Source organism: Streptomyces sp. P9-2, assembly GCF_051903975.1.
Taxonomy (GTDB): domain Bacteria; phylum Actinomycetota; class Actinomycetes; order Streptomycetales; family Streptomycetaceae; genus Streptomyces; species Streptomyces cellulosae.
This window is the reverse complement of the sequence record NZ_CP192633.1, coordinates 4,801,079-4,856,003: the sequence shown is the minus strand read 5'-3', so window position 1 is coordinate 4,856,003 and position 54,925 is coordinate 4,801,079. Positions and strand designations below refer to the sequence as shown.

The following is a 54,925-nucleotide window of genomic DNA, read 5'->3' as shown; positions in this document are numbered from 1 at the left end:
GCAACTCGCCGACCACCAGACCCTGTTCCGCGATCCGGTTGATCAGTCCCGCGTGTCCGCGCGGGTAGGGGCGGTCCACGCCGCAGGCCAGCACGGCGACGGTGGCGCCGCCCGCGCCGAGCGCCCCTCGGTGGGCGGCGCCGTCGATGCCGTAGGCGCCGCCGGAGACGACGATCCACCCCTTCTCGGCGAGCCCGGCCGCGAGGGTGGCGGCCATGAACGCGCCGTACTCGGTGCAGGCCCGGGCGCCGACGAGGGCGACGGAACGCAGCGCCCACATCCGCAGGTCGGCGGTGCCGCGCACCCACAGGCCGAGCGGGCGGGCGTCCCCGAGGTCGTCGAGCTGGCCGGGCCACTCCGCGTCCCCGGGACACACGAACCGCACACCCGCGTCCTGAGCGACGGCGAGATCCCGCCGCGGGTCGGCCCGCTCGGCCCGGGCCAGCAACCCGGCCCACCGCTTCTGGCTGACGCCGGGCAGGGACTCCCCCCGGTGCCTGAGCCGCCGCACCACCCCGTCCACCCCGAATTCACGCACCCAACGCCCGCCGGTCTCGTCCCCGGGTTCGATGACGCGGGTGAGGTAGATCCGGCCCAGGAGGCCGCCGTGGTTGGTGGGTGGGGGTGAGGTGTCGGGCCCGGTCGCGCAGGGTGGGCCGCCCTGACCGGCCGGCCGCGGCTGGCTGCCGTGCGCGCCCACCCCAGGCGGGCCGCCCAAGGGCGGCCCGCCCAAGCGGGTCGGCCGCGGGGCGCCGTCGGGCCCGGCCGATCCGGGCCGGTCGCCCTGGCCGTTCGGCCGAGGCGCTCCGTCGTACCCGGCCTCCCCGGGCGAGCCGCCTGGGCCGGTCGGTCGCGCCGGACCATCAGCCCCGGCCCCTCCAGGCAGACCCCCTGGCTCGGTCTGCCGAGGCGCTCCGTCATACCCGGCCTCCCCGGACGGGCCGCCTGGGCCGGTCGGTCGCGCCGGACCATCAGCCCCGGCCCCTCCAGGCAGACCCCCTGGCTCGGTCTGCCGAGGCGCTCCGTCATACCCGGCCTCCCCGGACGGGCCGCCTGGGCCGGTCGGTCGCGCCGGACCATCAGCCCCGGCCCCTCCAGGCAGACCCCCTGGCTCGGTCTGCCGAGGCGGGTCACCGCGCCCCACCCGCCCAGCCGACCCCGCCGAATCGAGGTACCACGGCGGGCCGAACGGCCCGTTTCCCCCGCTCATGCCCCCGCCCCGATCACCATCGGCACCCCACGCGGCACACCCGTCCGCAGTTGCAGCGCCAGTGCGACGTCGCCCGCGTCGGGGCGGGCATGGCCGGCCAGGTCGGCGATCGTCCAGGCGACCCGCAGGACCCGGTCGATGCCCCGCGCGGTCAGCACGCCCCGCTCCAGGCTGCGTTCGGCCTCGTCCATGGCACCCGGTGCGGCCTGCCAGCGGCTGCGGAGCTCCCGGCCGGGAATCTCGCTGTTGAGGCTCCACGGTGTGCCCTGGAGCCGGGCGGCGGCGCGTTCGCGGGCCGAGCGCACCCGGTCGGCGACCGTCGCGGTCGTCTCGCCCCGGGCGCCCGCCGCCGTCAGTTCGCCGCGGGTGACGGCGTCCACCTCGACCCGCAGGTCGACCCGGTCGAGCAGCGGGCCGGAGAGCCGGGCCTGGTAGCGGCGGATCGCCGAGGGCGGGCACTCGCAGTGGTCGTCGGTGCGCGAGAACCGGCCGCACGGGCACGGGTTGGCCGCGAGCACCATGAGGAAGCACGCCGGGAAGCGCACGACGCCCGCGCTGCGCGCGATGACCACGTGCCCCGCCTCCAGCGGCTGGCGCAGTGCGTCCAGCGCCTTGCTGCTGAACTCGGGGGTCTCGTCCAGGAACAACACGCCTCGATGGGACAGGGACACCGCTCCCGGCCGGGCCGTCCCCGGGCCGCCGCCCACGAGGGCCTGCATGGTGGCCGAGTGGTGCGGGGCGCAGTAGGGCGCGGTGTCGATCAGCGGGCGGCCCGGCGGCAGCAGACCCGCCACCGAGTGGACGGCCGTCACCTCCAGGGACGCCTGGCGGTCCAGCGGCGGCAGGATGGACGGCATGCGCTCGGCAAGCATCGTCTTGCCCGCGCCGGGCGGGCCTTCCAGGAAAAGGTGGTGTCCGCCCGCCGCGGCCACCTCGACCGCCGTGCGCGCCGCGTGCTGGCCCACGACGTCGGCGAGATCGTGCCCCTGGTCGTACCGGCCGGGACCGCCGCTCATGCCGGTGATCCCTCCGCTGCCGAGGTCGCGCAGGCCCGCCATCAGCGGGTCGGGCCGGTCCGGCTCCTCTGGCTGCTCGTCGGGCACCGGCTCGTCGGTGAGGATCGCGATGAGCTGGCGCAGGCTGCGCACGCCCAGCACGGACACGCCCGGCACCAGGGCGGCCTCGGCGGCGGCGCACTCGGGCACCACCACCTGCTCGAAGCCCGCGTCCGCCGCGGCCAGCACCGCCGGCAGGATGCCCCGTACCGGCCGCACCCGGCCGTCCAGGCCCAGTTCGCCGATCATCACGATGTCGGAGAGGGCGCGGGGGTCGATCCGCTCCGAGGCGCCGAGGACCGCGCATGCGACAGCGAGATCAAAACCCGAGCCGGCCTTCGGCACCGACGCCGGACTCAGGCCCACGGTGAGCTTCTTCTGCGGCCACTCGCCGCCCGAGTTGACCACGGCGGCCCTGACCCGGTCGCGGCTCTCCGTCAGGCTCTTGTCCGGCAGTCCCACCAGCGTGAACGCGGCGACCCCCGGCTCCAGGTCGGCCTGCACCTCGACGACCACGCCCTCGACGCCGACGAGCGTCACCGAACACGTACGGGCGAATCCCATTCAGGCCACCCCCCTGACATGCTCGACCACGGGGGCGCCGCGCCTCGGGAGCAGCACGCCGACCAGGTCGATGCGGACGCCGCCGGGCGGTGCTCCCCCGTGTTCCTGGAGCCAGCGCTCCGCCAGGCCGCGCAGCCGGCTCGCCTTGGCCGGGGAGATCGCCGCCATGGGGTGCTGGAAGGAATCGGCGCGGCGGGTCTTCACCTCGCAGACGACCAGGGCGTCGCCGTCCCGCGCCACGATGTCGATCTCGCCGGCCCTGCCGGAGCGCCAGTTCCGCGCCAGCACCGTCATCCCGGCCTGGGTCAGCCGCCGCGCGGCCAGTGTCTCCCCGTACCTGCCGAGCGCCCCTTGGGCCTGCCCGCCACCGTCACCGCGTACCTGCGTGTTCTGCCGTGCGTCCATGCCGGCACCACCTCCGGCGCCAACCGTCACGCATCACCGCGGACCCTGCTCGGCCCCGTGCACAACCCGGCGACTGTGGAAAACCCCGCCACCCGCGAGCGTGAACCTCACAGCCTTACAAGCTCACGGCCTCAAAGGCTCACGGACTCACAGCCCCACAGCCCCACGGCCCGACAACCTCACCCGCTCGGCAGCTCCAGGTCGCTCTTGTTCAGCTCCTCAATGTTCACGTCCTTGAACGTGAGTACCCGCACCTGCTTCACGAAGCGGGCCGGCCGGTACATGTCCCAGACCCAGGCGTCCGCCATGGACACCTCGAAGAACACCTCACCCTGCACCGAGTGCACCTGCATCTCGTAGTCGTTGGTGAGGTAGAAGCGCCGCTCGGTCTCGATCACGTATTTGAACAGACCGACGACATCGCGGTACTCCCGGTAGAGCTTCAGCTCCATCTCGGTCTCGTACTTCTCGAGGTCCTCGGCGCTCATGGCATGTTCCCCTTCAGCCGTGCGATCCCACCATTGTGCGCCAGTCCCTGGGGTCACCGGACGATTTCGGTGTCCAGGGTCACGGGCGCGGCCGGGGGGCCTTCGTCGAGCAGCGTCCGCAGCAGCCCGGCGAGCTTGGTCGGATACACCGTCTCACGGGCGTGCAGCAGTTCCGGCCAGGTCCACCAGCGAGCTCCGGCGACACTGCGCCGTTCCAGCTCGGTCAGGGCCGTCGCCACGGTGGCCGTCTGCGTCGTACGGGCCAGGTAGTACCACTCGTCCTGGTCCCACTGGCGGCCCGCGAACGGGAAGGAGCAGCGCCGCCGCCACAGCACCGGGCCGAGTTCGACGTCGGTGATGCCGGTCTCCTCGGCGAGTTCCCTGAGGGCCGCCTCTTCACGGGTCTCGTCGCCCTCCACGCCGCCGCCGGGCGTGAACCACCAGTCGACGGCGGGGTCGTCCGGCTCGTGGCCGTGGAGCAGCAGGATGCGGTCCCGCGGGTCGAGCAGCACCACCCGGGCGACCCTGCGCAGCCCGCCCTCGTACGTGTCCGGTGCGGCCGGGGCCCGCTCAGCGGCCACCGCTGCTCCCCGCCCCGCTCCCACCCGCGCTCCGGCCCCGGGAGGCCGCCGCGCGCTTGGCCAGCGGCCCGTACGCGGCCCCGGCCAGCACCATCACCGCACCGCCGACCACGGCGGCGAGAACGCTCGCCAGCGGTCCGGGGGTGGAGAGCGGGCCGAGGGTCTGGAAGCCGGTGGGCTTGGCGAGCATGCCGTCCATCGGCCAGACCACGGCGTCCACGCGGGCCTGGACGGCGTCGCGGGCGACGGTGCCGCCGGCGGCGTCGGTCAGATGGGCCGTGGAGTCGACCGACCCGGAGCGCTCGTCGCCGAGCAGGAACAGACGCCCCTCGGGCACGGTCACCTCGGGGAAGGTGGACGACCGCGCCATCGGGTCGTCGGGGAGGTACGGCTCGTCGATGGTCTTGCCGTTGACCGTGAGCTTGCCGTCCTTGCAGCAGGAGACGGTGTCGCCGCCGACGGCGACGACCCGCTTCACGATGGGCGCGTTCGACCAGGTGTCGTCCCGGAAGACGACGACATCGCCCCGGCGGACGTCTCCGCCGTCGATGCGCTCCGCCAGCACCCGCTCGCCGGCGTCGATCGTCGGGGCCATCGAGGTGGTCGGCACGGTGTAGGGCCGGTAGACCACCGCTCCCCAGGCGAACCCGCCGAGGAACAACACCAGCCCGAGCGCGACGGCCACGTTGGACAGCACCTGCCCGGTCCGGCCGCTGCGTGCCGTGCCGGAACCGCCGCTGCCCGGGACCGTACGCGTCGTGCTCTGACCACTCATGGGCCGCACCCTACCCGGCGGTACCCGGGCGGGTCAGCCCCTCCTGGCGACCCCCGGCGCCGGGTGCCGGGCGCCAGGGGTCCGGCCTCAGGCGCGACGGCGCCGCCACAGCGCGAACGGCACCGCGCCGGCCAGCGCGAGCGCGGGAGGCGCGACCGTGAGGGCCGCCGCGTCCTGCTGCTGGGTGTTCAGCCCGGGCTGGTCGAAGGTGTCCGGTACGGGCAGGTTGGTCCAGCGGTTGACCGGCCAGGCGATGACGACGGCGCGGCCGACGACCTTGTCGACGGGGACGAAGCCCTGGTTCTTGTCGGCGGTGTTGTAGCGGGAGTCCCGCGAGTTCTGCCGGTGGTCGCCCATGACCCAGATGTGGCCCTCGGGAACCTTCACCTTGAACTGGCCGCCCTGGTCGTCCTGGCTGCACGGGGTGTTGCCCGGGTAGACGTAGGGCTCGTTGAGCGCCTTGCCGTTGACCTTCAGCGGGCCGGTGCCCTTGCACTCGACCGTGTCGCCACCGACGCCGATGACCCGCTTGATCAGGTCCTTCTCCTCCGCGGACGGCATCAGGCCGATCCAGCTGAGAGCCTTCTGCAGCGCGTTGGGGTCGGGGGTCGGCTCGCCCGCCAGCCAGTTGTCGGGGTCGTGGAAGACGACGACCTCGCCGCGCTCCGGCTCGGAGCCGAACCACGGGGTCAGCTTGTCGACCAGGACCCGGTCTCCCCGCTGGAGGGTGTTCTGCATCGAGTCGGAGGGGATCGAGAACGCCTGGACGAGGAACGTCTTGATCAGCAGCGCCAGGACGAGCGCGATGCCGATGAGGATCGGCAGCTCCTTCCAGAAGGAGCGCTGCTGCTTCTTCGGCCGGTCCCGGTCCGGACCGTCCGGTCCCTGACCGCCGGCCCGCGTCCCGTCCTCGTTCACTCCGCCGTCCTCGACCACACGCCCGTCACTCCCGGAGAACGCGGCGTGGCCCGCGCCCGGGTCGCCCGGCCCCGCGGAGCGTCCGCGGTTCTCCTCGCCGCCCTGACCGGACCGTGCGCCTACCGCCACATCCCCCACGCCGACTCCTCACTCTCTGCCGCCGCCCGCGCCATGCCCGGCGCAGGCCCACCACTCCCATAACGAGCGGGAGTTCCGCAGGGCTCGGGAGCTGGACAATCTCTTCACGCTGTCCGGGATCGTCCGGGGCAACCCTATGCGACGACGGGGCGCCCGCGATCGACCCGGGCGCCGAGTCGGACACGGAGGCGTACGTCGTCGGTTCGTCGAGCGTGCTCCAGTGGCCGAAGGGCCAGGCGATGACCATGGCGCGGCCCACCACCTCGTCCTCGGAGACGGTGCCGCCGTAGTCGGTGTCCTGGTGCGAGCGGGAGTCCGCGGAGTTGGCGCGGTGGTCGCCCATCACCCACAGGCGGCCCTCCGGCACGGTGACGTCGAAGGGCGTCAGCGAGGGGGCGTTGCCGGGGTAGAGGTAGTCCTCGTTCAGGGGGACGCCGTTGACGGTGACGCGGCCTTGGGTGTCGCAGCACTGGACGCGGTCGCCGCCGACGCCGACGACCCGCTTGATCAGGTCCTTCTCGTTCTCCGACGGCAGCAGACCGATGAAGGTGAGGCCCTCCTTGATCTGCTTGACGCCGACCGGGTCCTCCTTCTTCACCGTGGTCCGCTCGTCCTTGAGCCAGCCGCCGGGGTCCTTGAACACGACGACGTCGCCGCGCTGCGGCTTGGACCCGAACCAGGGGGTGAGCTTGTCGACGAGGACGCGGTCGCCGATCTGGATCGTCTGCTCCATGGAGCCGGACGGGATGACGAACGCCTGCACGAGGAACGTCTTCAGGACCAGCGCGATCAGGACGGCGACGCCGATGAGGAGGGGGATCTCCTTGACGGCGCTGCGCCTGCGGCGGCGCTTGACCTTGCGCTGCAGTTTGCGCCGCTCGGCGCGGGTGCGGCCGGAGGCCGGGGACACGGCCCGGCGGGCCCCGGTGGGCAGCAGGTTCTCGGCGGCGCTCGCCGGCACGCCGCGGGGCTTGCCGCGGTTACCCATGGCCGCCTCCCGTCGGAGCCGCCGCGTGCGCGGATGCCTCCCCCGACGGCACCTTCGTGTACGCGTCCGTCGGCTCCAGGCGTCCGGCGCGGCCGAACGGCCATACGACGGCCTCCGCGCGTCCGACGACCTTCTCCACCGGCACCATCCCGCCCCCGGGCGCCCCGAGGCGGTCACGCGAGTCGCTGGAGCTGCCGCGGTGGTCGCCGAGGACGAACAGCCGCCCCTCGGGCACGACGACGTCGAAACGCACGGCGGAGGGGCTGTCGCCGGGGAACAGGAAGCCCGACTCGTCGACCGACCGGCCGTTCACCCGGATCCTCCCCTCCCCGTCACAGCAGACGACATGGTCCCCGCCCACCCCGACGACCCGTTTGATGTAGTCGGCGTCACCGAAATACCCGGTGCCGTCGAACACAATCACGTCGCCGCGGGCCGGCTCGTCGCCGAAGGCGTATGCCAACTTGTTTACGAGAACGCGGTCCCCGACCCTCAATCCCTTCTCCATCGATCCGCTCGGGATCTCGAAGGGCCGCGCCACGAACAGGTTGACCGCCAGCAGGAACAGCAGGCAGAGCAACAGGGTCAGGGTGATCCGCCCGCCGGGCAGCCGGTCCGTGAAGCGCGGGACCAACGCGGAACGCGACCGCCCCTCCGGCCCCGGCACGCCCGAGGAGTCCTCGGGGTCCGGGGGGAGGGAGCGGTCGCGCTCCGTCGGCTGTGCTTCCGTGTCCATCGGGGCCAGATGCTATCCGGCCGCGATATGACGCCGGTAAAGCGCTCAGTTCTCGCGCTTCTCCTTGATCTTCGCGGCCTTGCCGCGGAGGTCACGGAGGTAGTACAGCTTGGCGCGGCGGACGTCACCCTTGGTGACGAGCTCGATCTTCTCCACGATCGGGGTGTGCACCGGGAAGGTGCGCTCGACGCCGACGGAGAAGGAGACCTTGCGGACCGTGAAGGTCTCGCGCACGCCGGAACCCTGGCGGCGGATCACCACGCCCTTGAACTGCTGCACACGGGAGCGGTTGCCCTCGATGACGCGCACGTGGACGTTGACGGTGTCGCCGGGACGGAAGTCCGGGACGTCGCTGCGGAGCGACGCGGTGTCGACGGAGTCGAGCAGGTGAGACATGTCGTCTGCTTTCTTCGCTGATGCCGCAGGTCATCAACGGCACTAGGTAACGGATCGGGCTGTGCGGTGCGGGGCGGGCGTCGTGTCCCCCTGCGGCAGGGGCGCTCGCCTGACGGCGCACAACAGCGGCCTATTGTTCCACGCCGCCGGTCCTGCGCCAAAATCGGCCGCACGGCTCCCCCTCGGGGTCCGGCTCCCAGCCGAGGATGGACAGCATCTCGCGGTCCTTCTTGTCGAAGGCCTTGGGGTCGCAGCGTTCGATGAGGTCGGGGCGGTACTCGGTGGTCCGCCGCAGCGCCTCGTCCCGCCGCCAGCGGGCGATCTTCCCGTGGTGGCCGCTGAGCAGCACGTCCGGGATCTCCCGGCCGCGCCAGGCCGGCGGCTTGGTGTAGACGGGGCCCTCGAGCAGGTTGGCCATGGCGCCGGGGGCGAAGGAGTCGTCGCGGTGCGACTCGGCGTTGCCGAGGACGCCCGGGAGCAGCCGCGCCACCGCCTCGGTGACGACGAGGACCGCGGCCTCGCCGCCGGCCAGCACGTAGTCGCCGATGGACACCTCGTACACCGGCATACGGGTGGCGTACTCGTCGACGACGCGGCGGTCGATGCCCTCGTAGCGGGCCGGGGTGAAGATCAGCCAGGGGCGCCCGGAGAGGTGGACGGCGAGTTCCTGGGTGAAGGGACGGCCGCTCGGGGTGGGGACGATCAGGGCGGGCTGGTGCGCGCCGCCCTCGTAGCCGTCCGCCAGGACCGTGTCCAGCGCCTCTCCCCAGGGCTCGGTCTTCATGACCATGCCGGGACCGCCGCCGTACGGGGTGTCGTCGACGGTGTTGTGCCGGTCGTACGTCCAGTCCCGCAGGTCGTGGACGTGCACGCCGAGCTGTCCGCGGGCGCGCGCCTTGCCGACCAGGGAGACGTTCAGCGGGTCGAGGTACTCGGGGAAGATCGTGACGACGTCGAGCCTCATCGGGCGTCGTCCCCGCTCTCCGCGGCGTCGCGGGCGGAGGCCACCTCGGCGCGGTCGTCGATCAGGCCGGGCGGCGGGTCGATGACCGCGCGCTGCTCCTCCAGGTCGATCTCCGTGACGATCTCCTCGACGAACGGCACGTACACCTCGGTGCCGTCCGGGCGCTCGACGACGAAGAGGTCCTGGGTGGGCAGGTGGGAGATCTCGGTGATCCGGCCGACCTCCTCGCCGTCCTTGGTGACGACGTCCAGGTCGATCAGCTGATGGTCGTAGTACTCGTCCTCGCCCTCGGGCAGTTCCTCGGGGTCGACGTCGGCGATCAGCAGGGTGTTGCGCAGGGCCTCGGCGCCGGTGCGGTCGTGGACGCCCTCGAAGCGCAGCAGCAGGCGGCCGCTGTGCACCCGGCCGCTCGCGATGGTCAGCGGCCCCACGGAGGCCGGGTCGGTGGCCAGCACGGCGCCGGGGCCGAGCCTCAGCTCGGGCTCGTCGGTGCGGACCTCGACGGTGACCTCGCCCTTGATCCCGTGGGCGCGGCCGATGCGCGCGACTACCAGCTGCACTGTGTTCGTTCTCCTGTCATACGACTGCGGGCCGGGGACGGCCCAGTGGCCCTCCCCGGCCCGAGCCGGTGCTGCTTACGGCGTCAGCGGACGTGGTCCACGTCGACGAGGTCGACACGGACACCGCGGCCGCCGATGGCGCCCACGACGGTGCGCAGCGCGCGTGCGGTGCGGCCGTTGCGGCCGATCACCTTGCCGAGGTCGTCCGGGTGGACCCGGACCTCGAGCACGCGACCGCGGCGCAGGTTGCGCGAGGCGACCTGCACATCGTCAGGGTTGTCGACGATGCCCTTCACGAGGTGCTCGAGAGCCTCCTCGAGCATGCTCAGGCCTCGGTCGACGCGGACTCAGCGGCAGCTTCGTCCTTCTTCTCAGCCTTCTTCTTCTGGGTGATGGCCTCACCCTTGCCCTCGTCGTCGCCGCCGATCGCCTCGAAGGACGGACGGGCGGGCTTCTCGGGCTGCTGCAGCAGAGGCGCCGGGGCGGGCTCGCCCTTGAACTTCTGCCAGTCGCCGGTCTTCTTCAGGATGGCGAGCACGGGCTCGGTCGGCTGGGCGCCGACGGAGAGCCAGTACGCCACGCGCTCGGCGTCGACCTCGATCACCGACGGGTTGTACGTCGGGTGGTACTTGCCGATCTCCTCGATGGCCCGGCCGTCACGGCGGGTACGGGAGTCGGCGACGACGATGCGGTAGTGAGGCGAACGGATCTTGCCCAGACGCTTCAGCTTGATCTTGACTGCCACGGGAGTGGGTTCTCCTGGATTTGACGTGGTTGGGCACGGCGGGACGGCCGCGTGGGGTTGCGGTACCCGAGTGCCCGATGGACGCGTCAGCCGGAGGAGAGAGGGGTCCTGTGCGGCTGTCGAGTACAGCTAGCCATTGTGCCACACCCTGAGGGGCCGGACGGCCGCGGGGTGAGCGCACGTGGGCACGGCGAAGCGGCACCCGGCGCATGTGCTTTTCGCGTCGGGTGCGCCCGGTGGCCGGCGGGGCTGGGACCCCGGCACCCACGAGGTGCCGGGGCCTCAGCTCGCCGCGACGACTTCCGGGATACGGAACGGCTTGCCGCAGCCGCCGCAGACGATGGGCGCCTGCGCCAGCACGGACGGGACGACGCGTACGTTGCGGCCGCAGTCGCAGACCGCCTTCACGCGCACCCCGCCGCCGGACGAGCCGTGCCGCGCGGCCGGACCGCGGAAGCTGCGGGCGCTGTCGCCCGCCGTCGCCGCGGTGTGGGCCTTGAGGGCACGCTGGAGCCGCTCCGTCGTCGGACGGTACCGGCGCTTCGCCTCGGGGGTGAGCGTGACCAGCGAGAAGCCGCTGCTCGGGTGCGGCTCCTCGGGGTGGTCCAGGCCCAGCTCCTCGGCGATGGCCAGGAACCTGCGGTTGTGGTACCGCCCGGCTCGGGACGTGTCGCGCACGCCGCGCGCGGCGGCGATGCCGTGGACTGCCTCGTGCAGCAGTCGCTCGAAGGAGAGTTCGTGCCCGCACGCGGACGACGACTCCCCGATCAGGGACTCGGGCGCGGCAAGATCGGGCAGTTCGGGGTGGTACCGCTGAATGTCGGCCCACGCCTGTGCCAGCTCTGCGGCGAGAACAGGTGGTGTCTGTGTCGTGCTCACGTAATGACAACGAGCCTGGGTGCCTCTGTGTTCCGATTCCGGGGCATCCCAAATAATTTGCACGTACCCGTCAGTTGGCACTGATGCGTCCTGACGACCACGGGTGCGCTGATCTGCGGAGAAGCCTCGCAGCTCACCGCAAGGTGGTGCGTAGGCTGACGTACGCCCCCGCGTGTACCCGGTCCGCACGCGCCGGTGCGCGTGCGCCTCACGGGCCGCGCAAGAGACCTTTCGGCCGCGCTCGTGGCGGGAGGCGGCGTCCGGTCCACCCGGAACGCCGTGACGGCAGAACCTACCGGGTCCGCTCCCGGCACCGCGAACCGGCCCTGGCCCGCCCGGCGAAGCGCCGCCGCCGATGGCCGGAACCGTTCCGCGGACGTCCCCGCCATGACCGTCCGGGCGGCCCCCGATTACCGGAATGTGAATTCTTGCCACTGGCACGAGCAACTACCAAACGGCCGCCTCCTTCCACTGGACGACACGTCGAGGGCGGAGTTACCTGGCATACGGGGGGTGTGCGGGCGCACTGCACGGGGGCCAGGAAAACGGGCACTGCGGCAACTCTCGGCTGATTGGGGCGCTTACCTATGACACCTACGCTCGTGCGGCAGCACCCGTCACGCACGGGGGCGGCCCCGCGCGTGGACCTGCGGGCACGCGCGCGTGACTGGTCCGAGATCCAGGAGCGGATGCTCGTCCCGCTCTACGAGGCGGTGTACGAGCGACTCGACGTGGGCCCGGCGACCCGGCTGCTGGGCCTCGGCTGCGGATCGGGACTGGCCCTGCTGATGGCGGCCTCCCGCGGCGCGGCGATCACCGGCGTGGACACCTCGTCCGACCGGCTGGCCCTCGCCCGGGAACGGCTGCTGCCGGACGAGCGGGACACCCCCACGCGCACCGGCACCCGGATCGTGCAGGGCTCCCCCGCCGAGGCGGGCCCCGCCGACGCCGCCGGATACACCGTGGTCACGGCCTTCGAACCGATCGGGTGCCTCGCCGGCGACGCGGAGGGACTGGGCGAGCTGCTCGCCGAGGCGCTGCCGCTGGCCGGACGCGGGGCGGCCGTGGTGCTGGCCGGCTGGGGCCCGCCCGAGCGCTGCACCACCTCGACCGTGCTGCGGGTCGCCGCCAAGCTGGCGGAACCGCTGCGCGGCGCGGACGCCTGGCGCCCCACCGAGCGCGACGACCTGGAGCGGGTCGCCGAGCGCGCGGGACTGCGGCCCGACGGCTCGGGCCGGGTGGCGTGCCCCTTCGGCTACGCGGACGCCGACAGCGCCGTACGGGGACTGAAGTCGACGGGTCTGTTCGACCCGGCGATCACCGCGACCGACCGGGTGCAGGTCGAGAAGGAACTGACCGAGGCCCTCCACCCGTACCAGCGCGCGGACGGCACCGTGTGGATGCCGAACGTGTTCCGGTACCTCGTCGCGCGCGTGCCCTGACCGGCACGGGCACCCACAACGAACGAACGCCGCAGGGGCGCCTCCTCCGTACGAGGAGAGCGCCCCTGCGGCGTTCGTTCGGCCGTCGTGAGCGGCCTCAGCCCATGAACTTCTTGAACTCGTCGGGCAGCTCGAAGTCCTTGCCGCCCTGCTGCGGCAGACCGAAGGCACCTCCGCCCTGGGCCGCCGCCGCGCGCCGCGCGGCCTCCTCCTGCTCCTGCTGCTTGCGCTTCATCGGGTTGCCGGAGCGCTGCTTGCCCTTGGCCTGCTTCTGCTTCTTCTTGGCGCGGCCCGGGCCGCCGCCCATGCCCGGCATCCCGGGCATCCCCGGCATGCCGCCGCCCTGCGCCATGCGGGACATCATCTTCCGCGCCTCGAAGAACCGCTCGACCAGGTTCTTCACGGCGCTGACCTCGACACCGGAACCCTTGGCGATACGGGCGCGGCGCGAGCCGTTGATGATCGCCGGGTCCTGGCGCTCGCCGGGCGTCATCGACTTGATGATCGCGGCGGTGCGGTCGACGTCCCGCTCGTCCAGGTTGTTGATCTGGTCCTTGATCTGGCCCATGCCGGGGAGCATGCCGAGCAGCTTGGAGATGGAGCCCATCTTGCGGACCTGCTCCATCTGGGCGAGGAAGTCGTCCAGGGTGAAGTCCTGGCCCTTCTTCGACGCCAGCTTGGAGGCCATCCGCTCGGCCTCTTCCTGGCTGAACGTCTTCTCCGCCTGCTCGATCAGGGTGAGCAGGTCACCCATGTCGAGGATGCGGGAGGCCATCCGGTCCGGGTGGAAGGCGTCGAAGTCGTCGAGCTTCTCACCGTTGGACGCGAACATGATCGGCTTGCCGGTGACCTGCCGGATCGACAGCGCGGCACCACCGCGGGCGTCACCGTCGAGCTTGGACAGCACCACGCCGTCGAAGCCGACGCCGTCGCGGAAGGCCTCGGCGGTGTTGACCGCGTCCTGGCCGATCATCGCGTCGACGACGAAGAGGATCTCGTCGGGCGAGACCGCGTCACGGATGTCCGCGGCCTGCTGCATCATCTCCTGGTCGATGCCCAGGCGGCCCGCGGTGTCCACGATCACGATGTCGTGCACCTTGGCGCGGGCGTGGTCGATGGAGTCCTTGGCAACCTTCACCGGGTCGCCGACGCCGTTGCCCGGCTCGGGCGCGTAGACGGCGACGCCCGCCCGCTCGGCGACGACGCTGAGCTGGTTGACGGCGTTGGGGCGCTGGAGGTCGGCGGCGACGAGGAGCGGGGAGTGGCCCTGGTCCTTGAGCCACTTGCCGAGCTTGCCCGCGAGGGTGGTCTTACCGGCACCCTGCAGACCCGCGAGCATGATCACGGTGGGGGGCTGCTTGGCGAAGCGGAGGCGGCGGGTCTCGCCGCCGAGGATCTGGATCAGCTCGTCATTGACGATCTTGATGATCTGTTGGGCCGGATTGAGCGCCTTGGAGACCTCGGCGCCGAGCGCACGCTCCTTGACGTTCTTGATGAACGCGCGGACGACAGGCAGGGCCACGTCCGCTTCCAGGAGGGCGATGCGGATCTCACGCGCCGTGGCGTCGATGTCCGCTTCGCTCAGCCGGCCCTTTCCGCGGAGGTTTTTGAAGGTCGCGCTGAGGCGGTCGGAGAGGGTGTCGAACACGGCGGCGTCGGTCCTCGGGGTCGGGGGCGGTTGGGCTGCCCTCCAGGGTATCCGGCTCCGCAAGCAAATCGTCCCCGCCCGCGTCGTCCGGCGGGCGGGGACAGACCCCCGCTGCCGCGAGGAGCATTCCTTGACCGTCTTCAGAACCCGCTGAGCGGGCGGTCCATCCCCGCGCCGGCGGGGAGCACGCCCTGCTCAACGCGTGCACCGCCGCATGTCACGCCCGCAGCGTCTCCTCCAGCTTCCGCGCCACCGACACCGCCTCCTCGTCGGGGAGCGGCAGGCCCTCGGTCCCTGTGACGTAGAAGGCGTCGACCGCGTTGGCGCCGAGCGTGCCGGCGTGGGCGCTGCGCACGCTCACGCCCGCGTCCTCCAGCGCCCGTCCGATACGGAACAGCAGGCCCGGGGCGTCCTGCGCGCGGACCTCGATCACCGTGGCGTGCCGGGAGGCGGCCGGGGCGACCGTCACACGCGGGGGCGGGGCGACCACCCCGCGGCGCCTCGGGTAGGCGGCGTCCCGTTCGGCGAGGCGGCCGGAGATGTCCAGGCTGCCGTCCAGGGCGCGGACCAGGTCGGCGCGGAGCCGGGCGGCCTGCGGCAGCGAGCCGTACTCGGCGGCGACCCGCCAGTCCAGCAGCAGCACGGAGCCGTCGACGCCGTCCGGGAGGTCCAGCGAGCGCAGCTCGGCGGTGCGCACGGTCAGCCGGTGCATGGCGAGCACGCCGGCCACCGCGGGCAGCACGCCCGCCTGGTCGGGCACGGCGATCAGCAGTTCCACGCCGAGCGGTTCGGGGTCGCCGGAGGGCTCGGCGGGCGGCTCGGTCTGGGCCCGCAAAGACAGCACGGGCGCGCCGGTGGCGACGGCCTCCAGGGCGAGCCGCTCGTGCTGTGCGGTGGGCGCGGATTCCTCGGGGTCGGGCGGGGCCTGCCCCGCCAGTACGGCGGCGACCCGTTTGACCAGGTCCGCGACCAGTGAGGCGCGCCAGGAGGACCAGGCCGCCGGTCCGGTGGCGAGGGCGTCCGCCTCGGTGAGGGCGTGCAGCAGCTCCAGCGTGCCCGGGGAGCCGACGGCCTCGGCGACGGAGCGCACGGTGGCGGGGTCGTCGAGGTCGCGCCGGGTGGCGGTCTCCACGAGCAGCAGGTGGTGGCGTACGAGGGTGGCGACGACGGTGACGTCGTCGGCGTCGAAGCCGATGCGGGCGGCGACGTCCCGGGCGATGACCTCGCCCGCCACCGAGTGGTCGCCGGGCCAGCCCTTGCCGATGTCGTGCAGCAGGGCGGCGACGAGCAGCAGGTCGGGGCGGCTGACGCGGCGGGTGAAGGCGGAGGCGCGGACGGCGGTCTCGATGAGGTGCCGGTCGACGGTCCACAGGTGGACGGCGTTGCGCTGGGGGCGGCAGCGCACCCGGTCCCAGTCGGGGAGCAGCAGGCTGATCAGTCCCTCGGCCTCCAGCGCCTCCCAGACGTCGACGGTGGGCCGGCCGGAGCCGAGCAGGGTGATGAGCTGCTGGCGGGCCTCGGCGGGCCAGGGCGCGGGGAGGGCGCGGGCGCCGGCGGCCATGCGGCGTACGGCGTGCAGGTTGAGGGGGAGGCCCGCCTGGGCGGCGGCGGCCGCGGCGCGGAGCGGGAGCACGGGGTCGCGGTCGGGGCGCGCGGCGCGGGCGAGCACCACTTCGCCGTCCTGCTCCACGACGCCTTCGGCGAGCGGGGACCGCTCGGGCGCGGGCTTGCCGCCGCCCGGCGCTCTCCCGCCGCCCAGGATGGCGCGCAGCCGGGGCCGCACCGAGCGGGAGCGCAGGACGCGGCCGACCTCGCGCCAGGTGACGTCGCCGGCGTAGGCGATGACCCGGGCGGCCTCGTAGACCTGGCGGAGCAGGGCGTCGGCGTCGAGGAGGCCGAGTTCGGCGGCGACCTGGTCCTGTTCCTGGAGGGCGAGCCGGTCGGTGGCGCGTCCGGTGGTCAGGTGCAGGGCGTCGCGTACGTCGAGGAGGCGGCCGCGGGCCTCGGCGAGTCCTTCGCGGGGGGCGTCGGCGAGCCAGGAGGCGGCCACCGCGCGCAGGGCGGTGGCGTCGCGCAGTCCGCCGTGGGCCTCCTTGAGGTCGGGTTCGAGGAGGTACTGCAGTTCGCCCTGGCGTGCGGCGCGCTCCTCGCACAGCTCACGCAGGGCGGGCAGCCGCTTGGGGGCCTGGTTGCGCCAGTCGGCGAGGACGGTGGTGCGCAGGGCGGTGGTGAGGCCGAGGTCGCCGGCGATGTGCCGGGCGTCCAGCAGGCCGAGCTGGACCTTGAGGTCCTCCCCCGCGGTCCTGCGGGCCTCCGCCGGGGTGCGGACGGAGTGGTCGAGGGCGAGGCCGAGGTCCCAGACCGGGTACCAGAGGCGGTCGGCGAGCTTGGAGACGGCCTCGGTGTCGCCGCCGTCGTGGAGCAGCAGCAGGTCGAGGTCGCTGCGCGGGGAGAGTTCCGCGCGTCCGTAGCCGCCGACGGCGACGAGGGAGACCCCGCGCGCTCCGGGGGCGCCGGCCGCGAAGAGTCCGGCGAGCCATTCGTCGGTGAGGCCGGCGAGGGCGGAACGGCGCGGCGGCCCGGACCGCGCCTTCTCGTTGAGAAGGCGCAGCCGGGCCGCCGCGTAGCCGCCGGGTCCCGAGTCCTGTTCGTGGCCGTGCATGTCCGTCCTCGTCACCCGGCGACTCCTGTTCGGTCGGTCTGCTGTCAGAGCGCGTCCGGGCCGCGCTCGCCGGTCCGGACCCGTACGGCCGTCTCGACGGGGATGGTCCACACCTTGCCGTCGCCGATCTTGCCGGTGCGGGCGGCCTTGACCACGACGTCGACGAGCTGCTCGGCGTCGTCGTCCTCGACCAGGACCTCGATGCGGACCTTGGGCACCAGGTCGACGGTGTACTCGGCGCCGCGGTAGACCTCGGTGTGGCCGCGCTGGCGGCCGTAGCCGCTGGCCTCGGTGACGGTCAGACCGTGCACTCCGAAGGCCTGGAGGGCCTCCTTGATCTCGTCGAGCCGGTGCGGCTTCACGACGGCGGTGATGAGCTTCATGCGTCCACCTTCTTGCTCTCGGCCGGGGCGACGGGGCTGCTGGCCGGCGTCCGGGCCGCGCCGCCGCCCGCGCCGCTGAAGTCGTATGCGGTCTCGGCGTGCTCGGCCTGGTCGATGCCGGCCACCTCCTCGTCCTCGGAGACTCGCATACCGATGGTCTTGTGGATGAGGAGGGCCAGGACCGCGGAGGCGATCAGGGAGTAGGCGAGGACGCCGAAGACACCGGCGCACTGCTTCCAGAACTGGTCGAGGCCGCCGCCGTAGAAGAGGCCCTCGACGTCGGACTGGCCCTTGCCGGTGGCGAGGAAGCCGATGAGCAGGGAGCCGATGATGCCGCCGACGAGGTGGACGCCGACGACGTCGAGGGAGTCGTCGTAGCCGAACTTGTACTTGAGGCCGACGGCCATGGCGCACAGGACACCGGCGATGATGCCGATCGCGATGGCGCCGAGCGGGGAGACCGCGCCGCCGGCCGGGGTGATGGCGACCAGACCGGAGACCGCGCCGGAGGCGGCGCCCAGCGTGGTGAACGCGCCGTGGCGGATCTTCTCGTAGGCGAGCCAGCCGACGACCGCGGCGCCGGTGGCGACCTGGGTGTTGACGAACATCAGCGCGCCGACGCCGTCGTCGTTGCCGAGCCACGAGCCGGCGTTGAATCCGAACCAGCCGAACCACAGCAGACCGGCGCCGAGCATGACCAGCGGGAGGCTGTGCGGACGCATCGGGTCCTTCTTGAAGCCGATGCGCTTGCCGATCACCAGGATCACGCCGAGGGCGGCCGCACCGGCGTTGATGTGCACGGCGGTACCGCCGGCGAAGTCGATGACGCCGAGGTCGAAGGCCCAGCCGCCCTCGCCCCACACCCAGTGCGCGACCGGGAAGTAGACGACGCTGACCCACAGGGTGATGAACAGGGCCCAGGCGCTGAACTTCACGCGGTCCGCGAGGGCGCCGCTGATCAGGGCGGGCGTGAGGATCGCGAACATCAGCTGGAAGGCGGCGAAGACGAACAGCGGGATCGTGGTGGAGCCCCACAGCTCGGTCAGGCCGATGTCGCTCAGGCCCACCCAGTCGGAGTTCCAGCCGACGAGGCTGCCCTTGTCGTCGCCGAACGCGACGGAGAACCCGTAGAGCACCCACAGGATGGTGACGATGCCCAGGCTGATGAAGCTCATCATCAGCATGTTCAGGGTGCTCTTGACCCGGACCATGCCTCCGTAGAAGAAGGCCAGACCGGGGGTCATGAGCATCACCAGCGCGGAACAGATGAGCATGAACCCTGTGTTGGCGGCGGACAGCGTGGGCGCGTCTGCTGCCAGGGTGATGGCTTGTGCCATCGGCGTCTCCTCGTCGTTGGTACGGCCCCGTGCGGGCGAAGCCTTGAGCGGATTGAGGGGTGGGCCGGTTATGCGCCATGAAGATTGGCGCAGCGCCGTTTCGGTGGAAGCCCCTCGTTGTTTCGCCGCCGTGACGAAGGCACCCGGCGTGTTACGGGTCGGTGAACCGCCGGATCCGGGGCGCGCCGATCGTTATCGTGGCGCAATCTTCGGTGTACGGCGGTGAGCCGCGGCCGGGGAGACACACGACCGGCCGCGGCCGGCCTTCCGAATGACTGGCATGGGGGAGCCGAGTCGGGCAGTTCGGGAGGGCCGGCCGCGGCCGGGGTCCAGGGTTCCTCGGTGTTCAGACCGCCTGGGCGGTCTCGGGCAGCTCGACGGCGAGCCGCTCGGTGAGTTCGACGACCTCGGCGAGCTCCCCGAAGTCACGTACGGCGGTGTCCACGGTCTTTCGGATACGAGTGTTGACGCGCTCGGAACGGACCTTCTTGGCGGCCTTGATGGCCTCGGTGGCGAGAACCGTGCTCTGCTCGGGTTCGCGCTGGAGCAGATGCACCGTGGCCATGCCGATCAGGTTGAGGGCGTAGGAGCGCTGGTGCTCGCCGCCCTCCTTGCCGAACAGCTCCACGGCGCGCTTCATCAGCGGCTCGGCGAGCGAGGCGTAGGTGGGACTGCGGCCGGCGACGTAGGCCAGGTCGCGGAAGGAGTGGCTGTTCTCCGCGTACAGCTCGGCCTCGGAGAAGAAGCGGATCCAGTCGGGGTCCGGCTCGTCCCACTCGCCGGCCTCGGCGAAGGTGTCCTCGGCCATGCGGACGGCGCGCTTGCAGCGGCCGGGCTGGCCCATGTTGGCGTAGGCGCGGGCCTCCATCGCATACAGCATGGACTGGACGCGGGGGCTGGCGCAGTCGCGGCTGCCGTACTGGGCGAGGTGGATGAGCTCCAGGGCGTCCTCGGGGCGGCCGAGGTGGATCATCTGGCGGCTCATGTTGGAGAGGACGTAGGAGCCGAGGGGCCGGTCGCCGGCCTCCTTGGCGGCGTGCAGGGCGAGCACGAAGTACTTCTGCGCGGTGGGCTGCAGCCCCACGTCGTACGACATCCAGCCGGCCAGTTCGGCGAGCTCGGCGGCGACCTTGAAGAGCCGCTTGGTGGTGGCGTCGGGCTGTGGCTCCTGGAGGAGGTCGGTGACCTCGTGGAGCTGGCCGACGACGGCCTTGCGGCGCAGTCCGCCGCCGCACTGGGCGTCCCACTGCCGGAACATCACGGTGGTGGTCTCCAGCAGGTCCAGCTCCGGCTTGGAGAGCCGGCCGCGGGCGCGCGCCGAGGAGGGGGCGACGTCCGGCTCGGGCCTGGCCAGGGGGGAGGACGGGGAGGGGACGAGCCAGCGCTGCATGGGCTCGATGAGGGACGGGCCCGCGGAGAGGGCCAGCGAGCTCCCGAGGAAGCCGCGCCGCGCCAGCATGAGGTCGCTGCGCGAGAACTCGCTGAGCAGGGCCACGGTCTGCGGGCCCGTCCAGGGAAGGTCGACGCCGGTCGCGGAGGGCGCCGGGCGTGTGGTGCGCAGGCCCAGGTCCTCCACGGAGACGACGACACCGAAGCGCTCGGAGAACAGCTCGGAGAGGATGCGCGGGATCGGCTCGCGCGGGTTCTCCCCGTCCAGCCAGCGGCGCACCCGGGAGGTGTCGGTGGAGATGTGGTTGGCGCCCAACTGCCGCGCTCTGCGGTTCACTTGGCGGGCGAGCTCACCCTTGGACCAGCCGCTGCGGACGAACCATGAGGTGAGCAGCTCGTTCGGGCGCTTCTCCGCACTCGCAGAACTCGTCCCGCCACCGCCGTTGCCGCTCACTGGAACGCCCCCATCCCTGAAGACCACTTGTCGCCGAGTGCGCCAAGCCCTATCAGAATGCCGGTAGTTGGGGCCGCCCGTCCGGCGGTTGCCACCCTCCGAACGGAAAGCCGAGTTGCCTCCGGCATACCCGCGAGTGCATGTGCCCCATCCAAGCCGTGCACACACAGTAACCCTATGATCACCCGCCCCACCATGGCGGAACCTCAATCGCCACCATTCGCCACCCCTTCGAATGAACGCACCGTCGCCGTCCCGCGATTGACTTGACACAGGACAGACAAGAGTGGATGCAGCGATGCACTCCGGGGCGCACGACACCCGCCGCACCACCCTGTGCACATCAAGGCGCTGGTTGGCGCAGGTGGCACCGGGAAGCCGGAAACAGAGAGTCACACACTGCGTCCGCTACGTAACCACCGGTACGTCGGACCCGTTGGAGGGGGCATGGGCTTCACGATCGGTATCAGTCGGGGCATCCGTGACATCCGGTCCGGCTCGCGGCGGCGCGGCCGCTCCTCGGACGGCACGGTCGTGGCGGAGTACACGGGACTGTGGGGCTGGGACGTGGTGCCGGGCGTCCGCGCCCTCGCCGGGTCCTGCTCCTGCGGGCGCACGGGCTGCCGGGCGCCGGGCGCCCACCCCCTGGAGCACGCGCCGGTGATCCGCGCGGGTGCGCCGCTGGACGAGGTGACCGCGCTCTGGTCGGAGTTCCCGGGCGCCTCCGTGATGCTGCCCGTGGGGCGGGCGTTCGACGTGATCGAGGTGGCGGAGCCCGCCGGGTGCCATGCCCTGGCGCGGCTGGAGCGGATGGGCCTGCCGGTCGGGCCGGTCGCCGCCACCCCGGACGGCCGGGCCCAGTTCTTCGTCGCCCCGGGCGCCGCGGCCGTGCTGCCGGATCTGCTGTACCGCATGGGCTGGGACGACCCGGGCGCCCTGGACCTGCGCGGCCTCGGACGCGGTACGCACATCACGGCGCCGCCGTCGGACCGCGCCGGCCTCGGCCCGGTGCGCTGGCTCCGCTCACCCGCCCTGGACTCCGCCTCCCGCCCTCCGGAGGCGCGTCTGCTGCTGGGCACGCTGGCGTACGTGGCGCACCGCTCGGGCGCCTGACCCTCCCCCCCCCCGTACGGCGAAGCGCCCGTCCCCCGGCTGTTTCCGGGGGCGGGCGCTTCCTCGCGTACGGGGCCGGACGGCTCCGGGGGTGTCACTCCCCCAGCAACGCGTCCACGAAGGCCTCGGGCTCGAACGGCGCGAGGTCGTCCGCGCCCTCGCCGAGACCGATCAGCTTGACCGGGACGCCCAGCTCGCGCTGGACGGCGATGACGATGCCGCCCTTGGCGGTGCCGTCGAGCTTGGTGAGCACGATGCCGGTGATGTCGACGACCTCGGCGAAGACGCGCGCCTGCACCAGGCCGTTCTGACCGGTGGTGGCGTCGAGCACCAGCAGCACCTCGTCCAGCGGGGCCTGCTTCTCCACGACCCGCTTCACCTTGCCGAGCTCGTCCATGAGGCCCGTCTTGGTGTGAAGCCGGCCGGCGGTGTCGATGAGCACCGCGCCGGCGCCCATCTCCTTGCCCTCCTTGACCGCGTCGAACGCGACGGAGGCCGGGTCGCCGCCCTCCGGACCGCGCACGGTGTGGGCGCCGACCCGCTCGCCCCAGGTCTGGAGCTGGTCGGCGGCGGCGGCGCGGAAGGTGTCCGCGGCGCCGAGCACGACGGTGTTGCCGTCGGCGACCAGGACACGGGCGAGCTTGCCGGTGGTGGTGGTCTTGCCGGTGCCGTTGACGCCGACGACCATGACGACGCCGGGCCCGCCGTCGGGGTTCTCGGTGTGCACGGTGCGGTCCATCTCGGGACCGACCAGCGTGATCAGCTCCTCGCGGAGCAGCGCGCGCAGCTCCTCGGGGGTGCGGGTGCCGAGCACCTTGACCCGCTCGCGCAGCCGCTCGACCAGCTCCTGGGTGGGCTGGACGCCGACGTCGGCGGTGAGCAGGGTGTCCTCGATCTCCTCCCAGGTGTCCTCGTCGAGGTGCTCGCGGGACAGCAGGGTGAGCAGGCCCTTGCCCAGGGCGTTCTGCGACCGGGACAGCCGGGCGCGCAGCCGGACCAGACGGCCGGCGGTGGGCTCCGGGATCTCGATCTCGGGAGCCTCGGCGGCGGGCGGTTCCTCGATGACGACGGGACCGGCGCCCGCCGGAAGATCAACCTCCTCGATGGTGCGCCGCGGTTCCTCCCGCGGCGTCTCGGCCTCTTCGCCGACGTGCGGCTCGGCCGGCGGGGCGGTGATGTCGGGCGCGGCGGGCGGCGGCGGGGGCAGCGGCTTTTTGCGCCGGCTCCCGACGATCAGCCCGCCGAGCGCGCCGAGCACGACCACGGCGATGACTACAGCAAGGATGACGATGTCCATAACCCGTCCAGTATCAGCCATGCCTGCCCCGCGCCCCCCATACGGACGCGCCCCGCCCGAGGCGCCCCGAAGGGGCGCGGGGAACGGCGCGCCCGGCCCCCACCGGGCCGGTCAGGCGGAAGCCCGCTCCCGCGGCGGACGGCACTCGGCCGTCGACGACTCCGTGTACCGACCGGCGAGGCCGATCAGCTCGTCGAGCCGGTCCCGCGCCCGGGTCAGATCGTCCAGCCGGACCTGGATGCGGTCCCGCTCCTCCGTGAGCCGCCGCGTCATCTCCGGGGTGGCGACGAGGGTGTCCAGGAACGGCAGGATGTGCAGGATCGCCTTGCTGGGCAGCCCGGCCGCGTAGAGGAGCTGGATGAACTTCACCCGCTCGACGTCCGACTCGTCGTAGTCGCGCTGGTCCCCGGCGCCGCGGGCGGGGACGACGAGTCCTTGCTCCTCGTAGTAGCGCAGCGCGCGGACGCTGACCCCCGCCCGTTCGGCGACCTTTCCGATACGCATCGCGCCTCCGGCTGCTCGCGGCTTGAACCTCACGCCGACGTGAGGTTCTAGCGTACGCGGCATGGACATCAACAAAGCGACCGCGCTCGTCACCGGGGCCGGCCGCGGCATCGGCCGCCACCTCGCCGCCCAGCTCGCCGAGCGGGGCGCGAAGGTCTACGCGACCGCCCGCCGGCCCGAGTCGATCGACCTCGACGGTGTGGAGGTCCTCGCCCTCGACGTCACCGATCCCGATTCCGTCGCGGCCGCCGCCGAGCAGGCCCGTGACGTCGACCTGCTGGTCAACAACGCCGGGATCGGAGGCGGAACCCTGCTCGGCGATCTCGACGGCGTCCGCGCCACGATGGATGTGAACTTCTGGGGCACGCTGTCCGTGATCCGGGCCTTCGCGCCGGTCCTGGCCGGCAACGGAGGAGGCGCGCTCCTCACCATCGCCTCGTCCGCGTCGTGGTTCGTCTTCCCCGGCACCGGCGCGTACGCGGTCTCCAAGGCCGCCGTGTGGAGCATGGGCAACGCCCTGCGCCAGGAACTGGCCGACCAGGGAACCCGTCTCACCTCGGTCCACCTCGGTGCCGCCGACACCGACATGACGAAGGGCCTCGACGTACCGAAGATGACAGCGGCGGAGGTCGCCCGAGCCGCCCTCGACGGCGTCGAGTCCGAGGTGTACGAGGTCGTGGCCGACGAGTTCACCGCCATGGTCAAGTCCTCCCTGAGCCAGGACCCGAGGCACTTCGCCGCCCGCTTCCACGAGTTCCTCACAGCCTGAAACGCCCGGGGGCGCGGGGGACGGCGCGCCCAGCCCCCAGCAGCGCCGCCCGTTGCGACACCCTCAGGGGCGCGGGGGACGGCGCGCTCAACTCCAACGGCGCCGCACGATGCGACTCCGCAGCCACCACCCCGTTCAGGGGCGCGGGGAACTGCGCGACAGGCCCCGCACAACCCGCACCCGACCACGAACATGCCACCGCCCCGGCTCGAAGATCCGAGCCGGGGCGGGTGGGGGGGGTGGCATACGAGGGGCGGGAGCAGCGGGGAGGTAACCCCCACCCCTCGGGTACAGGGGGAAGAGGGGCGTCAGCCCATCTCCTCCAACCGCTTGCCCTTCGTCTCCTTGACGAACTTCAGCACGAACGGAATCGACAGCGCCGCGAACACCGTGTAGATCGCGTACGTGACGGACAGGTTCCAGTCCGCCAGCGACGGGAAGCTGGCCGTGATCGCCCAGTTGGCGATCCACTGCGCCGCCGCGGCCACGCCGAGCGCCGCCGCACGGATCCGGTTCGGGAACATCTCGCCGAGCATGACCCACACGACCACACCCCACGACAGGGCGAAGAAGAGGACGAAGACGTGGGCCGCGATCAGGGCCACCCAGCCCTGCGTGGCGGGCAGCTGGCCGTCGACGAGGGGCGAGGAGAACGCCCAGGCCTCGAGCGCGAGACCGACCACCATGCCGACGGAGCCGATGATGGCCAGCGGCCGGCGGCCGACGCGGTCGACGAAGATCATCGCGATCACGGTGCCGACGATGTTGATGATCGACGTGGTGAACGAGTAGAAGAACGAGTCCGACGGGTCGACGCCGACCGACTGCCACAGGGTGGCGGAGTAGTAGAACGCGACGTTGATGCCGACGAACTGCTGGAACACCGACAGTCCGATACCGACCCAGACGATCGGCTTGAAGAAGAAGCTGCCGCCGAGCAGGTCCTTGAAGCTGGACTTCTCCTCGCGGTGCATGCCGGTCTCGATCTCGGTGACGCGGGCGTCGAGGTCGGTCTCGCTGCCCTCCACCTCGGAGAGGATCTCGCGGGCGCGCTCGTGCTTGCCGACGGAGATCAGGTAGCGGGGCGACTCGGGGATCGCGAAGGAGAGCAGGCCGTAGAGGACGGCCGGGATCACCATGACGCCGAGCATGACCTGCCAGGCCTCGAGGCCCATCAGCTCACCGCGCTGGTCGCCGTCCGCGGCGTTCAGGATGCCCCAGTTGACGAGCTGGGAGACGGCGATGCCGACGACGATCGCGGCCTGCTGGAAGGAGCCGAGCCGGCCGCGGTAGGCGGGCGGGGCGACCTCGGCGATGTAGGCCGGGCCGATGACGGAGGCCATGCCGATGGCGAAGCCGCCGACGACGCGCCAGAAGGCGAGGTCCCACAGCGCGAAGGGCAGCGCGGAGCCGACGGCGCTGACCGTGAAGAGGACCGCGGCGATCTGCATGCAGCGGATGCGGCCGATGCGGTCGGCTATCCGGCCGGCGGTGGCGGCGCCGATGGCACAGCCGATCAGCGCGACGGCGATGACCTGGGCGAGCGCGGCGGAGCCGATGTCGTACCGGTCGCGGATCGCCTCGACGGCGCCGTTGATCACGGAACTGTCGTAGCCGAAGAGGAAGCCGCCCATGGCGGCGGCAGCGGCGATGAAGATGACATGCCCGAGATGTTCGGGATGAGCCGTCCTGGCTCCTGACGCTTGTGCCTGCGCGGTGCTGGTCACGTGTACTCCTCGGGCCACCGGCAACATCGCCGGATGGGGGTCAGCCCTTCAAGGTTTCTGCCGTAGGCACCTGAAGGTAAAAACAACATTGCAGAGACTATGTCTTCAAGTTTTGAAGTCAATAGGCTCTCGGCTGTGAGTTGGAAGACGTCAGCGCCCAGGCAGGCCCCACCAGAGGTTCACATCTTGAAGAGTTTGAACCGCTTCAGCGCAGACGCTGGCTGATGACCTTGGACACGCCGTCGCCCTGCATGGAGACGCCGTAGAGCGCGTCGGCGACCTCCATGGTGCGTTTCTGGTGCGTGATCACGATCAGCTGCGAGGCCTCCTGCAGCTCCTGCATGATCCGGATCAGCCGCTGGAGGTTGGTGTCGTCGAGGGCGGCCTCGACCTCGTCCATCACGTAGAACGGGCTGGGCCGCGCCTTGAAGATCGACACGAGCAGCGCCACCGCGGTCAGCGACCGCTCGCCGCCCGACAGCAGCGACAGCCGCTTGACCTTCTTGCCCGGCGGGCGCGCCTCGACGTCCACGCCCGTGGTGAGCATGTGGTCGGGGTCGGTCAGCACCAGGCGGCCCTCCCCGCCCGGGAAGAGCCGGGAGAAGACGCCCTCGAACTCCCGGGCCGTGTCCCGATAGGCCTCGGTGAAGACCTGCTCGACGCGTTCGTCGACCTCCTTGACGACCTGAAGCAGGTCCGCGCGGGTCTTCTTCAGGTCCTCCAGCTGCTCGCTGAGGAACTGGTGGCGTTCCTCCAGCGCCGCGAACTCCTCCAGGGCGAGCGGGTTGACCTTGCCGAGCTGCTGGTAGGCGCGCTCGGCGGCCTTCAGCCGTTTCTCCTGCTCGGCCCGCACGAAGGGTCGGGGCTGGTTGCGCGGGTGCTCCGGGTCCTCCGGGAGCTGTTCGCCCTCGGCGGGGGGCGAGGGCGGCACGAGCTGGTGCGGGCCGTACTCCTCGACCAGCCCGGCCGGTTCGACACCCAGTTCCTCCAGCGCCTTCGCCTCCAGCTGCTCCATCCGCAGCCGTTTCTCGGCGCCGAGTACCTCGCCGCGGTGGACCGAATCCGTCAACTTGTCGAGTTCCGCCTTGAGATCGCGTCCCTCGGCGCGGGCCCGGGCGAGTTCCTCCTCGCGCCGGGCCTTGACGGCCTCGGCGGCGGTGCGCTCCTCGGCGGCGCGGGCGAGGGACACCTCGACGTGCGCCAGCAGCTGGCGGGCGCCCGCGGCGACGGCGGCGGCGACCTCCGCCTCGTGACGCAGCCGGGCGCGACGCTGCTCGGCACGCGCGCGTGCCTCGCGTTCGGCGCGGGCGGCCCGGTCCAGGGAGTCGGCCCGTCCGGCCAGCCCCTTGACCCGCTCCTCGTGCGTACGGACCTGGAGGCGGGCCTCCATCTCGGTCTGGCGGGCGTTGGCCCCGTCGGCGGCGAGCCGGTCGCGCACGGAGGTGTCGGGCTCCTCCTCGAACGGCATCTCCTCGGCCGCCTCCAGCCGCTCGGCGAGCTCCTCCACCTCGGCGAGGGCCTTGTCGAGGGCCTCCTGGGCGCGTTCGGCGGCGGCCCCGGCGCGTTCGGCCTCGCCGGCGGCGCCGCGTGCCTGTCCGGCGAGCCGGCCGAGCTGCTGGGCGACGGCGGACTTCTCCCGGTCGGCGGCCCTGCGCCGCTCCCCCAGCTCCTCGACGAGGGCCGCGCACTCCTTGCGCCGGGCGGCAGCGGCCTCCTGCGCCTCGGCCAGTTCCTCGCAGCGCACCTCGAGCTCCTCCAGCTCGGCGGCGGCCTCGTCGACGGACGCCTGCACCTCGAGCAGGCTGGGCGCGCCGGCCGAGCCGCCGTGCGCGAAGTGGGCGCCGAGCAGGTCGCCCTCGGCGGTGACGGCGGTGAGGCCGGGCCGGGCGTAGACGAGTTCCTCGGCGTCCTCGAGGGTGGCGACGACGACGATGCCGTGCAGGAGCCGGCGGACGGCCGGCATGAGGTCGGCGGGGCCGGTGACGAAGTGGTCCGCGGGGAGGGGGTCTCCGGGGGGAGCGACGGGTTCGGGTGCGTCGGGGCTGGGCGCGCCGTTCCCCGCGCCCCCGGAGGTAGACGGGCCGGCCAGGAGGAGGGCGGCGCGGCCCGCGTCCTGTTTGCGGAGCAGCCGGATCGCGTCGGCCGCCGCGGACGGGGAGGAGACGGCGAGGGCGTCCGCCGCCGCGCCGAACGCGGCCGCGAGCGGCACCTCGTAGCCGGGGGTCACCGTCAGCAGTTCGGCGGCCGGGCCGAGGAGCCCGGTGAGGCTGTCCTTCGCGCCGAGCAGCGCGCCGGTGCCGTCCTTGCGGCGCAGGCCGAGCGCGAGGGCCTCGTGGCGTGCCTGGGTGGCGGCGCGTTTGCGCTCCACGGCGGTGACCGCCTCGCGGGCGGCGGTGAGGGCGGCCTCGGCCTCGGCGAGTTCGCGCTTGGCCTCCTCGTGCCGTTCGGCGAGTTCCGCGTCGCCCGCGTCGAGGCCGTCGACCTCCGCCTGGAGGGCCTCGTACTCCTCCTGGGCGACGACGGCGCGCTGTCTTGCCTCGTCGCGGGCGGCGGCGAGGCGTTCGATCTCGGCCTGGGCGGCGGCGGCGCGGGAGCGGGCGGCGCCGACCTGGCCCTTGAGCCGGGCGAGCCCTTCGCGCCGGTCGGCGATGGCGCGGGCGACGTCCTTGAGGCGCCGTTCCTCCTGGGCGAGTTCGCGCTCCAGTTCGGCGCGGTGGGCGACGGTGTCCTCCAGCGCGCGTTCGGCCGCTTCCAGTGCGGCCTCCAGTTCGGCCTCCTGCTCGCGGATGCGGGCGGCCTCTCGCTCCATGTCCTCGGGGTCGCGGCCGCGCCGCTCCTCGACGGGCGCCTGGGTGGCGCTCTTCACGCGCGCGTCGGCGAGGGAGATGGTGCCGCGTACGCGTTCGGCGAGCTGGGAGAGCTCGTACCAGGTCTGCTGGGCGTTCCGCAGGAGCGGGGTGAGGCGGCGTACCTCGTCCTCCAGGTGCGCCTCGCGCTGGAGGGCCCTCTTCAGCTCGGCCTCGGCGGCTTCCTTGCGCTGTTTGAGGGCGGCCTCGTCGGCAATCTCGGCCTGGAGCGCCTCGCGCAGCTTCACGAGGTCGTCGGCGAGGAGACGCAGGCGGGCGTCGCGCAGGTCGGCCTGGATGACGGCGGCGCGGCGGGCGACGGCGGCCTGGCGGCCCAGCGGCTTGAGCTGGCGGCGGAGTTCGTCGGTGAGGTCCTGGACGCGGGCGAGGTTGGCCTGCATCGCGTCCAGCTTGCGCAGCGCCTTCTCCTTGCGCTTGCGGTGCTTGAGGACGCCGGCCGCCTCCTCGATGAAGGCGCGGCGGCCCATGGGGTCGGCGTGCAGGACGGAGTCGAGCTGGCCCTGGCCGACGATGACGTGCATCTCGCGGCCGATGCCGGAGTCGGAGAGCAGTTCCTGGATGTCCAGGAGGCGGCAGGTGTCGCCGTTGATCTGGTACTCGCTGCCGCCGTTGCGGAACATGATCCGCGTGATCGTGACCTCGGAGTACTCGATGGGGAGGGCCCCGTCGGAGTTGTCGATGGTCAGGGACACCTCGGCGCGGCCCAGCGGGGGGCGGCCGGTGGTGCCGGCGAAGATGACGTCCTCCATCTTGCCGCCACGCAGCGACTTGGCGCCCTGTTCGCCCATGACCCAGCTGAGCGCGTCCACCACGTTGGACTTGCCCGAGCCGTTCGGACCGACGACGCACGTGATGCCCGGCTCGAACCGGAGCGTGGTCGCCGAGGCGAACGACTTGAAGCCGCGGAGGGTCAGGGCCTTGAGGTGCACGCCGTCGGACTCTACCCGGCGGGCATGTCTCACTCCATGAGCGCGCGGTTTCGCGGGTGAACGCTCAGGGCATGCCAGACGTTGAGAAGTGAAAAGGTGCGCGGGACAGAGAGTGCGCCGCGCGGGGTCGCGGGGTTCCCCGCGGGTGGACGGCAGGCTCAGCGGTTCGGGACGCGGAGGGGTGAAGAAAGAAGGGACGCCGAAGCGTCCCTTGCAGTTCTGACTGCCTGGCGGTGGTGACGGGCAAGCCCGACCACTGCGTGCTGTTCGTGGAGCGTGCAGTGATCAGGTGAGCGCAGGCTCCGCCTGGTGTGCGTCAACGCTCTCCATGATCCTGTCGTGAGAAGCGGCAGCCTTCAGGGCGTCCTTCTCCGCCTGGATCCGCACGAGCTCGGATTCCAGGTCCTGGACGCGCTGCTGGAGCCGTCGCATCTCGGCGAGGAGTCGAGGGTCGGAGCCGCCGACGTAACCGAGAAGCGCCTTTGCCATGATGGATGGTCCTCCACAATGAGTGACCGACCGATGCGGTGTGGGTCGTGAGGGATTCGCACCCGCGGTGCTTGGCAGGCCTGGAGTTGTGCTGCCGTTCAGCCATGCCAAACAGCTAAGGTGCGCGGGGCTTTCAGCGTCTCACCAAAAAGTTTGAGGGTCAACACGATCACGCCCCGTATTGGGGGACAACCGGGCGCATACGGCCGGACGGCGGCGGCGTCGCGTTCCTCGCGGGTCCTCGGGGCGTGGCGATCATCTTGGCGGGCGCAGTTGCCTCTGGCAAGCCGTTCGCTTCGATCACCAGCACTTTTTTACGTCCGGACGCTTCACACCGAGGGCCGCGGGGGCCTGGGTACGGCGGTCCGGCGGGCGGCGTCAGCGGATCGCGAAGCCGTCGTAGCCGCCGCGGGGTGTGTCCCAGATCTCGGTCACACCGTCCACGCGCCCGGGCGTGTCGCCGGCCCGGAGCCACTCCAGCAGCCGCTCGCAGCGGTCGCGCGGGCCCTCGGCGACCACCTGCACCCTGCCGTCGCCCAGATTCAGGGCGAAGCCCCGCAGGCCGCCGATCTCCAGGGCCTTGGCCCGGGTGAACCAGCGGAAGCCCACGCCCTGCACGTGTCCGCGCACCCAGGCGACCAGTCGCACATCCTCGCTCATGCCTGCAACCTAACCGGACAAAGTCACACCGGGCACTCCGCCCTCTTGCGCCATGCGGTAGCGTCCCCACCCATGAATCTCATATGAAACTCACTCGTTCGTGTGAGTTTCGTGATCGTCGAGTGTTCGGGCTGGTCGCGGGACGCGGCCGACCGCGAGGACGAGGAAGGCCATACATGGGACGCCACCGACGCTCCGACGCCGGCCGCGCCGCCACGAGCCGCGCCGCCGGGGTCACCCACCACGACGGCTCCTACGGTGAAGGCCTGGACCCGCGAGGCGCCGGAGCCGACGGCCCGCCCACGATGGGCACCGCGCCGTACCTGAACCCGGAGGCCTACGCGGAGACGTACGCCCGCAGCGAGGCGTACCTGTACGCGACGGACGAGACCGCTGTCCCCGCCGGCGGCACCGGCTTCGCGACGGCGGGCGGTTACCCGGACGCGGACCCCGCCCCGGCCGCGTACGCCTACCCGGCATCCGCCGCGGACACCGTCACCGCCCCGACCGTCAGCGCCCCGACCGTCCCGGGCCCCCGCACCGCCGAGTACGACTTCACGGGCCGGTCCTTCGCCGGCGACCCGCTCCCGGAGTGGGACGTGACCCCCCGGCCCCGCCCCGTACGGACGGCCCGCACCACCATGACCTCGTCGGTCGGCGCGGACGACCGGCCCGCGAACGGACGCCGCCGCAAGAAGAAGGCCGCGACGCCGGTCCGCACCGGGCTGCTCGGCGTGTCCGCCGCCGTGGCCATCGGCACGGTCGCGGTGGCCACCGGCGCGGTGCCGGGCCTGGAGAACTACAAGCTCGGCGGCGACAGCGGCGCCAGCGACAACGTGCAGGCCGGCGCCGGTGTGGCGACCAGCCTGCCGACCGAGCAGGGCGGTACGTCCGGCGCCGTGGAGACGCCGAGTCGCGACGCGTCGGCCCCCGCGAGCCGCGACGGCGGCCGCGCGACCTCCCCGGCGCCCTCCGCGACGCCGTCCGCCCCGAGCACGGCGACGAAGGCGCCCGAGGCGGAGAAGTCGCCGGAGAGGACGGAGTCCGCCGCCGCCCCGGAGAAGACCGAGGAGCAGGCGCAGGACCGCAGGACGACGCCCGACACCGAGCGCAAGGCGGGCGACCAGAGCCAGGGCAAGGGCCAGACCTCGGCCGAGGCCACCGCCGCCGCGGCGGTGCTGCGGCTGGTGAACGCCGAGCGCGCGAAGGTGGGCTGCAGCCCGGTCACCGCGGACAGCGCACTGACCGCGCTGGCCACGGCCTTCAGCGACGACATGGCCGGCCGTGGCTTCTTCGACCACACGGACCCCGACGGCGACACCCCGTGGGACCGCGCCCAGGCGGCCGGCATCGCCAACCTCGGCGGCGAGAACATAGCCCGCGGCCAGGCCGACGCCGAGTCCGTCATGCAGGCCTGGATGGACAGCCCCGGCCACAAGGCGAACATCCTGAACTGCGACTTCAAGACCCTCGGCGTCGGCGTCCACCTGGGCCCGGGCGGTCCTTGGTGGACGCAGAACTTCGGCTACTGAGCCGTCACTGGGCCTGAACTCCGGGGCGCCGGCCTTTCGCCGGCGCCCCGTCGTCTTCACAAGCCGACCGCCAGCAACGGCAGCACCCGCCCCGGTATCGACCCCGACGGTGTCTCGCCGATCCTCACCGCGCCCATCGCGCGGTAGAACGGTTCCGCGTTCGGGTCCGCGTCGATCGTCAGGCGGTGGAAGCCGGCCGCCCGGGCCGTGGCGAGGGCGTGGGCGAAGAGGGCTCGGCCCATGCCCTGGCCGAGGGCCGACGGATCCACGAACATCATGCCCAGCGCGCCCTCCGGCGGGCTGCCGTCCACCGTTGTGAAGCCGAGGATGCGGCCGTCGCGTTCGGCCAGGGCGGTGCGCCGCCCGGTCACCTCCGACGGGCGGACGGTCAGTTCCTCTCGGCACGACGCCATGAAGGCCTCGTCGTAGCCCCAGTGGGCCTTCGAGCGGAGGGCCAGTTCGGTCAGCTCACCGGCCTCGTCGGGCCGGGCGTTCCGGATCAGCATGAGCGGCCTCCTCCTTCACTTACCAGCAGTAAGCGCTCCCCGTCAGTCAGCGCTGCTCTGAAGTACGCTGAGCTTATGACGACCACGCAGTCGGCCCCGGAGGACCGGGACCTCCCGTTCAACGTGTTCGCCAAGTCCTGCCCGTCGCGGGTCACGCTGGAACACGTGACCGGGCGCTGGGGGGCGCTGACGCTGGGGGCACTGTACGAGGGGTCGTTGCGGTTCAACGAGCTGCGCCGGAGGGTCGACGGGGTCAGCGAGAAGATGCTGTCGCAGACCCTGCACGCGCTGGAGCGCGACGGGCTCGTGCACCGCGAGGCGCAGCTGACCAACCCGCCCCGGGTGGACTACGAACTGACCCCGCTGGGCCACGAGGTCACCGAGCGGCTGATGGCGCTCATCCACCTCCTCGAAGGCCGCATGGACGCCGTCCTCGAGGCCCGGGAGCGTTACGACGCGGCGCGCGGCGCCCGCTGACAGCGCGGGCAGAAGTAGCTGGAGCGGTTCATCCACGCCCGCCGGCGTATCGGCGTCCCGCAGCGGCGGCAGGGCAGACCTTCACGGCCGTACGCGTCCAGGGAGCGGTCGAAGTAGCCGGACTCGCCGTTGACGTTGACGTACAGGCTGTCGAAGCTGGTGCCGCCGGCGACGAGGGCCGCGTTCATCACGTCGCGGACGTGGCCCAGCAGCTGCAGCGTGCGGGGGCGGGTGAAGCCGGCCGTCGGGCGCTCGTAGTGGATGCGGGCGCGCCACAGCGCCTCGTCCGCGTAGATGTTGCCGACGCCGCTGATCAGCGACTGGTCGAGCAGCGCCCGCTTGATCGTGGTCCGCTTGCGGCGCAGCGCCTGGTGGAAGGCCTCGTCGTCGAAGAGCGGGTCGAGCGGGTCGCGGGCGATGTGCGCGATGACGTCGGGCAGGCCCTCGGGGGTGTCGTCGTGCAGCGACAGACCGCCGAAGGTGCGCTGGTCGACGAAGCGCAGCTCGGTGTCGCCCGCCGGGCCCTCGTCAGGTGACTGCGGCTCGGTGAAGCGGATGCGGATCCGCAGATGCTTCTCGTCCGGCGCGGCGTGCGGCTGCATCAGCAGCTGGCCGCTCATGCCGAGGTGGGCCAGCACCGACTGGTCCGTGTCCTCCAGCGGCAGCCACAGGTACTTGCCGCGCCGGCGCGGCACGCCGATGCGGTGCCCCTTCAGCCGGTGCGCGAAGTCGTCCGGGCCCGCCAGGTGGCGGCGCACCGCGCGCGGGTGCAGGACCTCGGCGTCGGCGACGGTCCGGTGGGCGACCCACCGCTCGAGTCCGCGCCGTACGACCTCGACCTCGGGCAGCTCGGGCATGGCGTCCCCTCCCAGGACCGGTGGAACGAGCACCGAGCGCCCGCCCCGGTTCGGGGGACGGGCGCTCGTGTCGCGCGTACTGCGTCAGGCGGAGGCCGACGGTGCGTCGGCGCTCTTGCCGGAGGCTTCGGCCTCGGCGGCCTGGACGACCTCTTCGGCCTCCTGAGCCGCCTTGGCCCGCTCGTCCGCCGCGGCCTTGATGGACCGCCACGCGGACTCGGCGGCCTGCTGCTCCGCCTCCTTCTTGCTGCGGCCGGTGCCGGTGCCGTACGAGACGCCTCCGACGCGGGCGGCAGCAGTGAAGGTCTTCTCGTGGTCGGGGCCGGTCTCCGTGACCAGGTACTCGGGAACGCCGAGCCCCTCGGTCGCGGTGAGCTCCTGGAGACTGGTCTTCCAGTCCAGGCCGGCTCCCAGGTTCGAGGACTTCTCGATCAGCGGGTCGAACAGGCGGTGCACCAGCTCCGCCGCCGATTCCAGGCCCTGGTCGAGATAGACCGCGCCGATCACCGCTTCGAGGGTGTCGGCGAGGATGGACGCCTTGTCCCGGCCGCCCGTTCCCTCTTCACCGCGGCCGAGCCGGATGAAGGAGCCGAGGTCGAGCCCGCGGCCCACCTCCGCCAGCGCACGCGAGTTGACCACCGCGGCCCGCAGCTTGGCCAGCTGGCCCTCGGGCAGGTCGGGGTGGGTGCGGTACAGCGTGTCGGTGACGACGAGGCCGAGCACGGAGTCCCCGAGGAACTCCAGCCGCTCGTTCGTCGGCAGACCGCCGTTCTCGTACGCGTAGGAACGATGGGTCAGCGCACGCACCAGAAGGGCGGACTCGACCTTGTAGCCGAGCCGCCCTTCCAGAAGCGTTGGGGACGAGGCCTGGTTGTCCGCAGAGTTTTTCTTCGGCGTGGACACAGTGCCTCTCACCAGCCGCTCAGACCTCGAGGACCTGGCGCTTGTTGTAAGTGCCGCAAGACGGGCACGCGATGTGCTGCTGCTTGGGCTCGTGGCAGCGCTCGCACGCAACCAGGGTGGGGACCGCAGCCTTCCACTGCGACCGGCGGTGGCGCGTGTTGCTGCGCGACATCTTCCGCTTCGGAACAGCCACGGCTACTTCTCCTGCTTCTCGTCGACGCCGGCTTCGGCGCCGCTCATCTCGTCCTTCTCGCCGTCCTTCATGGTGCCGGCGAGTCCCTGCAAAGCCGCCCAACGGATGTCGACGGCGTCGTGGTGGTGGTCCGGGTCGTCCGCCAGCCGTGCTCCGCACTCGGAGCACAGACCCGGGCAGTCTTCCTGGCACACCGGCTGCATCGGCAGTGCGAGCACCACCGCGTCGCGCAGCACCGGCTCGAGGTCGAACAGGCCGTCCTCGAGGAGGAGCCGGTCCTCGTCGTCCTCGGCGTCGTCGCCCGGTTCCGCGATCACGCGGCCCCGGTCGTCGGCGTCAGGGTACGAGAACATCTCCTGGAAGTCCGCTTCGAGCTCCAGCTCGAGCGGCTCCAGACACCTTACGCACTCCCCCTCGGCCTTGGCACGGCCGGTGCCTGTGACAAGCACACCTTCCATGACCGACTCGAGCCGGAGTTCGAGCTCCACCGGGGCGCCTTCCGGCACTCCGACGACTCCCTGGATACCGAGGTCCTGGGGAGCGTCGACCGTACGGGTCAGGCGCTGCAGCGCACCGGGCCGCCGCCCCAGCTCGTGCGTGTCGAACACGAGGGGGTTGCGGTGGTCGAGGCGGGCGTTCAGAGCCATTCCTGCTTTCGATCTTCGAGCTCAGAGGGTGTCGCTGCCGTACGGGTGCGTTCCGGGCAGCGTGGATCGCGGTCATACGCGCGACCGAAGAGCCAGGATACTGGACCTTCCGCCCACGGCCCAATCGGACCCTAGAGCCCCCGCTCGCGCTGGTACGCCTCGAGCTGCTCGGGCGTGATCATGCTGGTGTCGAACAGGCTCGTCTCGTCCAGCGCGTACCCCTGCTGGGGCTGCTGCGGGACCTGCTGGGCGGCCTGGCCGTGGTCGTAGGCCTGCTGGGAGTGGTCGTAGCCCTGGTAGGCCGCGTACGGGTCGGGCTGGGCGTAGCCGCCCGCCTGGGCGTACGGGTCCTGGACGCCGCCGTACTGCTGCTGGTAGCCGCCGTAGGGGTCGGCCTGCTGGTCGTAGCCGTACACGGGCTCCGGCTGGGCGTACGGCTGCGCCGGGGGCTGGGGCGGCTGGTCCGGCACCGCGGGCTGCTGCTGCTCGGCCCTGCGGCCCCCCTGGGCGTCCTGCTCGGCGAGGGAGGCCAGGTCGGCGAGGTAGTCGGCGTCGCTGGAGTGCTGGACGGTGGTGGTGTCGTCGGCGAGCGCGCCCAGGTCGTCGGTGGCGATCCGGCCGTGCAGCTTCTGCCGGCCGCGGCCGACCGCCTCCAGCGTCTTGGCGAGCACCGCCTCGAACGCGCCGAGCTTGACGTCGACGTAGGCGTCCGCGTTGCGGCGCAGCGTCTCCGGGTCGTGGCTGCGCTCGGGGGCGTCCTCGTCCTCGTAGCCCTGCTCGTCGAGGCCGGGGCCGGTGCCGAGCAGCTTCTCGCGGCCGCGGCCGACGGAGCCGAGGGTCTTGGTGAGGACGACCTCGAAGTTGGCGAGCTTGGAGTCGACGTAGTCGTCGGCCTCCGCGCGGATCTCCTCGGCCTCCTTGCGGGCCTCCGCGAGGATCCGGTCGGCCTCGGCCTGGGAGCGGCGGGCGATCTCGGTCTCGGCGATCAGCGAGCCGCGCCGGGCGTGCGCCTCGGAGATGATCCGCTCGGCCTCCTGGCGGGCCTGTTCGACCATCTGCTCGCGGCCGCCGATCAACTCCTCGGCCTGGGCGAGGGAGTCGGGCAGCGCCGCGCGCACCTCGTCGAGCATGGCGAGCAGTTCGGCGCGGTTGACCACGCACGACGCCGACATGGGCATCGACCGGGCACTGGAGACCGCGGCGACGATCTCGTCCAGCTTCTTCTGCACGTCCACCGTGTGCTCGCCACTCTCTACAGCTGTGTTGGAGACGGACGGGACGACTGTACGGCCATGGGGCGTCCGGTGGACACCGGATGCCCCCTGACGTCCGTTCCGGCGGGGCGCGTTCAGTCCTTGCGCAGGCGTTCGGTGAGCGCGGTGAGGACCTCGGCGGGCACCAGGTGGGAGACGTCGCCGCCCCAGGCCGCGACCTCCTTGACGAGCGAGGAGGACAGGAAGCTGTAGGTGGGGTTGGTGGGGACGAAGAGGGTCTCCACGCCCGAGAGGCCGTTGTTCATCTGGGCCATCTGCAGCTCGTAGTCGAAGTCGCTGACCGCGCGCAGGCCCTTGACGATGGCGGGGATGTCGCGCTGCTTGCAGAAGTCGACGAGGAGGCCGTGGAAGGCCTCGACCCGGACGTTGCCGTACTCGGCGGTGACGGTGCGGATCAGGTCGATCCGCTCCTCGATCTCGAACAGGCCCTTCTTGGACTTGTTGATCATCACCGCGACGTAGACCTCGTCGTACAGCCGGGAGGCCCGGGCGATGATGTCGAGGTGTCCGTTGGTGATCGGGTCGAAGGACCCGGGACATACGGCGCGGCGCACTGGTGATTCCTCGCTCTCCGGTCCGGTCATCGTGCGTCTTCGCACGTAGAGGCGGCGCGACCGTACCAAAACGTTCCCTCGCCGTAACGACGGGCCCGGATGGCCTCGAAACCCGGCGGGAAGGCGAATTCTCCGCCTCTGGTGCTGCGCTCCACGGTGACGAGGGCGTCCTCCGCGAGCCACCCCTCGGAGCGGAGTGTGAGCAGGATCTCCCGAAGATCGGCGTCGGAGACGGCGTAGGGCGGGTCGAGGAAGACGATGTCGTACGGCCGCTCCGGCGGCGCGGTGCGGACGATCTGTTCCGCTTTGCCGGACCTCACCTCGGCGCCGGGGAGGCCGAGCGCCTTCACGTTCTCCCGGACGGTGCGCACCGCGCGGGCGTCGGCCTCGACGAGCAGGACGTGCCCGGCGCCGCGGGACAGGGCCTCCAGGCCGACGGCGCCTGAGCCGGCGTACAGGTCGAGGACGCGTTCGCCGTCGAGGGGGCCGCCGAGCAGCGACTGCCAGGTGGAGAAGAGTCCTTCGCGCGCCCGGTCGGAGGTGGGGCGGGTGCCCTGCCCCGGCGGGACGGCCAGGCGGCGTCCGCCGGCGGCGCCGGCGATCACGCGGGTCATGTCCTCGGTCCTTGTCGTGGGTGCGGGTCGGTTCGTGCGGGTCCGGGCCGGTCCGGGCGGGCCGGGGGCCGGTCCCCAGTCTGTCAGCCCTTCTCCAGGTACTGCTCACGCTCCTCGTCCAGCAGCGCGTCCAGCGCGGTGCGCAGGGCGGGCAGGCGCTCCAGGTCCGGGTCGGCGGCGACGATCCGGGTGGCCTCCTCGCGGGCCTCGGCGATGACCTCCTCGTCGTCGATGACGGCGAGCATGCGCAGGCTGGACCGGGTCCCGGACTGGGCCTGGCCCAGCACGTCGCCCTCGCGGCGCTGTTCGAGGTCGATGCGGGAGAGCTCGAAGCCGTCGAGGGTGGACGCGACGGCGTTGAGCCGCTGACGGGCGGGGCTCGCCTCGGGCATCTCGGTGACCAGCAGACACAGTCCGGGGGCCGAGCCGCGGCCGACGCGTCCGCGCAGCTGGTGCAGCTGGGAGACGCCGAAGCGGTCGGCGTCCATGATCACCATCACGGTGGCGTTCGGGACGTTGACGCCGACCTCGATGACGGTGGTGGCCACCAGGACGTCCACCTCGCCGGCGGCGAACCGGCGCATCACGGCGTCCTTGTCGTCGGGCTGCATCCTGCCGTGCAGGACCTCCACGCGCAGTCCGGCCAGCGGGCCCCGCGCGAGCTGCTCGGCGGTGTCCAGGACGGCGAGCGGGGGCCGCTTCTCCGCCTCGTCCTCGGGGGACTTCCTCTTCGCCTTGGCCCCGTCCTCCTCGTCGCCGATGCGCGGGCAGACCACGTACGCCTGGTGGCCCTTCTCCACCTCCTCGCGCACGCGCTCCCAGGCGCGGGCGAGGAAGTGCGGCTTGTCGGCGGCCGGGACGACATGGCTGGCGATGGGCGAGCGGCCGGCCGGGAGCTGGTCCAGGACGGAGGTCTCCAGGTCGCCGAAGACGGTCATGGCGACCGTGCGCGGGATGGGCGTGGCCGTCATGACGAGGAGGTGCGGCGGCTGCTTGCCCTTGCCGCGCAGGGCATCGCGCTGCTCGACGCCGAAGCGGTGCTGCTCGTCCACGACGACCAGGCCGAGGTCGTGGAACTGCACCTTGTCCTCGATCAGCGCGTGCGTGCCGATGACGATGCCGGCCTCGCCGGTGGCCAGGTCGAGCAGGGCCTGGCGGCGGGCGGCGGCGCCCATGGAGCCGGTGAGCAGCACGACCTTGGTGGCGTTCTCCGCGCCGCCGAGCATGCCTCCCTGGGACAGTTCGCCCATCATCTCCGTGACCGAGCGGTGGTGCTGCTGGGCGAGGACCTCGGTGGGCGCGAGCATGGCCGCCTGACCGCCCGCGTCGACGACGGCGAGCATGGCGCGCAGGGCGACCATGGTCTTGCCGGAACCCACCTCGCCCTGGAGCAGGCGGTGCATGGGGTGGTCGGTGGCGAGGTCGGCGAAGATCTCCTCGGAGACCTTGCGCTGGCCCTCGGTGAGCGTGAAGGGGAGGCGGTCGTCGAAGCCGGCGAGGATGCCGTCGGGCCTCGGGCGGCGGGGCACGGCCGGGAGCTGGGCGTCCGTGTGCCGGCGGCGGGCGAGGGCGACCTGGAGGACGAACGCCTCGTCCCACTTGAGGCGGGCGCGGGCCTCCTCGATGTCCGCCTTGGTGTGCGGGCGGTGGATCTTCAGCAGCGCCTCGGGCAGGGTGACCAGGCCGCGGCCCTCACGCAGCGACTCCGGCAGCGGGTCGGCGGCCTCCTGGGCGCTGGGCAGCACGGTCTGCAGCGCCTTGCCGATCTTCCAGGACTCCAGCTTGGCGGTGGCCGGGTAGATCGGGATGAGCGCGCCCGCCCAGGTCTCGACGGTCTCCTCGGCGTCCCCGCGCAGCAACTCGTAGGCGGGGTGGGCGAGTTGGAGGCGGCGGTTGAAGACGGAGACCTTGCCGGCGAACATCGCGCGGGTGCCCGGGAGGAGTTCCTTGTGCGGCTTGTGGACGCCGGCGCCGAAGAAGACCAGCTGGAGCCTGCCGCTGCCGTCGGTGATCGTCACTTCCAAGCGCTGGCCCTTGCCGCGCGGGGCGCGGCTGGAGGCGAAGGTGTGCAGCCGGGCGTCGGCGACCTGCGCGACCACGGTGACGTGCTCGTCCATCGGCAGGTCGGCGAGGTGGGTGAGCTGGCCGCGCTCCTCGTACCGGCGGGGGTAGTGGTGCAGCAGGTCGCCGACGGTGTGCAGGCCGAGGTGCTCGGCCATCACCTTCGCGGTGGCGGGGCCGAGCACTTTCTTCAGTGGTTCGTCCAGTGCGGGCACGGATCCATTGGACACCACTCCACTGACAGAGCGGGGACGGCGGGCCGCCCGCCCGGTCCGCGCCGGGCGGCGGCGGACGGGTCACTCGACGCCGATGAGGAGGACGGAGCCCTGCCGGCCGCCGTGGTAGACGACGGTGTCGACGGCCAGGTAGCCCTCGCGGACCCGGGCCTCCAGGCGTTCGGCGACGGACTCCGGGGCGCCGTCGCCGACGACCAGGGTGACCAGCTCGCCGCCGGCCGCGAGCATGCGGTCCAGGACGGCCAGGGCGGTCTCGGTGAGGTCCTGGCCGATGACCGCCACGTCGCCGTCGACCAGGCCGAGGACGTCGCCGGCCTGGCAGATGCCGGCCATGGTCCAGGACTGCCGTTCGGCGACGGTGACCTCGGCGTACCGGGTCGCGCCGGCGGCGGAGGTCATCGCCACCACGTCCTCGTCGAAGCGGCGCTCCGGCTCGTGCACCGCGAGCGCCGCGATGCCCTGCACGGCGGACCGGGTGGGGATGAGCGCCACCCGGACGCCCTCGGCGCGCACCTGCTCGGCGGCCGCGGCGGCGGTGTGGCGCAGCTCGGCGTCGTTGGGCAGCAGCACCACCTCGCGCGCGTGGGCGCGCCGTACGGCCTGGACGAGCTCGCCGCTCGCGGGCGGCTCCCCGGGGCGGGCGAGCACGGCGGTGGCGCCGGCCTCCGTGTACAGGCCGGCCAGGCCCTCGCCGGGCACCACGGCCACCACGGCCCGCTGGACGCGCTCGGCGGGCGCCCGCTCGGCCCCCGCCGCGTGCGCGTCCCCGTCACCGAAGTGGGTGATCCGGATCCGGTACGGCCGTCCCGCCTCGACGCCCGCCTCCACGGCGGCGCCGGCGTCGTCGACGTGCACATGGACGTTCCACAGGCCGTCGCCGCCGACCACGACGAGGGAGTCGCCGAGGGCGTCGAGCCGCTCCCGCAGCCGGGCGACGGCCGCGTCCTCGGCCTCCAGCAGGTAGATCACCTCGAAGGCGGGGCCGCCGGGCCCGGCCACGGCGTCGTCGTCCGCGCAGGGAGCCGCGACCGTGTGCGCCCCTCCGCGCGCGTGCAGCCCGGGGCCGCGTGCCGCCGTTCCCCGGGGCGTCTCCCCGGTGAGCGTCTCGACCAGCGCCGCCAGGACGGTCACCAGGCCGCGTCCGCCCGCGTCGACCACGCCCGCCTGGCGCAGGACGTCCAGCCGGCCCGGGGTCTCGGCGAGCGCCGTGCGGGCGCCCTCGTAGGCGGCGCGGGCCACGGCGCCGCAGTCGCCGCCGGCGTCCCCGGCCGCGTCGGCGGCGGCCGAGGCGACGGTGAGGACGGTGCCCTCGACGGGGTGGGCGACCGCCTGCCGTGCGGAGTCGGCCGCGTGCCGCAGGGCGAGGCCGAGGCCGGTCCCGTCGGCGTACGCGGGGGCGTCGGCGCCGGCCAGCACCTGGGCCATGCCGCGGAGCAGCTGGGCGAGGATCGTCCCGGAGTTCCCGCGCGCCCCGATCAGCGCGCCGTGCGCCATCGCGCGCACCGCGTCGGCCAGGGTGGGTCCCGGATCCCCGCCGCCGCCCGCCTCATGACCGGCGAACACCGCCTCCACGGCCGTGGCCGCCGACTCCAGCGTCAGATAGAGATTGGTGCCGGTGTCGCCGTCCGCCACGGGATAGACGTTGATCGCGTCGATCTCCTCGCGGGCCCGTCCGAGCGCGTCGAGCGCGAGACCGCACCAGGCACGCACCGCGAGAGCATCGAACGTCTGCGGCACCTGCGGCACCTGCGCCTCCTCGAGCTGCTGGACGTGGCACGCAGCGTAGACGGTGGGCCCCCGCCTGCCGGAAGAGGGCCGCAGGCGGCCCCGTGAGCTGGCATGCTAGTTTCGTCCTACGGGTGCAGCCGTTGTATGCTGCTCCGGTTGCCCGATCCGATCGGGCGTCTCCCCTGGCAACGCCACTCAGATCCTCCGGCTCTTCCGAGTCCTGGATCTGGATCCCGGCCTGCCGGGATCAACCGTAAGTGCATCTGAAGTCTTTGGAGTGACCCGTGGCTGCCAACTGCGACGTCTGCGGCAAGGGGCCGGGCTTCGGCAACAACATCTCGCACTCGCACCGCCGTACGCCCCGTCGCTGGAACCCGAACATCCAGCGTGTGCGTACCGTGGTCGGCGGGACGCCGAAGCGCGTGAACGCCTGCACCTCGTGCATCAAGGCCGGCAAGGTCTCGCGCTGACGCAATCGCTGAGCGCGCGGCCACAGCCGGTATCGCCGCAACGGGCCGGTCCACCTCACGGTGGACCGGCTTTTTGCTGTGCCCGGCGGCGGGGTGTCGGCCTGACGGCCGGGTGACCGACGGGGGCGAGCGCCGCCGCGCGCGGCGTTCGACGCTCAGCGGGGCCTGGTGACCGAGACCGGGCCCGACGGCCTTGCGCCGGGTGCGGTGTCGATGGCGGCCGTGACGCGTGGGTGTGCCGGTCGCGTCGGCCGGATGCCGCCCGACGGCGCGGTTCGGTCCCGTCTGCCAGGCAGGCGCGGCACGACGTGGTCGTCCCGGGCCGCGGAGGCGACGGGACACCTTCGCTCTGCCGCCTCGCCGAGTGGGCCCACTCCCCGTCGGTCGTCAGGCGTCCCACGGCTCTCCGCGCCGCAGCACCCACCCGTGATCCACCGGGCCGATACCGCCGCCCAGGGCGAAGCCCGACGCCAGCGCTCCGGTGACGTACGTCTTCGCCGCCGTCACCGCCTCCGGGACCGTGTGCCCCAGGGCGAGGTGCGAGGCGATGGCGGAGGCCAGGGTGCAGCCGGTGCCGTGGGTGTGGCGGTTGTCGTGGCGGGGGGCGCGCAGCCAGCGCTCCTCGGTGCCGTCCGTGAGGAGGTCGACGGCCTCCTCCGACGCCCCGCCGGCGAGGTGCCCGCCCTTGATCACCACCCAGCGCGGGCCGAACTCCAGCACGGCCGCGGCGGCCCGCCGCATGTCCGGCTCGGAGGCCACGCGCACGCCGGTGAGTTGCGCGACCTCGTCCAGGTTCGGGGTGACCACGGTCGCCACCGGAAGCAGCTTGGTGCGCACGGAGTCCAGCGCCGACGCCGCGAGCAGCGGGTCGCCGTGCTTGGAGACGCCCACCGGGTCGACGACCTTCGGCGCGTCGGTGTCCGCGAGCAAGTCGGCGACCGTCTCGACGAGTTCGGCCGAGGACAGCATGCCGGTCTTGACCGCCTGCACGCCGATGTCGTCGACCACGCTGCGGTACTGGGCGCGCACCGCCTCCACCGGCAGTTCCCAGGCGCCCTGCACGCCGAGGGAGTTCTGCGCGGTCACCGCGGTGAGCACGCTCATGCCGTGCACGCCGAGCGCGAGCATCGTCTTCAGGTCGGCCTGGATGCCCGCCCCCCCGCCGGAGTCGGAGCCGGCCACCGTGAGGACCCGGGGCGGCGCGCTCATGACTCGATGTCCCCGAAGTGGTCCCAGCCGCCCTGGGTGGTCCAGGGCGCCCCGTCCACCGTCACCTGCGGCAGCGCGGACGGGTTGAGGACCTCCCCGATGACCTTCCAGCGGGCGGGCAGCTTCACGTCCGGCGGGAAGGTGGCCACGATGGCGTGGTCCTCGCCGCCGGTCAGCACCCACTGCATGGGGTCGACGCCGACGGCCTGACCGATGTCGTTCATCTGCGAGGGGATGTCGATCGCGCCGGAGCGGATGTCGATGCGGACCTTGCTGGCCTCGGCGATGTGCCCGAGGTCGGCGATCAGTCCGTCGCTGACGTCGCACATGGCGGTCGCGCCCAGACCGGCGGCGGCCGGGCCCGCGTGGTACGGCGGCTCCGGGCGCCGGTGCGCCTCGACGAAGGCGCGCGGGGAGCGAAAGCCGCGGGAGAGCACGGCGTGCCCGGCCGCGGACCAGCCGAGCCAGCCGGTCACCGCGACGATGTCGCCGGGCTGCGCCCCGCCCCGGGTGACGGGCTCCTGGTTGCGCAGGTCGCCGAGCGCGGTGATGGACACCGTGATGGTGTCGCCGCGTACGACGTCGCCTCCGACGACCGCGGCGCCGGCCACCTGGCACTCGTCGCGCAGACCGTCCATGAGTTCGCTGGGCCACGTCACCGGCAGTTCGGCGGGCACGACCAGGCCGAGCAGCAGCGCGGTCGGCACGGCGCCCATGGCGGCGATGTCGGCGAGGTTCTGGGCGGCGGCCTTGCGGCCGACGTCGTAGGCCGTGGACCAGTCACGGCGGAAGTGGCGTCCCTCCACCAGGACGTCGGTGCTGGCCACGACCCGCCGGTCGGGCGCGGAGACCACGGCGGCGTCGTCGCCGGGGCCGACCCGGACCGCCGGGGTGGTGGTGAGACGGGAGGTGAGCTCCCTGATGAGCCCGAACTCCCCGAGCTCACCAACAGTGCCCTTCATTTCCCTTACGCCCCTTCTATCCCTGTGCGTGCCCGGTCGCGGGTCGTCCGAGTCCTCGTTACGGTCGAACTGACCGTCAACTTCTCCCGTGCCTGTACCCCGGCGCGCAAGCCCCGGTTCCCGCAGGTCTCCCCGCGACGAGCGGCGACGCGATACCGTGGCGTTCCTTTTCCCCACATGATCCTCGTGGCCGCCCTGGAGGTTCCGTGGTACAGGCGTACATCCTGATCCAGACGGAGGTCGGCAAGGCGTCGACCGTCGCCGATCTGATCGGCAAGATCCCTGGAGTCGTCCAGGCCGAGGACGTGACGGGTCCCTACGACGTCATCGTGCGCGCCCAGGCCGACACCGTCGACGACCTGGGACGCATGGTCGTCGCCAAGGTGCAGCAGGTGGACGGCATCACCCGCACCCTGACCTGCCCGGTGGTGCATCTGTAGCCCCCGTCTACCCTGTCCCGGTGAACTCCTTCCGTCACCGGCACGCCGTTTGCTCCGCCCTCGCGGTGCTGATCACCGTCGCGGGCTGCTCCTCGGCAGACGACAACGTGTCCGCGGCGGTTCCCAGCCCGGACGCGAAGGTCACCGAGCTGTGTCAGAACCTGGACAAGGTCCTGCCGGCGACGGTGGACGGTGAGAGCCGCGACGACCCCGAACCCGCGTCCGAACTGACCGCGGGCTGGGGCGGCGTGGCGATCATACTGCGGTGCGGTGTCACGCGGCCGCCGAAGATGACCGATCCCAAGGTCGCGGGCGGCCAGGACGCCGACGCGGTGCCCGGTGGGGTGAACGGCGTCGACTGGCTGATGGAACGGCACGAGGACGGTGTGCAGCGCTTCACCACCGCCAACCGCGAGGCGTACGTCGAGGTCGAGGTGGCCGACGGGCGGGACAGCACGGGTGTGCTGATCGACCTGGCCCCGGCCGTGAAGAAGGCGATCCCCGAGGGGATCGCCTCCTGACACACGCGCGGGGTGCGGCTCAGCGCAGTCCGGTGGACCGGCGCAGCGCCGCCTGGATCAGCAGGTCGACGAGCTCCTGGTAGCCGACGCCGGTCGCCTGCCACATCTGCGGGTACATCGAGATGGGCGTGAAGCCGGGCATGGTGTTGATCTCGTTGATCACGAACTCGCCGTCCTCGGTGAGGAAGAAGTCCGCGCGGACCAGACCCTCGCAGGAGGCGGCGTCGAACGCCTCGACCGCGAGCCGGCGGACCTCGGCCGTCTCCTCGTCGGTCAGCGGCGCCGGCACGACGCCGGGCGTGGAGTCGATGTACTTCGCCTCGAAGTCGTAGTAGGCGTGCGCGTCCGGCGGGGGGATCTCGGCGGGCAGCGAGGCGCGCGGCCCGTCCTCGAACTCCAGCACGCCGCACTCGATCTCGCGTCCGCGCAGCGCCGCCTCGACGAGGATCTTCGGGTCGTGGCGCTGGGCCTCGGCGATGGCGTCGTCCAGCCCGGAGAGGTCGTCGACCTTGGTGATGCCGATGGACGAGCCGGCCCGGGCGGGCTTCACGAACAGCGGCCAGCCGTGCTCGCCGGCGAAGTCGACGATCTTCTTGCGGGCGGCGGCCTCGTCCCGCGCCCACTCGCGCGGCCTGATCACCAGGTACGGGCCGACCTTGAGCCCGAAGGAGGTGAACACCCGCTTCATGTACTCCTTGTCCTGGCCGACGGCCGAGGAGAGCACACCGGAGCCCACGTAGGGGATGCCGGAGAGTTCGAGCAGTCCCTGGAGGGTGCCGTCCTCCCCGTAGGGGCCGTGCAGCACCGGGAAGACCACGTCGACCTCACCGAGTGCCTTGGGCACCGATCCCGGCTCGCTGTACACGACTTCGCGGTCCGCGGGGTCGACGGGGAGCACGACCGCGCCCTCCGTGGACTCGGCCAGCTGGTCGACGGTCGGGGTGCGGCGCTCGGCGATCGCCATGCGTTCCGGTTCGTCGGCGGTGAGCGCCCACCGGCCGTCCTGGGTGATGCCGATCGGCAGGACGTCGTACCTGCTCCGGTCGATGGCCTTGAGGACGGCGCCGGCGGTGACCACGGAGATCCCGTGCTCGGAGCTGCGCCCGCCGAACACGACGGCCACACGCGGCTTGCGCGACGGCGAGTCGGGGCTCTGGGGGAGGTTCTCGGTGCTCATATCGCGACGAGCGTACCCGCTGCCGGAGCGGGGATACAGCGCCCGCAACGCCGTGCGTGGGCCGAACGGAGGGGCCGCCGTCCGGCCGTCGCTCAGCGTCGTTCCGGCTTCGCGCTGCGCGACATCAGCTCCTTCAGCGCCACCTGAGGGGGCTTGCCCTCGTGCACGATCCCGACGACCGTCTCGGTGAGCGGCATGTCGACACCGTGCCGGCGGGCCAGGTCCAGCACCGACTCGCAGGACTTGACGCCCTCGGCGGTCTGCTTGGTGACCGCGATGGTCTCCTGCAGGGTCAGTCCCTTGCCGAGGTTGGTGCCGAAGGTGTGGTTGCGGGACAGCGGCGAGGAGCAGGTGGCCACCAGGTCGCCCAGGCCCGCGAGTCCGGAGAAGGTCAGCGGGTCGGCGCCGAGCGCGACGCCGAGCCGGGTGGTCTCGGCGAGGCCGCGGGTGATGAGCGAGCCCTTGGTGTTGTCGCCGAGGCCCATGCCGTCCGCGATGCCGACGGCGAGCCCGATGACGTTCTTCACCGCGCCGCCCAGCTCGCAGCCGATGACGTCGGTGTTGGTGTACGGCCGGAAGTACGGGGTGTGGCAGGCGGTCTGAAGCCGCCGGGCGACCTCTTCGTCGGTGCAGGCGACGACGGCCGCGGCCGGCATCCGGGCCGCGATCTCGCGGGCCAGGTTGGGGCCGGTGACCACGGCGATCCGCTCCCGGCCGACCTTGGCGACGTCCTCGACGACCTCGCTCATCCGCATCGCGGAGCCGAGTTCGACGCCCTTCATCAGGGACACCAGGACCGTGCGCGGCGCGAGCAGGTCGCGCCACTGGGCGAGGTTGCCGCGCAGCGTCTGCGAGGGCACGGCGAGGACGGTGAAGTCGGCGCCGCGCGCGGCCTCGGCGGCGTCCGAGGTGGCCCGCAGACCGTCGGGGAGTTCGACCCCGGGCAGGTAGTCGGGGTTGGTGCGGGTGGAGTTGATCGCCTCGGCGAGTTCGGGGCGCCGTCCCCACAGGACGACGTCGCAGCCCGCGTCGGCGAGGACCATGCCGAAGGCCGTCCCCCACGATCCGGTGCCGAAGACGGCCGCCTTGACCGGCTTGCTCACGTGCCCAGCCCCTCTTCGCGTACTTCCCGGACGGCGGCGCGCTCGCCCCGGGTGCGGTCCTGCCGCCCGTTACGGCCGTTGCGCTGCGCGTGCGTCCGGCGGCGCTGCTCCATCCGCTCCGTGCGCGGGTCGTAGGGCGTCTCGGGGGCCTTCTCGCCGCGGATCTCCTCCAGCAGGCGGGTCACCGCGGCCATGATCACCTCGGTGGCCTCCTTGAGGAGCTCCGGCGTCATCTCCCGGTCGTAGAAGCGCGAGAGGTCGACCGGCGGGCCGGCCAGCACCCTGCTGGTCTTGCGCGGGAACAGCCGCGGCTTCTTCGCGTACGGCGGGAGGAGTTCGTTGGCGCCCCACTGGGCGACCGGGACGACCGGACACTTGGTCTGCAGGGCGACGCGCGCGGCGCCGGTCTTGCCGGTCATGGGCCAGCCGTCCGGGTCCCGGGTGAGGGTGCCCTCGGGATAGAAGGCGACGCACTCGCCGCGCTCCACGGCGTCGATGGCGGCGCGGAAGGCGCTCAGGGCGTCCGTGCTCTCGCGGTAGACGGGGATCTGCCCGGTGCCGCGCATCGCGGCGCCGACGAATCCCTTGCTGAAAAGCCCGCTCTTCGCGAGGAATCGCGGAACACGGCCGGTGTTGTACTGGAAGTGCGCGTAGGCCAAAGGATCGATGTGCGAATTGTGGTTCACCGCGGTGATGAATCCACCCTCGGCCGGAATGTTCTCCATTCCGCGCCAGTCCCGCTTGAGCAGTACCACCAGCGGCGGTTTGCAGATCACCGCGGCGAAGCGGTACCAGAAGCCGATTCTGCGGCGCGGCACGAGTACACCTTCCTCTTACGGACGACAGGCCCAGGTCCCGGCCCCCTCAAGGCCGGGCGGGCCGCACAAGTGTCGCCCCGGGCCGCCGGTCTGTCGAGAACACCGTACGCCCGGTCCCGCGGCCGTCGGCCGCCCCGGGGGACAATGGCCGTGACAAGAGAGGGACGCAACACTCGTGCAGTGGACCTTGGTGGTACCCCTGAAGCCCTTGCCGCAGGCCAAGAGCAGGCTGGCGGACACCGCGGACGACGGTCTGCGGCCGGGTCTGGCGCTGGCGTTCGCGCAGGACACGGTGGCCGCCGCGCTCGGCTGCCCGGCGGTGCGGGATGTGGTGGTCGTCACCAACGACGCCCTGGCCGCGCGTGAGCTGGCGGCTCTGGGCGCCGGGACCGTCCCCGACCTTCCGCGGGCCGGGCTCAACGCCGCGCTCGCCCATGCCGCGACGGTGGTGGGCGCCGCCCGCCGCGCGGCCTCGGTGGCGGCGCTGAACGCGGATCTGCCGGCGCTGCGCTCGTCCGAACTGGCCCGTGTGCTGGACGCGGCGACGGAATTCCCGCGGTCCTTCCTCGCGGATTCCGCGGGACTCGGCACGACGCTTCTCGCCGCGACCCGCGGCCGTGAACTCCGTCCGCGTTTCGGCGTCGGTTCGCGTGCCCGGCACCGGGCGTCCGGCGCGGTGGAGCTCGACCTCGACGCGGTCGACTCGGTACGCCAGGACGTGGACACCGGCGGGGATCTGCGGGCGGCGCTGGCGCTGGGTGTCGGTCCCCGCACGGCCGCGGCCGCCGCGCGGCTGCCCGCGGGGCAGCAGTAGGCTGCCGCACATGCAGGCCACCGCGTACACCTACGACCCCGACAGCCGCAGCGGTCAGGTGCTGCTGGACGACGGCACCCCGGTCCCCTTCGACGCCGCGGCGTTCGACGCGGGCGGCCTGAGGCTGCTGCGTCCCGGGCAGCGGGTGCGGCTGGAGACGGAGGGCGAGGGCGCGTCCCTGCGGATCACGCTGGTGACTCTGCAGACGTTCTGACGCGCGCGGGCGGACCCGGACACACCGCGGGCCGGACTCCCGGGGGAGTCCGGCCCGACACGTGAGTACCGCTTGCCCGAAGGGGGGACGAGGCGTCCGCTACTTCTTGCGGGCGGTGGTCTTCTTGGCGGTGGTCTTGCGCGCGGTCGACTTCTTGGCGGGGGCCTTCTTGGCCGTCGCCTTCTTCGCCGGGGCCTTCTTGGCCGTGGTCTTCTTCGCGGCGGTGCTCTTGGCCGCGGCCGTCGACTTGGCGGGGGCCTTCTTCGCGGCGGTCTTGCTCGCCGTGGTCTTGGCGGTGGCCTTCTTGGCCGTGGTCTTCTTCGCGGCCGCCTTCTTGGCGGTGGCGGCCTTCTTGGCCGTGGTCTTCTTCGCCGCGGCCTTCTTCACCGTCGCCGAAGCGCCGCCGGTGAGGCTGCCCTTGGGAGCCTTCTTCACGGCGACCTCGCCGCCGCGCGGCAGCTTCTTCGAGCCGCTGACCAGGTCCTTGAAGCCCTGGCCGGCGCGGAAACGCGGGACGGAGGTCTTCTTGACCCGAACCCGCTCGCCCGTCTGGGGGTTGCGGGCGTAGCGGGCGGGACGGTCGACCTTCTCGAACGAACCGAAGCCGGTCACCGAGACCCGCTCCCCCGCGACGACCGCGCGGACGATGGCGTCCAGTACGTGGTCGACGGCGTCGGCGGCCTGCTGGCGGCCGCCCACCTTGTCGGCAATCGCTTCTACGAGCTGCGCCTTGTTCACGTCTTCCCCTTCGGAGACATCGCCAGAACGAATGTGTTCAAGCTTTTTCGCACGTTAGGCAGATATATACCGCAAATCAAACACGAAACGGGCTAATCACCCTTGTGCCGCAACGAACTCGGTTGTCTCGACTGGTTCAGCGTTCCTCGTCGGGGATCCGTCCCTCGTCGAGGTCCGCCATGAACCGCTCCAGACGCCTTGCCGCACCGGCGAGATCGTGCTTGGCCGCGGCCGTAATGACCAACAGCTTCCGGGTCAGCGCCATCCGTACGCCCTCCGGGACTTGCAGTGCGCGCACCCTCGAGTGCGCTTGCTTGAGCCGGACCGCGACCGCCGTATAGAGCTGGAGTTGGCCGTCGTGTTCCATGCACAGATTGTGCCATCTGGGGCGAGTTGTCGCCTGCCCAGGGGGCAACTGCCGCGCCGGACAGCCGTCCGCACACACCCGGGATCCACGGCCACGTGACACGTGTACCCCGGCAACCACCTTCTTAACGTGGCAAGTTGGCGGCCCTCAAGACGGCACGCGGGGCCGAACGGGTACGAAGAAGCCCGTACCCCCGATCGGTCCGATCGGGGGTACGGGCTTCGATGACGCGGTGGCCGAAAGTCGACCTCCGCCGAGGACTTCGGCGGCGCGAAGGTCAGGCCGTGAGGGTCCGCGGCTTGAACGACGGACGCGTCGCCTCGTACGCGGCGATGTCCGCCTCGTTCTGCAGCGTGATGGAGATGTCGTCGAGGCCGTTCAGCAGCCGCCAGCGGGAGTTCTCGTCCAGCTCGAAGGGGGCGTTGACGCCCTCGGCGCGCACCTCGCGGGCCTCGAGGTCGACGGTGATCTCCGCGGTGGGGTCGGCCTCGGTGAGCTCCCACAGGGCGTCGACGGTCTTCTGGTCGAGGACGACCGTCAGCAGGCCGTTCTTCAGCGAGTTGCCGCGGAAGATGTCGGCGAAGCGGGAGGAGATCACGGCCTTGAAGCCGTAGTTCTGCAGCGCCCAGACGGCGTGCTCACGGGAGGAGCCGGTGCCGAAGTCGGGGCCGGCCACCAGGACCGTGGCGCCCTCGCGCTCGGGCCGGTTGAGCACGAACTCGGGGTCCTTGCGCCAGGCCTCGAACAGCCCGTCCTCGAACCCGTCCCGCGTGACCTTCTTGAGCCAGTGGGCAGGGATGATCTGGTCGGTGTCGACGTTGGAGCGGCGCAGCGGGACGGCCCGGCCGGTGTGGGTGGTGAATGCTTCCATGACTGATCAGACTCCAGCGGGCGTGCGGTCGTCGGCGGCGGCGAGGTCGGCCGGGGAGGCCAGGTGGCCGAGGACCGCGGTGGCCGCGGCGACCTGCGGGGACACCAGGTGCGTCCGGCCGCCCTTGCCCTGCCGGCCCTCGAAGTTGCGGTTGGAGGTGGAGGCGGAGCGCTCACCGGGGGCGAGCTGGTCCGGGTTCATGCCCAGGCACATCGAGCAGCCCGCGTGCCGCCACTCGGCGCCGGCCTCCTTGAAGACCACGTCCAGTCCCTCGGAGACGGCCTGCAGACCCACCCGCGCGGAGCCGGGGACGACCAGCATCCGTACGCCGTCGGCGACTTTGCGGCCCTTGATGACGTCCGCGGCGGCGCGCAGGTCCTCGATGCGGCCGTTGGTGCAGGAACCTACGAAGACGGTGTCCACCTTGATGGAGCGCAGCGGCTGACCGGCCTCCAACCCCATGTACTCCAGGGCCTTTTCGGCGGCGAGCCGCTCCGAGGCGTCCTCGTACGAGGCGGGGTCGGGGACCGACGCGGAAAGCGGCGCGCCCTGGCCCGGGTTGGTGCCCCAGGTGACGAACGGCGACAGCTCGGAGGCCTCGATGACGACCTCGGCGTCGAACTCGGCGTCGTCGTCGGACTTCAGCGTCTTCCAGTAGGCGACGGCCGCGTCCCAGTCCTCGCCCTTGGGGGCGTGCGGACGGCCCTCGAGGTAGGCGAAGGTCGTCTCGTCGGGGGCGATCATGCCCGCGCGGGCGCCGGCCTCGATCGACATGTTGCAGATGGTCATCCGGGCCTCCATCGAGAGCTTCTCGATGGCCTCGCCGCGGTACTCCAGGACGTAGCCCTGGCCGCCGCCCGTGCCGATCTTCGCGATGATCGCCAGGATCAGGTCCTTGGCGGTGACGCCCTCGGGCAGCTCGCCGTTGACCGTGATCGCCATGGTCTTGGGGCGGGCCATCGGCAGCGTCTGGGTCGCCAGGACGTGCTCGACCTGGGAGGTGCCGATACCGAAGGCCAGTCCGCCGAAGGCGCCGTGGGTGGAGGTGTGGGAGTCGCCGCACACCACCGTCATGCCGGGCTGGGTCAGGCCCAGCTGCGGGCCGACGACGTGCACGACGCCCTGCTCGACGTCGCCCAGCGGGTGCAGCCGGACGCCGAACTCCGCGCAGTTCTTGCGCAGCGTCTCCAGCTGGACCCGGGAGACCGGGTCCGCGATCGGCTTGTCGATGTCGAGGGTCGGGGTGTTGTGGTCCTCGGTCGCGATGGTGAGGTCGAGACGGCGCACCCGGCGGCCGTTCTTGCGGAGGCCGTCGAAGGCCTGGGGGCTGGTCACCTCGTGCAGCAGGTGCAGATCGATGAAGAGGAGGTCGGGCTCGCCCTCGGCGCGCCGGACGACGTGGTCGTCCCAGACCTTCTCCGCGAGTGTCCTACCCATCGCTTTCCCTCCGGCCGGCACGTTGCCCTCCGGCCCAACTAGAGATCTGTGAGACGGCGCCCGCGCCCCTGACACCGGGCGTCCGCCGTCAGGCCCGGTGGTCCACGGGCCGCGTTGCTTCGTGCTTCAAGAGTGGCGGGTTCCACGAGAAATTGAACTTGCGTTTCACAGAGTGAGACGCAAGTATCGTTGCATGGACAACAGTAGCGGCGTCGGCGTTCTGGACAAGGCAGCACTCGTCCTGAGCGCCCTGGAGTCCGGCCCGGCCACCCTCGCGGGGTTGGTCGGTGCCACCGGACTGGCACGACCCACGGCCCACCGTCTCGCGGTGGCGCTGGAGCACCACCGCATGGTGGCGCGAGACATGCAGGGGCGGTTCATCCTGGGTCCGCGCCTGGCCGAACTGGCCGCGGCCGCGGGCGAGGACCGGCTGCTCGCCACGGCGGGCCCGGTGCTGACCCACCTGCGCGACGTGACGGGCGAGAGCGCCCAGCTCTACCGCCGCCAGGGCGACATGCGCATCTGCGTCGCCGCGGCGGAGCGCCTGTCCGGACTGCGGGACACGGTACCGGTGGGCTCCACGCTCACCATGAAGGCCGGTTCGTCGGCGCAGATCCTCATGGCGTGGGAGGAGCCCGAGCGGCTGCACCGCGGCCTGCAGGGCGCCCGTTTCACGGCGACGGCCCTCTCCGGCGTACGGCGCCGCGGCTGGGCCCAGTCGATCGGTGAGCGCGAGCCGGGCGTGGCGTCCGTCTCGGCGCCGGTGCGCGGCCCGTCGAACCGCGTGGTGGCGGCCGTGTCGGTCTCCGGCCCCATCGAGCGTCTGACGCGTCACCCGGGCCGGATGCACGCCCAGGCCGTCATCGACGCCGCCGCCCGCCTCTCCGAGGCTCTCCGGCGCTCCTGAGCGCCCTCCTCGTCCACCGAACCCGTCCGCGGGAACGGGTCCGCCTCAACGCCGCGGCGGACCCCTCCCCCGCCTCACGCGCCGTCGGCCACCGCCGACGGCGCAGTCTTTTCCGCCCCTTCGGGCCGCGCGGACCCCTCCGGCCGGTACGCGAACCGGTCCTTGGCGCGCCGGCCGCGCTTCTCCAGCCGTATCTGCCCGTGCGCGGCGGCGAGTCCGAACG

Annotated in this window: 57 protein-coding genes (2 of these 57 cut by a window edge); 11 read left to right on the top strand and 46 right to left on the bottom strand. The window is 72.3% G+C overall.

The features are described from left to right. The 15 genes from dprA to ACQY0Z_RS22285 form a co-directional block, all read right to left on the bottom strand. Window positions 1-598: the 5' portion of a DNA-processing protein DprA gene (dprA, locus tag ACQY0Z_RS22355; RefSeq protein WP_347226435.1), read on the bottom strand. 530 nt of this gene lie to the left of the window's left edge; only the first 598 of its 1,128 coding nucleotides appear in the window; it begins with the start codon at window positions 596-598; its stop codon lies beyond the left edge, outside the window. A gap of 608 nt (window positions 599-1,206) precedes the next feature. Further along, window positions 1,207-2,829: a YifB family Mg chelatase-like AAA ATPase gene (locus tag ACQY0Z_RS22350; protein ID WP_189903443.1), complete on the bottom strand. Its 1,623-nt coding sequence runs from the start codon at window positions 2,827-2,829 to the stop codon at window positions 1,207-1,209. Further along, a complete protein-coding gene (locus ACQY0Z_RS22345; protein ID WP_189903441.1) occupies window positions 2,830-3,234 on the bottom strand; it encodes a YraN family protein in 405 nt (134 codons plus the stop codon). It abuts the gene before it with no gap. Window positions 3,235-3,413: 179 nt separating this feature from the next. Beyond that, on the bottom strand, window positions 3,414-3,722 hold the full coding sequence (locus ACQY0Z_RS22340; protein WP_003993268.1) for a DUF2469 domain-containing protein: 309 nt from the start codon (window positions 3,720-3,722) through the stop codon (window positions 3,414-3,416). Between the two features lie 53 nt (window positions 3,723-3,775). Next, on the bottom strand, window positions 3,776-4,303 hold the full coding sequence (locus ACQY0Z_RS22335) for an NUDIX hydrolase (protein ID WP_439812710.1): 528 nt from the start codon (window positions 4,301-4,303) through the stop codon (window positions 3,776-3,778). Continuing rightward, the gene (gene lepB / locus ACQY0Z_RS22330; protein ID WP_347226430.1) at window positions 4,293-5,078 is read right to left on the bottom strand and encodes a signal peptidase I; all 786 of its coding nucleotides are present in this window, start codon (window positions 5,076-5,078) and stop codon (window positions 4,293-4,295) included. Before lepB (ACQY0Z_RS22330) ends, ACQY0Z_RS22335 begins: the two co-directional genes overlap by 11 nt. Window positions 5,079-5,165: 87 nt before the next feature. Then, window positions 5,166-6,134: a signal peptidase I gene (lepB, locus tag ACQY0Z_RS22325; RefSeq protein ID WP_189903435.1), complete on the bottom strand. Its 969-nt coding sequence runs from the start codon at window positions 6,132-6,134 to the stop codon at window positions 5,166-5,168. Next, window positions 6,022-7,122 carry a signal peptidase I gene (gene lepB, locus ACQY0Z_RS22320; protein ID WP_439812709.1) on the bottom strand — a complete coding sequence of 367 codons (1,101 nt, stop codon included), beginning with the start codon at window positions 7,120-7,122 and terminating at the stop codon, window positions 6,022-6,024. Before lepB (ACQY0Z_RS22320) ends, lepB (ACQY0Z_RS22325) begins: the two co-directional genes overlap by 113 nt. Then, window positions 7,115-7,858: a signal peptidase I gene (gene lepB, locus ACQY0Z_RS22315; RefSeq protein ID WP_439812708.1), complete on the bottom strand. Its 744-nt coding sequence runs from the start codon at window positions 7,856-7,858 to the stop codon at window positions 7,115-7,117. The genes lepB (ACQY0Z_RS22320) and lepB (ACQY0Z_RS22315) overlap by 8 nt, the downstream gene beginning before the upstream one ends. A gap of 45 nt (window positions 7,859-7,903) precedes the next feature. Beyond that, window positions 7,904-8,254: a 50S ribosomal protein L19 gene (gene rplS / locus ACQY0Z_RS22310; RefSeq protein ID WP_033275915.1), complete on the bottom strand. Its 351-nt coding sequence runs from the start codon at window positions 8,252-8,254 to the stop codon at window positions 7,904-7,906. A gap of 130 nt (window positions 8,255-8,384) precedes the next feature. Further along, on the bottom strand, window positions 8,385-9,218 hold the full coding sequence (gene trmD, locus ACQY0Z_RS22305) for a tRNA (guanosine(37)-N1)-methyltransferase TrmD (RefSeq protein WP_189903429.1): 834 nt from the start codon (window positions 9,216-9,218) through the stop codon (window positions 8,385-8,387). After that, window positions 9,215-9,778 carry a ribosome maturation factor RimM gene (gene rimM, locus ACQY0Z_RS22300; protein ID WP_189903427.1) on the bottom strand — a complete coding sequence of 188 codons (564 nt, stop codon included), beginning with the start codon at window positions 9,776-9,778 and terminating at the stop codon, window positions 9,215-9,217. The genes trmD and rimM overlap by 4 nt, the downstream gene beginning before the upstream one ends. Before the next feature lie 83 nt (window positions 9,779-9,861). Next, window positions 9,862-10,101 carry an RNA-binding protein gene (locus ACQY0Z_RS22295; RefSeq protein WP_003973401.1) on the bottom strand — a complete coding sequence of 80 codons (240 nt, stop codon included), beginning with the start codon at window positions 10,099-10,101 and terminating at the stop codon, window positions 9,862-9,864. A 2-nt stretch (window positions 10,102-10,103) separates the two neighbouring features. Continuing rightward, window positions 10,104-10,523 (bottom strand): 30S ribosomal protein S16, encoded by a 420-nt coding sequence (rpsP, locus tag ACQY0Z_RS22290; RefSeq protein WP_019523266.1) that lies wholly within the window; start codon window positions 10,521-10,523, stop codon window positions 10,104-10,106. Between the two features lie 282 nt (window positions 10,524-10,805). Next, window positions 10,806-11,402, bottom strand: coding sequence for a hypothetical protein (locus tag ACQY0Z_RS22285; RefSeq protein WP_189903426.1), 597 nt, complete (start codon window positions 11,400-11,402; stop codon window positions 10,806-10,808). Window positions 11,403-11,989: 587 nt separating this feature from the next. Here ACQY0Z_RS22285 and ACQY0Z_RS22280 point away from each other — a divergent pair. Then, window positions 11,990-12,844 carry a methyltransferase domain-containing protein gene (locus tag ACQY0Z_RS22280; protein ID WP_347226428.1) on the top strand — a complete coding sequence of 285 codons (855 nt, stop codon included), beginning with the start codon at window positions 11,990-11,992 and terminating at the stop codon, window positions 12,842-12,844. Window positions 12,845-12,941: 97 nt separating this feature from the next. Here the strand turns inward: ACQY0Z_RS22280 and ffh are convergent, their stop codons facing one another. From ffh to nsdA, 5 genes are all read right to left on the bottom strand, one after another. Then, complete coding sequence (gene ffh, locus ACQY0Z_RS22275) at window positions 12,942-14,492, bottom strand: signal recognition particle protein (protein WP_189903422.1); 1,551 nt, start codon at window positions 14,490-14,492, stop codon at window positions 12,942-12,944. Between the two features lie 217 nt (window positions 14,493-14,709). Then, entirely contained in the window at window positions 14,710-17,154 is a 2,445-nt protein-coding gene (locus ACQY0Z_RS22270) for a [protein-PII] uridylyltransferase (RefSeq protein ID WP_439813374.1), read from the bottom strand. Between the two features lie 44 nt (window positions 17,155-17,198). Then, the gene (locus tag ACQY0Z_RS22265) at window positions 17,199-17,537 is read right to left on the bottom strand and encodes a P-II family nitrogen regulator (RefSeq protein ID WP_006130453.1); all 339 of its coding nucleotides are present in this window, start codon (window positions 17,535-17,537) and stop codon (window positions 17,199-17,201) included. After that, window positions 17,534-18,874: an ammonium transporter gene (locus tag ACQY0Z_RS22260; protein ID WP_254587213.1), complete on the bottom strand. Its 1,341-nt coding sequence runs from the start codon at window positions 18,872-18,874 to the stop codon at window positions 17,534-17,536. Before ACQY0Z_RS22260 ends, ACQY0Z_RS22265 begins: the two co-directional genes overlap by 4 nt. A 346-nt stretch (window positions 18,875-19,220) precedes the next feature. Beyond that, window positions 19,221-20,717: a transcriptional repressor NsdA gene (gene nsdA / locus ACQY0Z_RS22255; protein ID WP_189903418.1), complete on the bottom strand. Its 1,497-nt coding sequence runs from the start codon at window positions 20,715-20,717 to the stop codon at window positions 19,221-19,223. Window positions 20,718-21,164: 447 nt separating this feature from the next. Between nsdA and ACQY0Z_RS22250 the strand changes: the two genes are divergently transcribed. Continuing rightward, window positions 21,165-21,830 (top strand): bifunctional DNA primase/polymerase, encoded by a 666-nt coding sequence (locus tag ACQY0Z_RS22250; protein ID WP_189903416.1) that lies wholly within the window; start codon window positions 21,165-21,167, stop codon window positions 21,828-21,830. 94 nt (window positions 21,831-21,924) lie between these two features. Here ACQY0Z_RS22250 and ftsY read toward each other — a convergent pair whose 3' ends face one another. Both ftsY and ACQY0Z_RS22240 read right to left on the bottom strand, forming a co-directional pair. Further along, window positions 21,925-23,127, bottom strand: a complete 1,203-nt coding sequence (gene ftsY, locus ACQY0Z_RS22245) for a signal recognition particle-docking protein FtsY (RefSeq protein ID WP_189903414.1) — start codon at window positions 23,125-23,127, stop codon at window positions 21,925-21,927. Window positions 23,128-23,238: 111 nt separating this feature from the next. Next, window positions 23,239-23,631 carry a MerR family transcriptional regulator gene (locus ACQY0Z_RS22240; RefSeq protein ID WP_258905408.1) on the bottom strand — a complete coding sequence of 131 codons (393 nt, stop codon included), beginning with the start codon at window positions 23,629-23,631 and terminating at the stop codon, window positions 23,239-23,241. A 61-nt stretch (window positions 23,632-23,692) separates the two neighbouring features. Between ACQY0Z_RS22240 and ACQY0Z_RS22235 the strand changes: the two genes are divergently transcribed. After that, on the top strand, window positions 23,693-24,400 hold the full coding sequence (locus ACQY0Z_RS22235) for an SDR family oxidoreductase (protein ID WP_439812707.1): 708 nt from the start codon (window positions 23,693-23,695) through the stop codon (window positions 24,398-24,400). Window positions 24,401-24,708: 308 nt separating this feature from the next. On the opposite strand, the gene ACQY0Z_RS22230 is transcribed toward ACQY0Z_RS22235, so the two are convergent. The 4 genes from ACQY0Z_RS22230 to ACQY0Z_RS22215 form a co-directional block, all read right to left on the bottom strand. Further along, a complete protein-coding gene (locus ACQY0Z_RS22230; protein WP_439812706.1) occupies window positions 24,709-26,127 on the bottom strand; it encodes a sugar porter family MFS transporter in 1,419 nt (472 codons plus the stop codon). Between the two features lie 205 nt (window positions 26,128-26,332). Further along, a complete protein-coding gene (gene smc / locus ACQY0Z_RS22225) occupies window positions 26,333-29,923 on the bottom strand; it encodes a chromosome segregation protein SMC (RefSeq protein WP_439812705.1) in 3,591 nt (1,196 codons plus the stop codon). A 285-nt stretch (window positions 29,924-30,208) separates the two neighbouring features. Then, window positions 30,209-30,412, bottom strand: a complete 204-nt coding sequence (locus ACQY0Z_RS22220; protein WP_006130460.1) for a hypothetical protein — start codon at window positions 30,410-30,412, stop codon at window positions 30,209-30,211. 378 nt (window positions 30,413-30,790) lie between these two features. Continuing rightward, on the bottom strand, window positions 30,791-31,072 hold the full coding sequence (locus ACQY0Z_RS22215) for an acylphosphatase (protein ID WP_189903405.1): 282 nt from the start codon (window positions 31,070-31,072) through the stop codon (window positions 30,791-30,793). A 176-nt stretch (window positions 31,073-31,248) separates the two neighbouring features. On the opposite strand from ACQY0Z_RS22215, the gene ACQY0Z_RS22210 reads away from it, so the two are divergent. Next, entirely contained in the window at window positions 31,249-32,604 is a 1,356-nt protein-coding gene (locus ACQY0Z_RS22210; protein WP_439812704.1) for a CAP domain-containing protein, read from the top strand. A gap of 56 nt (window positions 32,605-32,660) precedes the next feature. On the opposite strand, the gene ACQY0Z_RS22205 is transcribed toward ACQY0Z_RS22210, so the two are convergent. Further along, on the bottom strand, window positions 32,661-33,110 hold the full coding sequence (locus ACQY0Z_RS22205; RefSeq protein WP_189903401.1) for a GNAT family N-acetyltransferase: 450 nt from the start codon (window positions 33,108-33,110) through the stop codon (window positions 32,661-32,663). Window positions 33,111-33,185: 75 nt separating this feature from the next. On the opposite strand from ACQY0Z_RS22205, the gene ACQY0Z_RS22200 reads away from it, so the two are divergent. Then, the gene (locus tag ACQY0Z_RS22200) at window positions 33,186-33,587 is read left to right on the top strand and encodes a winged helix-turn-helix transcriptional regulator (protein WP_189903399.1); all 402 of its coding nucleotides are present in this window, start codon (window positions 33,186-33,188) and stop codon (window positions 33,585-33,587) included. On the opposite strand, the gene mutM is transcribed toward ACQY0Z_RS22200, so the two are convergent. From mutM to ACQY0Z_RS22155, 9 genes are all read right to left on the bottom strand, one after another. Next, the gene (gene mutM / locus ACQY0Z_RS22195) at window positions 33,560-34,444 is read right to left on the bottom strand and encodes a bifunctional DNA-formamidopyrimidine glycosylase/DNA-(apurinic or apyrimidinic site) lyase (RefSeq protein WP_189903396.1); all 885 of its coding nucleotides are present in this window, start codon (window positions 34,442-34,444) and stop codon (window positions 33,560-33,562) included. The genes ACQY0Z_RS22200 and mutM overlap by 28 nt on opposite strands. A gap of 84 nt (window positions 34,445-34,528) precedes the next feature. Then, entirely contained in the window at window positions 34,529-35,347 is an 819-nt protein-coding gene (rnc, locus tag ACQY0Z_RS22190; RefSeq protein WP_006130466.1) for a ribonuclease III, read from the bottom strand. A 19-nt stretch (window positions 35,348-35,366) separates the two neighbouring features. Then, the gene (gene rpmF / locus ACQY0Z_RS22185) at window positions 35,367-35,540 is read right to left on the bottom strand and encodes a 50S ribosomal protein L32 (RefSeq protein WP_003951102.1); all 174 of its coding nucleotides are present in this window, start codon (window positions 35,538-35,540) and stop codon (window positions 35,367-35,369) included. 2 nt (window positions 35,541-35,542) lie between these two features. Next, a complete protein-coding gene (locus ACQY0Z_RS22180; RefSeq protein WP_019523245.1) occupies window positions 35,543-36,187 on the bottom strand; it encodes a YceD family protein in 645 nt (214 codons plus the stop codon). 131 nt (window positions 36,188-36,318) lie between these two features. Continuing rightward, complete coding sequence (locus tag ACQY0Z_RS22175) at window positions 36,319-37,422, bottom strand: ATP synthase F0 subunit B (RefSeq protein WP_381727355.1); 1,104 nt, start codon at window positions 37,420-37,422, stop codon at window positions 36,319-36,321. Between the two features lie 113 nt (window positions 37,423-37,535). Next, window positions 37,536-38,015 carry a pantetheine-phosphate adenylyltransferase gene (gene coaD, locus ACQY0Z_RS22170; protein WP_006130469.1) on the bottom strand — a complete coding sequence of 160 codons (480 nt, stop codon included), beginning with the start codon at window positions 38,013-38,015 and terminating at the stop codon, window positions 37,536-37,538. Window positions 38,016-38,041: 26 nt separating this feature from the next. After that, the gene (gene rsmD / locus ACQY0Z_RS22165) at window positions 38,042-38,629 is read right to left on the bottom strand and encodes a 16S rRNA (guanine(966)-N(2))-methyltransferase RsmD (protein WP_189903392.1); all 588 of its coding nucleotides are present in this window, start codon (window positions 38,627-38,629) and stop codon (window positions 38,042-38,044) included. A gap of 83 nt (window positions 38,630-38,712) precedes the next feature. Continuing rightward, window positions 38,713-40,848, bottom strand: a complete 2,136-nt coding sequence (recG, locus tag ACQY0Z_RS22160) for an ATP-dependent DNA helicase RecG (protein ID WP_347226434.1) — start codon at window positions 40,846-40,848, stop codon at window positions 38,713-38,715. A 138-nt stretch (window positions 40,849-40,986) separates the two neighbouring features. Next, window positions 40,987-42,672 carry a DAK2 domain-containing protein gene (locus tag ACQY0Z_RS22155; protein WP_347226423.1) on the bottom strand — a complete coding sequence of 562 codons (1,686 nt, stop codon included), beginning with the start codon at window positions 42,670-42,672 and terminating at the stop codon, window positions 40,987-40,989. A gap of 266 nt (window positions 42,673-42,938) precedes the next feature. On the opposite strand from ACQY0Z_RS22155, the gene rpmB reads away from it, so the two are divergent. Continuing rightward, on the top strand, window positions 42,939-43,124 hold the full coding sequence (rpmB, locus tag ACQY0Z_RS22150; RefSeq protein WP_004924906.1) for a 50S ribosomal protein L28: 186 nt from the start codon (window positions 42,939-42,941) through the stop codon (window positions 43,122-43,124). 387 nt (window positions 43,125-43,511) lie between these two features. Here rpmB and thiD read toward each other — a convergent pair whose 3' ends face one another. After that, window positions 43,512-44,333 (bottom strand): bifunctional hydroxymethylpyrimidine kinase/phosphomethylpyrimidine kinase, encoded by an 822-nt coding sequence (gene thiD, locus ACQY0Z_RS22145; protein ID WP_347226422.1) that lies wholly within the window; start codon window positions 44,331-44,333, stop codon window positions 43,512-43,514. Continuing rightward, on the bottom strand, window positions 44,330-45,295 hold the full coding sequence (locus ACQY0Z_RS22140) for a thiamine-phosphate kinase (protein ID WP_019523238.1): 966 nt from the start codon (window positions 45,293-45,295) through the stop codon (window positions 44,330-44,332). Before ACQY0Z_RS22140 ends, thiD begins: the two co-directional genes overlap by 4 nt. Window positions 45,296-45,501: 206 nt before the next feature. Here ACQY0Z_RS22140 and ACQY0Z_RS22135 point away from each other — a divergent pair, with 206 nt between their 5' ends. Both ACQY0Z_RS22135 and ACQY0Z_RS22130 read left to right on the top strand, forming a co-directional pair. Then, the gene (locus ACQY0Z_RS22135; RefSeq protein ID WP_004983019.1) at window positions 45,502-45,735 is read left to right on the top strand and encodes an Lrp/AsnC family transcriptional regulator; all 234 of its coding nucleotides are present in this window, start codon (window positions 45,502-45,504) and stop codon (window positions 45,733-45,735) included. Between the two features lie 20 nt (window positions 45,736-45,755). Beyond that, window positions 45,756-46,256: a DUF3515 family protein gene (locus ACQY0Z_RS22130; RefSeq protein ID WP_189903384.1), complete on the top strand. Its 501-nt coding sequence runs from the start codon at window positions 45,756-45,758 to the stop codon at window positions 46,254-46,256. Window positions 46,257-46,275: 19 nt separating this feature from the next. On the opposite strand, the gene ACQY0Z_RS22125 is transcribed toward ACQY0Z_RS22130, so the two are convergent. The 3 genes from ACQY0Z_RS22125 to ACQY0Z_RS22115 all read right to left on the bottom strand — a co-directional run bounded on the left by ACQY0Z_RS22125 (window position 46,276) and on the right by ACQY0Z_RS22115 (window position 49,354). Further along, entirely contained in the window at window positions 46,276-47,433 is a 1,158-nt protein-coding gene (locus tag ACQY0Z_RS22125; protein ID WP_189903382.1) for a D-alanine--D-alanine ligase family protein, read from the bottom strand. A gap of 92 nt (window positions 47,434-47,525) precedes the next feature. Further along, the gene (locus ACQY0Z_RS22120; protein WP_189903380.1) at window positions 47,526-48,536 is read right to left on the bottom strand and encodes an NAD(P)H-dependent glycerol-3-phosphate dehydrogenase; all 1,011 of its coding nucleotides are present in this window, start codon (window positions 48,534-48,536) and stop codon (window positions 47,526-47,528) included. Further along, complete coding sequence (locus ACQY0Z_RS22115; protein WP_189903379.1) at window positions 48,533-49,354, bottom strand: lysophospholipid acyltransferase family protein; 822 nt, start codon at window positions 49,352-49,354, stop codon at window positions 48,533-48,535. The genes ACQY0Z_RS22120 and ACQY0Z_RS22115 overlap by 4 nt, the downstream gene beginning before the upstream one ends. A gap of 175 nt (window positions 49,355-49,529) precedes the next feature. Here ACQY0Z_RS22115 and cofC point away from each other — a divergent pair, with 175 nt between their 5' ends. Next, on the top strand, window positions 49,530-50,168 hold the full coding sequence (cofC, locus tag ACQY0Z_RS22110) for a 2-phospho-L-lactate guanylyltransferase (protein ID WP_189903377.1): 639 nt from the start codon (window positions 49,530-49,532) through the stop codon (window positions 50,166-50,168). A 10-nt stretch (window positions 50,169-50,178) separates the two neighbouring features. Further along, window positions 50,179-50,382, top strand: a complete 204-nt coding sequence (locus ACQY0Z_RS22105; protein ID WP_031024169.1) for a hypothetical protein — start codon at window positions 50,179-50,181, stop codon at window positions 50,380-50,382. A 99-nt stretch (window positions 50,383-50,481) separates the two neighbouring features. Here ACQY0Z_RS22105 and ACQY0Z_RS22100 read toward each other — a convergent pair whose 3' ends face one another. The 4 genes from ACQY0Z_RS22100 to leuC all read right to left on the bottom strand — a co-directional run bounded on the left by ACQY0Z_RS22100 (window position 50,482) and on the right by leuC (window position 53,795). After that, on the bottom strand, window positions 50,482-51,120 hold the full coding sequence (locus ACQY0Z_RS22100; RefSeq protein ID WP_189903375.1) for an HU family DNA-binding protein: 639 nt from the start codon (window positions 51,118-51,120) through the stop codon (window positions 50,482-50,484). Between the two features lie 136 nt (window positions 51,121-51,256). Further along, window positions 51,257-51,487 (bottom strand): hypothetical protein, encoded by a 231-nt coding sequence (locus tag ACQY0Z_RS22095; RefSeq protein ID WP_189903373.1) that lies wholly within the window; start codon window positions 51,485-51,487, stop codon window positions 51,257-51,259. Between the two features lie 277 nt (window positions 51,488-51,764). Further along, window positions 51,765-52,358: a 3-isopropylmalate dehydratase small subunit gene (gene leuD / locus ACQY0Z_RS22090; protein WP_189903371.1), complete on the bottom strand. Its 594-nt coding sequence runs from the start codon at window positions 52,356-52,358 to the stop codon at window positions 51,765-51,767. 6 nt (window positions 52,359-52,364) lie between these two features. Next, the gene (leuC, locus tag ACQY0Z_RS22085; protein ID WP_189903369.1) at window positions 52,365-53,795 is read right to left on the bottom strand and encodes a 3-isopropylmalate dehydratase large subunit; all 1,431 of its coding nucleotides are present in this window, start codon (window positions 53,793-53,795) and stop codon (window positions 52,365-52,367) included. 193 nt (window positions 53,796-53,988) lie between these two features. Here leuC and ndgR point away from each other — a divergent pair, with 193 nt between their 5' ends. Then, window positions 53,989-54,702, top strand: a complete 714-nt coding sequence (gene ndgR, locus ACQY0Z_RS22080; protein WP_006130487.1) for an IclR family transcriptional regulator NdgR — start codon at window positions 53,989-53,991, stop codon at window positions 54,700-54,702. A gap of 74 nt (window positions 54,703-54,776) precedes the next feature. On the opposite strand, the gene ACQY0Z_RS22075 is transcribed toward ndgR, so the two are convergent. Continuing rightward, window positions 54,777-54,925: the 3' portion of a DUF4188 domain-containing protein gene (locus tag ACQY0Z_RS22075; protein ID WP_439812703.1), read on the bottom strand. It continues 412 nt past the right edge of the window; only the last 149 of its 561 coding nucleotides appear in the window; its start codon lies beyond the right edge, outside the window; the stop codon is at window positions 54,777-54,779.

Excerpts from the sequence above, each read along its gene's own strand:
- leuC (WP_189903369.1), bottom strand. The coding sequence starts at position 53,795 with ATGGGTAGGACACTCGCGGAGAAGGTCTGGGACGACCACGTCGTCCGG.
- lepB (WP_439812709.1), bottom strand. The coding sequence starts at position 7,122 with ATGGGTAACCGCGGCAAGCCCCGCGGCGTGCCGGCGAGCGCCGCCGAG.
- ACQY0Z_RS22345 (WP_189903441.1), bottom strand. The coding sequence starts at position 3,234 with ATGGACGCACGGCAGAACACGCAGGTACGCGGTGACGGTGGCGGGCAG.
- ACQY0Z_RS22250 (WP_189903416.1), top strand. The coding sequence starts at position 21,165 with ATGGGCTTCACGATCGGTATCAGTCGGGGCATCCGTGACATCCGGTCC.
- ACQY0Z_RS22125 (WP_189903382.1), bottom strand. The coding sequence starts at position 47,433 with ATGAGCACCGAGAACCTCCCCCAGAGCCCCGACTCGCCGTCGCGCAAG.
- ACQY0Z_RS22260 (WP_254587213.1), bottom strand. The coding sequence starts at position 18,874 with ATGGCACAAGCCATCACCCTGGCAGCAGACGCGCCCACGCTGTCCGCC.
- leuD (WP_189903371.1), bottom strand. The coding sequence starts at position 52,358 with ATGGAAGCATTCACCACCCACACCGGCCGGGCCGTCCCGCTGCGCCGC.
- ACQY0Z_RS22140 (WP_019523238.1), bottom strand. The coding sequence starts at position 45,295 with ATGAAGGGCACTGTTGGTGAGCTCGGGGAGTTCGGGCTCATCAGGGAG.
- recG (WP_347226434.1), bottom strand. The coding sequence starts at position 40,848 with ATGGCCGAGCACCTCGGCCTGCACACCGTCGGCGACCTGCTGCACCAC.
- ACQY0Z_RS22235 (WP_439812707.1), top strand. The coding sequence starts at position 23,693 with ATGGACATCAACAAAGCGACCGCGCTCGTCACCGGGGCCGGCCGCGGC.
- ACQY0Z_RS22340 (WP_003993268.1), bottom strand. The coding sequence starts at position 3,722 with ATGAGCGCCGAGGACCTCGAGAAGTACGAGACCGAGATGGAGCTGAAG.
- ACQY0Z_RS22215 (WP_189903405.1), bottom strand. The coding sequence starts at position 31,072 with ATGAGCGAGGATGTGCGACTGGTCGCCTGGGTGCGCGGACACGTGCAG.
- ACQY0Z_RS22105 (WP_031024169.1), top strand. The coding sequence starts at position 50,179 with ATGCAGGCCACCGCGTACACCTACGACCCCGACAGCCGCAGCGGTCAG.
- thiD (WP_347226422.1), bottom strand. The coding sequence starts at position 44,333 with ATGAGCGCGCCGCCCCGGGTCCTCACGGTGGCCGGCTCCGACTCCGGC.
- ACQY0Z_RS22210 (WP_439812704.1), top strand. The coding sequence starts at position 31,249 with ATGGGACGCCACCGACGCTCCGACGCCGGCCGCGCCGCCACGAGCCGC.
- ACQY0Z_RS22265 (WP_006130453.1), bottom strand. The coding sequence starts at position 17,537 with ATGAAGCTCATCACCGCCGTCGTGAAGCCGCACCGGCTCGACGAGATC.
- ndgR (WP_006130487.1), top strand. The coding sequence starts at position 53,989 with ATGGACAACAGTAGCGGCGTCGGCGTTCTGGACAAGGCAGCACTCGTC.
- ACQY0Z_RS22205 (WP_189903401.1), bottom strand. The coding sequence starts at position 33,110 with ATGCTGATCCGGAACGCCCGGCCCGACGAGGCCGGTGAGCTGACCGAA.
- lepB (WP_439812708.1), bottom strand. The coding sequence starts at position 7,858 with ATGGACACGGAAGCACAGCCGACGGAGCGCGACCGCTCCCTCCCCCCG.
- ACQY0Z_RS22220 (WP_006130460.1), bottom strand. The coding sequence starts at position 30,412 with ATGGCAAAGGCGCTTCTCGGTTACGTCGGCGGCTCCGACCCTCGACTC.
- ACQY0Z_RS22095 (WP_189903373.1), bottom strand. The coding sequence starts at position 51,487 with ATGGAACACGACGGCCAACTCCAGCTCTATACGGCGGTCGCGGTCCGG.
- rplS (WP_033275915.1), bottom strand. The coding sequence starts at position 8,254 with ATGTCTCACCTGCTCGACTCCGTCGACACCGCGTCGCTCCGCAGCGAC.
- ACQY0Z_RS22350 (WP_189903443.1), bottom strand. The coding sequence starts at position 2,829 with ATGGGATTCGCCCGTACGTGTTCGGTGACGCTCGTCGGCGTCGAGGGC.
- ACQY0Z_RS22240 (WP_258905408.1), bottom strand. The coding sequence starts at position 23,631 with ATGCGTATCGGAAAGGTCGCCGAACGGGCGGGGGTCAGCGTCCGCGCG.
- ACQY0Z_RS22270 (WP_439813374.1), bottom strand. The coding sequence starts at position 17,154 with ATGCACGGCCACGAACAGGACTCGGGACCCGGCGGCTACGCGGCGGCC.
- ACQY0Z_RS22295 (WP_003973401.1), bottom strand. The coding sequence starts at position 10,101 with ATGCTCGAGGAGGCTCTCGAGCACCTCGTGAAGGGCATCGTCGACAAC.
- ftsY (WP_189903414.1), bottom strand. The coding sequence starts at position 23,127 with ATGGACATCGTCATCCTTGCTGTAGTCATCGCCGTGGTCGTGCTCGGC.
- mutM (WP_189903396.1), bottom strand. The coding sequence starts at position 34,444 with ATGCCCGAGCTGCCCGAGGTCGAGGTCGTACGGCGCGGACTCGAGCGG.
- rsmD (WP_189903392.1), bottom strand. The coding sequence starts at position 38,629 with ATGACCCGCGTGATCGCCGGCGCCGCCGGCGGACGCCGCCTGGCCGTC.
- ACQY0Z_RS22180 (WP_019523245.1), bottom strand. The coding sequence starts at position 36,187 with ATGGCTCTGAACGCCCGCCTCGACCACCGCAACCCCCTCGTGTTCGAC.
- trmD (WP_189903429.1), bottom strand. The coding sequence starts at position 9,218 with ATGAGGCTCGACGTCGTCACGATCTTCCCCGAGTACCTCGACCCGCTG.
- ACQY0Z_RS22200 (WP_189903399.1), top strand. The coding sequence starts at position 33,186 with ATGACGACCACGCAGTCGGCCCCGGAGGACCGGGACCTCCCGTTCAAC.
- lepB (WP_347226430.1), bottom strand. The coding sequence starts at position 5,078 with ATGAGTGGTCAGAGCACGACGCGTACGGTCCCGGGCAGCGGCGGTTCC.
- ACQY0Z_RS22280 (WP_347226428.1), top strand. The coding sequence starts at position 11,990 with ATGACACCTACGCTCGTGCGGCAGCACCCGTCACGCACGGGGGCGGCC.